Consider the following 57,671-nt stretch of genomic DNA (forward strand, 5'->3'; position numbering starts at 1 on the left):
CCGAGTCAGCGTGGAATCCGCAGGGTATCGACTCCTCTACGTACTAGACAATCTGCGAGCCATTCCAAGCTGCAGTCTCGAGAGTACTATCGCAAGCCCTGTGCCAACCCAATAGATTCAAATAACCCATTACTTATCAAGTACTTAGAAAAACATCGGCATCGCTCGATTCGTGCAAGCTGCATGTTCCAAGCAATCAACCCAGGCAAATTGCACGATGCAAAATGCCATCACGCCTGGTCGCGCAGTTTCGCCAGCGTCGCTTCCAAAGCGGCCACGTCGCCCAATAAAGGCGACTGCGGGTAACGCATACGGATAAACGCCAACAGTTTCTGCGCCGGCTCGACCTGGCCCAAGTCTTCGGCAAACCCGCGGGCAGCCAACAGGTAGGCACGTGGAATATGTGGGTAAGCAGGGAAGCGTTGATGCAGGTTGCGCAACAGGCTCAGCCCCTCACGCGTCTTGTGTCGCAGCAACAACGCAGCGGCCAAGCGCTCGCAGACCAGCGCATCGTCGGGCAGGTAATCCGCCTGTAACTGACGCGCATTGAGCAAGGCCGTCGCCGCCAACGGCGGGTTCAGCCGAGCAGCCAACGGCAGGTAATGCGCCAGATGGCGCAGGCAGCGCTCGCGCGCATGCAGACCAAACAACAGCTGATGAAAGCGCTCGTTGAGCTTGAGGTCGTCGGCATCGCGCTCCAGTGCCACGGTCAGGGTCTCCAGGGCCTGGGCACTCTGCCCTTCCTTGAGGCGAATCTCCGCTTCAGCCAAGGCACGCCGGCGTAGGAATTCGGCGGCCGGGAACGCCGCCTGAGCCTCTTCATCGGCAATCACATAGCCCAGCGCGCCCTGATACTGGAACACCGCATAGCCCATCATGGCGCACATCACCACGCCGAAATAGGCGAACAGGAACGCCGCAATCGGCAGCAGCACCACGCGCGGCAAGCCACTGGAAAGCATGTACGTCACCCAACTCGGCGATTGCCAGAGGATGAACAGGAACGCGCAGAGAATCAGGTAGCGCCAGCCCATGGCACCGATCACCTGGCCAACCTGCTCGGGACTGAGTGCGGCGCCCAGCTCTTTGTCCAGCGCCAGGCGGATGATGCTGGCTGGCAACGCCAGAAGGATGCCGATGTTCACCGCCCAGTACAGCGCTTCGCTGTCGAAGTCAGCGGCCAGCCAGAGTGCGGCAAAGGCAATCAGAAACACCGCCAGTTGCTTGAAGAACAAGCTGAACCCTTCGCCACTGAAGGCGCTGAGCAGGCTGGGTGCCTGCTTGTCCGCCTGGCTGCTGGCTTCGATCACGCTATGGAAGTATTTGGTCGCCACGCTGAACAGCACGACCCACAGGATGATCGAGCGCGGCATGAACAGGCTGGCCAGCGCCAACAAGGCGGCGAATGCGAGCGGACCGGTCTGCAGGCCGTAGACGAAGAACGTGGCAATCCGCTCCCAGAAGGGCTGGGCGCTGTTGGCCGCGCCAAGAAACTGCAACGGCCCGACGCACAGCGGACAAACCGGCGCATCATCCGGTGCATCGGCACTCAGCGGGATGCAGCAATCGCCGTAGCTGCGCTCGCAAGGCATGCACTGCCAGGTGGCGGGCTGCGCCGGGTGGTAGCGGCAGACAGTCTTATCCATAAGTAAAGCGTTCCTGAGGGGGCGTGCAGAGCCGGTGGACGCACCAGCCGACCGCGAGAAGTGAGGCGCTATTGTCCAGGCAAAAAAAGAGGGCCCGCAAGGGGCCCTCTTTCAGTCGCGTGAAGCAGTCGCGTCAACGCGTGGTCGATTAAACGCCCGAAGCCTTGGCAGCGGCGACGTCCTTGATCGACAGCTTGATACGGCCGCGGTTGTCCACGTCCAGTACCAGTACTTCAACTTCCTGACCTTCTTTCAGAATGTCGGTGACTTTCTCAACGCGCGCGTCGCTCAGCATGGAGATGTGCACCAGACCGTCTTTGCCCGGCAGGATGTTGACGAAGGCACCGAAATCGACGATGCGCTCGACCTTGCCGACGTAGATCTTGCCGATCTCGGCTTCCGCGGTAATGCCCAGCACGCGCTGACGCGCAGCCTCGGCCGCTTCCTTGGTTTCGCCGAAGATCTTGATGGTGCCGTCGTCTTCGATGTCGATCGACGCCTTGGTTTCTTCGCAGATGGCACGGATGGTCGCGCCACCTTTGCCGATCACGTCGCGAATCTTGTCCTGGTCGATCTTCATCGCGATCATGGTCGGTGCGTTGGCCGACAGTTCGGTACGCGACTGGGCGATTACCTGGTTCATCTGACCGAGGATATTCAGGCGCGCTTCCAGGGCTTGGCCCAGGGCGATCTCCATGATTTCTTCGGTGATGCCCTGGATCTTGATGTCCATCTGCAACGCGGTGACGCCCTTGGCGGTACCGGCCACCTTGAAGTCCATGTCGCCCAGGTGATCTTCGTCACCGAGGATGTCGGTCAGCACGGCGAACTTCTCGCCTTCCTTGACCAGGCCCATGGCGATACCGGCAACCGGCGCCTTCATCGGCACACCGGCATCCATCAGGGCCAGGGAAGCGCCGCAGACGGAAGCCATCGAGGACGAACCGTTGGACTCGGTGATTTCCGAAACCACGCGAATGGTGTACGGGAACTCGTCGGCGCTCGGCAGCATGGCGGCAACGGAACGGCGCGCCAGGCGACCGTGACCGATTTCGCGACGACCAGTAGCGCCCATGCGACCACACTCGCCTACCGAGTACGGCGGGAAGTTGTAGTGCAGCATGAAGGGGTCTTTGCGCTCGCCTTCGAGGGTGTCGAGCAGCTGCGCATCACGCGCGGTACCGAGGGTGGCAACCACCAGGGCCTGGGTTTCGCCACGGGTGAACAGGGCCGAACCGTGGGTCTTGGCCAGTACGCCAACTTCGATGTTCAGACCACGTACGGTACGGGTGTCACGGCCGTCGATACGCGGCTTGCCGTTAACGATGTTCTCGCGCACGGTGCGGTATTCGATTTCGCCGAAAGCGTCCTTCACTTCACCGGCAGACGGCTGACCTTCTTCGCCGGAGAACTTGGCAACGATTTCATTGCGCAGCTCACCCAGACGGCCATAACGCTCGTGCTTGATGGTGATGGTGTAAGCCTGGGAGATCGCCTCGCCGAATTCGCTACGGATAGCGCTCAGCAGTGCAGTGTTCTCAGGCTTGGCGGACCAATCCCAAGTCGGCTTGGCAGCTTCGGCGGCCAGTTCGGTAACAGCCTGGATCACGGCTTGGAATTCGTCGTGGGCGAACAGTACCGCGCCCAGCATCTGGTCTTCGGTCAGCTCTTTGGCTTCCGATTCAACCATCAGTACGGCGTCTTTGGTGCCGGCTACGACCATGTCCAGGCTGGAGGCCTTGAGTTGTTCGTAGGTCGGGTTCAGCAGGTAGCCGGTTTCCGGGTGGAAGGCGACGCGCGCGGCACCGATCGGGCCGTTGAACGGGATGCCGGAGATCGCCAGAGCGGCCGAGGTACCGATCATCGCAGCGATGTCCGGATCGGTCTTCTTGCTGGTGGAGATCACGGTGCAGATAACCTGCACTTCGTTCTGGAAACCTTCCGGGAACAGCGGGCGGATCGGACGGTCGATCAGGCGCGAGGTCAGGGTTTCTTTTTCGCTTGGGCGCGCTTCACGCTTGAAGAAGCCGCCTGGGATCTTGCCGGCTGCGTAGGTTTTTTCCTGGTAGTGCACGGACAGCGGGAAAAAGCCCTTGCTTGGATCGGCAGTCTTGGCGCCGGTTACGGCAACCAGTACGGCGACGTCGTCGTCAACGGTGACCAGCACTGCGCCGGAGGCTTGACGGGCGATACGGCCTGTCTCGAGGGTAACGGTCGATTGACCGAACTGGAACTTCTTGATTACCGGGTTCACGGTGTTTTCCTTCTCTTTGTTGCCCTTGGGGAAAGCGTTTCTTGCGACCGTTTGCTCACGCATGTGAACACGCGGGTCTTGCAGAATGGGTGGGCGGTTACGGGAATCGGACCCGCTAGCGTCCAAAACAGCTAAAGCAGAAAAGCAAAAGCTGGAAGCAGGGGCAAACCCCACTTCCAGCTTCGGCAGTCAGCTACGCGTAAGCATTGCTTAGCGACGCAGACCCAGGCGACCGATCAGGGCGCTGTAACGACTGGCGTCCTTACCCTTCAGGTAATCCAGCAGCTTACGACGCTGGTTAACCATACGGATCAGGCCACGACGCGAGTGGTGGTCTTTACCGTTGGCCTTGAAGTGGCCTTGCAGCTTGTTGATATTGGCGGACAGCAGTGCAACTTGCACTTCCGGGCTACCGGTGTCGCCAGCAGCTTGCTGGTAGTCAGTTACGATTTGGGCTTTTTCTTCAGCGCTGAGTGCCATGGGGCAATCCTCTCAGTTAAGAAACCGCTGCAATGCAGCCGTTTCAATAGGCCGGGAATCGCTTCCCGTGTTTTTAAAGTGAGGTATGACCGTGCCTATTAACAGCCACCCTCGATACACGCAGGCCAGAGCCGAAACCCCTTGCCTGCGCTACGGTCATGCCGACCGAATCTTGCGCCACAGGCCTGTGACCTGTGTCTGTAACCAAGGCTAGGCCTTGTTTGCAATCAATCGACGCGGCGCAATGCGCCCATCTTCGCTCACTTCACCGATACCGATAAAGCGACCGTTGTGATCCTGAACCCGCACCATGCCGAATTTCGGCGCGTCCGGGGCGCGTACCGGCTGCCCTTGCAACCAGTAGAACGAACTGTGCTCGGAGAACTGCAGCAACGGCCAATGCAGCAGGCCACTGTCCGACGGCAGCAGGAACTGATCCACCGCCTCATTGCCACCCTCGGCATGCACCCGTTCCAACTCTTCGAGCGTCACGGTGCGGGCCAGATCGAAAGGGCCGGCCTTGGTTCTGCGCAGCTCTGCAACGTGGGCGCCGCAGCCCAACAACTGGCCAAGATCTTCGACCAGGGTGCGGATATAGGTGCCTTTGCTGCAATCGACCGCCAGGCGCGCCTGCTCCGCCTCGCAGTCCAGTAATTCCAGGCGCGCAATAGTAACAGAACGCGGCTCGCGCTCCACTACCTCACCGGCACGGGCCAACTTGTACAACGGCTGACCGTCACGCTTGAGCGCCGAGTACATCGGCGGTATCTGACTGATTTCGCCACGAAAACGCGGCAACAGCGCGTCGATATCGGCGCGACCAACGGTCACCGGACGCCGCTCCAGCACTTCGCCTTCGGCATCCGCGGTGGTGGTGGTCACGCCCAACTGCATCAGGGTTTCATAGCCCTTATCGGCATCCAGCAAATACTGCGAGAACTTGGTCGCCTCACCGAAGCACAGCGGCAATACGCCAGTGGCCAGCGGATCGAGGCTGCCGGTGTGTCCGGCCTTCTCGGCATTGAGCAACCAGCGCACCTTCTGCAGTGCGGCGTTGGAGCTGAAACCCTTGGGTTTATCCAGCAGGATGATGCCATCGACGGCACGACGAATACGTTTGACCTGGGCCACGTGCTTACTCCTTGGCCTCGGGTTCATCACCGTGCTGACGGTCTTCACTGACCGCACGCTCGATCAGCGCCGACAACTGCGCACCACGAATCACGCTCTCGTCGTAATGGAAACGCAGGTTTGGCACGCTGCGCAGCTTCATCGCCTTGCCCAACTGCATGCGCAGGAAACCGCTGGCGTCATTGAGCACCTTGAGGCTCTGCACGACGGGATCGACGCCTTCTTCAGGCTCGCCGCCCATGATGGTGACAAACACCTTGGCGTGGCTGGAGTCACGACTGACTTCCACCGCCGTCACAGTCACCAGGCCACCAAGGCGTGGGTCTTTGACTTCCATACGGATCAACTGCGCCAGTTCGCGCTGTATCTGGTCGCCGATGCGCTGGGCACGGCTATATTCTTTGGCCATATCTACTACCTTCCACTCGCCTCGACACCTGGAAAAGCATCGGGCCTAAAAGCGGCAAACGCCCGGCCGAGCAAAAGCAGGGCCGGGCGTTGCATGTTGCAACTCGTGCTTACAGGCTACGAGCCACTTGGACTTTCTCGAACACTTCGATCTTGTCGCCGACCTTGACGTCGTTGTAGCTCTTCACGCCGATACCGCACTCCATGCCGGCACGCACCTCGGACATGTCGTCCTTGAAGCGGCGCAGGGATTCCAGCTCGCCTTCGAAGATCACCACGTCTTCACGCAGCACGCGGATCGGACGGTTACGGTGCACAACACCTTCGATCACCATGCAACCGGCAACCGCGCCAAACTTCGGCGAACGGAATACGTCACGTACTTCGGCGATACCCAGGATGTTCTCGCGAACATCGCTGCCGAGCATGCCGGTCAGGGCTTTCTTGACGTCTTCGATGATGTCGTAGATCACGTTGTAGTAACGCATATCCAGACCTTCCTGCTCGACGATCTTGCGCGCGCCGGCATCGGCACGCACGTTGAAGCCGAACAGGACCGCGTTGGAGGCCAGCGCCAGGTTGGCATCGGATTCGGTGATACCACCGACGCCGCCACCGACCACACGCACTTGCACTTCGTCGTTGCCCAGGCCACCGAGCGAACCTTGCAGTGCTTCCAACGAACCACGGACGTCGGATTTGAGGACGATATTCAGCGTCTTCTTCTCTTCCTGGCCCATGTTCTCGAAGATGTTTTCCAGCTTGCCGGCATGGGCACGGGCCAGTTTCACTTCGCGGAACTTGCCTTGACGGAACATCGCCACTTCACGGGCTTTCTTCTCGTCGGTCAGCACGCTCATCTCGTCACCCGCATCCGGGGTGCCGTCCAGGCCGAGAATCTCAACCGGAATCGATGGGCCAGCTTCTTTGATCGGCTTGCCGTTCTCGTCGAGCATCGCGCGGATACGCCCGAAGTTCGAACCGACCAGCACCATGTCGCCTTGACGCAGGGTGCCGTCTTGAACCAGCACGGTGGCAACCGGGCCACGACCTTTGTCGAGACGCGATTCGACCACGACGCCACGACCAGGAGCGGACGGAGTGGCTTTCAGTTCGAGAATCTCGGCCTGCAGCAACACCGCCTCGAGCAGGTCGTCAACGCCAGTACCCATTTTCGCGGATACCGAAATGAACGGCGTATCACCGCCCCACTCTTCGGACGTTACGCCATGCACCGACAGTTCGCTGCGGATGCGATCGAGATCGGCGCCCGGCTTGTCGATTTTGTTCACTGCGACCACCAGCGGAACGCCAGCGGCTTTCGCGTGCTGAACCGCTTCAACGGTTTGCGGCATCACGCCGTCGTCCGCAGCCACCACCAGAATCACAATGTCGGTCGCCTGGGCACCACGAGCACGCATGGCGGTAAACGCCGCGTGACCCGGGGTATCGAGGAAAGTGACCATGCCACGCTCGGTTTCGACGTGGTAAGCACCGATGTGCTGAGTGATACCACCGGCTTCGCCAGCGGCCACTTTAGCGCGACGGATATAGTCGAGCAGCGAGGTCTTACCGTGGTCGACGTGACCCATTACGGTCACCACCGGCGCACGGGAGAAGGTCTCGCCTTCGAATTTCAGCGACTCGGCCAGTTGATCTTCCAGGGCGTTGTCGCTAACCAGCGTGACCTTGTGACCCAACTCTTCGGCGATCAACTGGGCAGTTTCCTGATCCAGCACCTGGTTGATGGTCACCGGGGTGCCCATCTTGAACATGAACTTGATCACTTCAGCGGCTTTCACCGACATCTGCTGGGCCAAGTCGCCGACCGTGATGGTCTCGCCAATTGCCACGTCACGCACCACTGGCCCGGTTGGGCTCTGGAAACCGTGGGCGTTACGCTTCTTCAGCTTGGACTTGCCACGACCGCCACGACGGAAACCATCGCTTTCTTCGTCGATGGTACGCGGCGCGACACGTGGTGCCGGGGCCTTTTCCTTGACGGTCGGACGGTGCTGAGTGGTCTTGCGATCGCCGCCACGGCGATCGGCATCGTCGTTACGCGCTTTATCGGGACGACGCGGCTCGTCTTTCTTACGCTCTTCGACCAGCGGAGTCGCCACCGGCAACTCGACAGCCGCGACAGCGGCAACCGGTGCAGGCGCCACATCGCTGGCAGACGGTGCTGCGCTCTGGCGCTGCGCCTCTTCCTCGGCGCGACGCTTAGCCTCTTCTTCAGCCTTCAGGCGCGCCGCTTCGGCTGCCACACGCTGCTCTTCGAGCTCACGCTGCTTCTCAGCTTCGATCTCTTCGTTGCTGCGCTTGACGAAGGTTTTCTTCTTGCGCACTTCAACGCTGATCGTCTTGCTGCCAGCCACCCGCAAGGTGCTGGTGGTTTTGCGCTGCAAGGTGATCTTGCGCGGCTCTTCAACTTTATCGCCGTGACTGCTCTTGAGATGAGCGAGCAAGGCTTGCTTCTCATTATCGGTGACAACTTGCTCGGCACTGCTGTGCGGCAAACCCGCCTCACGCATCTGCTGCAGCAGGCGCTCTACCGGTGTGTCGACCACTTGGGCCAGTTCTTTCACCGTGACTTGCGTCATGCACTTCTCTCCTCAGGCCGTGAAACTTACTCGAACCAATGGGCTCGGGCGGCCATGATCAACTTGCCGGCACGCTCTTGGTCGATGCCGTCGATGTCGAGCAGGTCGTCAATCGACTGCTCGGCCAGGTCTTCGCGGGTAATCACACCGCGTACTGCCAGTTCCTGCGCCAAACCTTTATCCATACCCTCAAGCGAGAGCAGGTCTTCGGCGGGGTGCGCGTCTGCCAGTTTTTCTTCAGTGGCGATGGCTTTGGTCAGCAGGCGATCTTTTGCCCGCGAACGCAGCTCATTGACGATTTCTTCATCAAAACCGTCGATGCTGAGCATCTCTTCCATCGGCACATAGGCGATTTCTTCCAGGCTGGTAAAGCCTTCCTCGACCAACACCTGGGCCAGTTCTTCGTCGACTTCCAGCTCGTCGATGAAGTTCTGCAAGATGTCGCCCGTTTCCGCTTGCTGCTTGGCCTGAATGTCCGCCTCGGTCATCACGTTGAGCGTCCAACCCGTCAACTGACTGGCTAACCGCACATTTTGACCGCCACGACCAATGGCCTGAGCAAGGTTGTCTGCGCCAACGGCGATGTCCATGGCATGGGCATCTTCGTCAACGATGATGGCTGCAACTTCGGCCGGCGACATGGCGTTGATCACGAACTGCGCCGGGTTGTCATCCCACAGCACGATGTCCACACGCTCGCCCGCCAACTCGCCGGAAACTGCCTGCACGCGCGAACCGCGCATACCGATACAGGCACCTTGCGGATCAATACGTTTGTCCTTCGAACGCACGGCCAACTTGGCGCGCGAACCCGGATCGCGGGAGGCAGCCATAACTTCGATCAGCTCTTCGGCGATTTCCGGCACTTCGATACGGAACAACTCGATGAGCATTTCCGGCGCGGTACGCGAGAGGATCAGCTGCGGGCCGCGGTTCTCGGTGCGGATTTCCTTGAGCAGCGCACGCAAGCGCGCACCGACCCGGAAAGTCTCGCGGGAGATGATGTCTTCACGGGCCAGCAAAGCTTCGGCGTTGTTGCCCAGGTCAACGATAACGTTGTCGCGGGTAACCTTCTTCACCGTACCGGAGATGATTTCGCCCAACCGCTCGCGGTAGGCTTCAACCACCTGCGCGCGCTCGGCCTCGCGAACCTTCTGCACGATGACTTGCTTGGCAGTTTGCGCAGCAATGCGACCAAACTCGATGGACTCGATCTTTTCCTCGAGCACATCACCGACTTTTGCATTGGCCTCGACAGCCCGTGGCATGTCGGTGGTCAGTTGATGCGCCGGGTCATCAAAATCGACTTCCTCGACCACTGTCCAGCAACGGAAGGTCTCGTAGTTGCCCGTCTGACGATTGATCGCCACACGCAACTCGACTTCGTCTTCAAAACGTTTTTTGGTCGCTGTGGCCAAAGCCAGCTCAAGCGCTTCAAAAATTACGCTAGCCGGCACGCCCTTTTCGTTGGACACCGACTCAACAACCAGCAGTACTTCTTTGCTCATCGTACGCCTCGCCTTTCGCAATCCATTTGGATCCACGCAATCCGCGTACACCGCGGGATCCGCGTCTCAATCAAATCGGGGGATGATATTGGCCTTGTCGATCAAGTCGATCGGCAACAGAAATTCGTGGTCATCCACCTGCACCACCACGTCCTGCTCCTCCACACCGCGGAGAAGACCTTGAAAGTTACGGCGCCCTTCGAAAGGCGAACGCAGCTTGATCTTTACTTGCTCACCGGCATGACTGGCGAACTGTTCCAACGTGAACAGCGGCCGATCCATGCCAGGCGAAGACACCTCGAGGGTGTACTCCGCACTGATCGGGTCCTCGACATCGAGGACACCACTGATCTGCCGGCTGACCTTCTCGCAATCTTCGATGAGAACGCCATTGGCATGATCGATATAAATTCGCAGCAAAGAATGCCGCCCTTGCGACAGGAACTCGATACCCCAGCATTGATAGCCGAGAGCTTCGACTACCGGGGCCACCAAGGCCTGCAACTGTTCTAGCTTGCTCGACACCTGAACCCCTCGCGCATGCTGTGCAAATGAAAAATGGGCGAAACGCCCATCCCTAAAACCGCCTCCAAGAGGTCGGCAAACCTGTCTACCAGCTAGCAAAAAGCCCCTGAAAAGGGGCTCCGCTATTACTGGTTGCGGGGGCTGGATTTGAACCAACGACCTTCGGGTTATGAGCCCGACGAGCTACCAGACTGCTCCACCCCGCGTCAAAGCTGGGGCCGAAGTATACGGCCGAACCCCCTCAAGGGTCAACCGACGCTCCAGCAACAAGAAAGCCCGCATGTAGCGGGCTTTCTTGCAAATTGGTACCGAGGAGGGGACTCGAACCCCTACAGCCTATGGCCACTACCACCTCAAGGTAGCGTGTCTACCAATTCCACCACCTCGGCAAAACTGCGTTTACTGCTGCTCTGGAGCTTGAGGTACATCCGCCGCTTCGACAGCCGGCTTTTGCTCTTCGAGCACCGGCACATCTTCAGCTGCCGGTTTTTCTTGTTGCACTTCCAACACCGCCGGATCAGGCAAACCTACCTGAGTCAGCGCGTCAGCTTTTTCATTAGCAAAGAACGCTAAGCCCAAGCTAGTCATGAAAAAACCGGTGGCGAGTATAGCAGTAACGCGACTCATAAAGGTAGAGGAACCTTGACTACCGAAAACGGTAGAAGAAGCACCTGCACCAAAAGACGCGCCCGCATCGGCACCCTTACCCTGCTGCAGCAAAACCAGCGCAACAACACCGATCGCACCCAACAGATGAAAAACCACTATGACTGTTTCCAGCATTTCTTTAGCTTCCTGCGGCGCGACAAATAGCGCCGAACTCATCAGCATTCAGAGAGGCTCCACCGACAAGCCCCCCATCGATATCCGGCATACCGAACAACTCGGCTGCACTGGCGGCCTTTACACTGCCGCCATATAGAATTCTCACACCACGCGCCACATCGGCATTCTCTGCCGCGAGCTGCGCACGAATAGCCGCATGGACTTGCTGCGCCTGCTCGGGCGAAGCCGTCAAGCCCGTACCAATCGCCCAAACTGGCTCGTAAGCCACTACAGCCTGCGCAAACACGCCGACACCAAGCGACTCGATAACACTATCCAGCTGACGTCCAACCACCTCGAGGGTCTTGCCAGACTCGCGCTGCTCACGCGTTTCACCCACACACAGCACCGGGGTCAAGCCGCACGACTGCGCCGCAGCAAACTTGCGTGCAACCCAATCATCAGACTCACCAAGCAATATACGCCGCTCGGAGTGACCAACCAGAACCAGAGAACAACCTGCATCTTGCAGCTGACTGGCCGCCACCTCACCAGTCAACGCTCCCTGCAAGGGCTCAACCGCGCAATTCTGCGCGCCCACCAAGATCGACTTACCTGCCAGACCTTCTACAACCTGGCCGATGTACAAACAGGGTGGAAAAACTGCAACCTCGACGCCTGCCGGCATTGCCAGCTGACGAAGACCTTTGATCAGCTCTGCGACGCTGGCGCGAGTACCGTGCATTTTCCAGTTACCAGCAACCAATGGGCGACGCATGCTTTACCTCGTCGGTCAAAGAGGGCGCAGATGTTACCCAACAGCACCAGGCCTGGCAAGCCGAATCAAACGCAGACTTCAGCAACAACTTTAGCCAATTCATCGGCATAGCTGCGCACCTGGGCTTCGTCATCACCTTCGACCATCACCCGCACCAGTGGCTCGGTGCCGGATTTGCGCAACAACACCCGCCCACGCCCCGCCATCCGCTCGGTTACTCGCGCACTGGCGTCCTGCACAGCCGGGTGTTCAAGCGGATCGACGCCACCGGCAAACCGCACATTGACCAGCACCTGCGGACACTTGCGCAATGCCTGCCGCGTCTCGGCCAAACTCTGCTCACGCCGCTTGAGCGCCAGCAACACCTGCAACGCGGCGATAATCGCATCGCCCGTCGTAGTGTGCTGGAAACACACCAAATGCCCGGAGTTTTCCCCGCCCAGCTGCCAGTTGCGCGCCAACAATTCGGCAATCACATAACGATCGCCCACATTGGCCCGCACGAACGGAATACCCAGATCGGCCAGCGCCAATTCCAGGCCAAGATTGCTCATCAAGGTGCCAACCACGCCACCCTGCAACTTGCCACGCTCCTGCAAATCACGCGCAATGATGAACAGCAACTCATCACCATCGACCACAGCGCCCGTGTGATCGACCATCAGCACGCGATCGGCATCGCCATCGAAGGCGATGCCCAAATCGGCCTGCTGCGCCACGACCTCAGCCTGCAGGGCCTCGACATGGGTCGAGCCGCAGGCATCATTGATATTCAAACCATTCGGCTGCGCCGATAGCACAACAACCTGCGCACCCAACTCACGAAACACACTGGGCGCAACTTTATAGGCAGCGCCATGGGCGCAATCAATGACGATTTTCAAACCGGCAAAATCAGTGCTGGTCGGCACGCTACTTTTGCAAAACTCGATATAGCGCCCGGCCGCATCATTGATCCGCGAGACTTTACCGAGTTGCCCCGACTCGACCACGGTCATCGGCGCATCGAGCAGTTCCTCGATCATCAACTCGACCTCGTCCGGCAGCTTGGTGCCCTGCCCCGAGAAGAATTTGATGCCATTGTCATGATGCGGATTGTGCGAGGCGCTGATTACGATTCCGGCTTCGGCATGAAAGGTCCGAGTCAGGTAAGCAATCGCCGGCGTCGGCATCGGCCCCAGCAGCATGACGTCAGCACCGGCGGCGGAAAGACCCGCCTCCAGGGCCGACTCGAACATGTAGCCAGAAATTCGCGTGTCCTTGCCGATCAGAATGCGGCACTTGCCTTGCTTGCGGAACGCCATACCAGCCGCCCAGCCGAGCTTGAGCATGAAGTCCGGGGTAATCGGAAACTCACCGACACGCCCACGGATACCGTCAGTGCCAAAATATTTTCTGCCCATAACCCACGCTTCCTTCTTACTTATTCAGCCGCTTCAACTGCAGCAATCATGCGCACCACATCAACCGTTTCCGCCACATCGTGCACCCGCAGGATGTGCGCACCCTTGGCGACGGCCAGAGCGGCCAGAGCCAGACTGCCATACAGCCGCTCGCCCACCTCATGGCCCAGCACCTTGCCGATCATGCTCTTGCGCGACACACCGACCAATAACGGCCGACCGAAGGCGTGTAACGCCTCCAAGTGTTTGAACAGGCTGAGATTGTGCTCCAGTGTTTTGGCGAAACCAAAGCCCGGATCGAGAATCACCCGCTCAGCGGCAATACCGGCCGTCGCGCACGCTGCCAGTCGCTCAGCGAGAAAGTCCCGCACCTCGACCAGTACATCGGCGTAAACCGGGCTCTGCTGCATGGTGGTTGGTTCGCCGCGCATGTGCATCAAGCACACCGGCAAGCCGGTATCGGCCGCCGCATCCAGCGCACCATCGCGCTGCAGCGAACGCACGTCATTGATCAACCCGGCACCCAGGCGCGCCGTTTCGCGCATGACCGCCGGCGTGGAGGTGTCGACGGAGATGATCACATCGAGCTCAGCCGCAATAGCTTCGACCACGGGCGCTACACGCTCGAGCTCCTCGATGGGCGAGACCTCACGCGCACCGGGGCGGGTCGACTCGCCGCCCACATCGATCAGCGTCGCGCCGGCACGCAGCATCGCCTCAGCGTGACGCAACGCGGCATCACGCTGGGCGAAACGGCCACCGTCGGAAAAGGAATCAGGGGTTACATTGAGAATACCCATCACCTGCGGACGGGTTAAATCAAGAAGCCGGCTGCCACATGGCAGCCGGCTAAGGTTTTGCGCTACAGACATGTCAGGCCTTAATGCTCGGCAGCAGGGCCACCGATCGGCTTTTCAGGACGATCTGCCTCGTCGGCATTGACCACTGGCTTACCCGCATCGCTGTCACCACCATTCCAGTCGCGTGGCTCACGCGGAGCACGACCATTCATGATGTCCTCGATCTGCTCGGCATCGATGGTCTCATATTTCATCAAGGCTTCAGCCATCGCATCGAGCTTGTCGCGATTTTCTTCCAGCAAGCCCTTCGCGGTGGCGTAGCAGTGATCGATGATGCTGCGCACTTCCTGATCGATCAGCTTCGCCGTATCGGCCGAAATATTGCTGTGCTGGCTGCCCATGCTGCGACCAAGGAAGACTTCACCTTCTTCTTCCGCATACATCAACGGACCGAGCTTCTCGGACAAGCCCCACTTGGTCACCATGTTCTTGGCCAATTGAGTCGCACGCATGATGTCGTTGGACGCACCCGTGGTGACGCCATCGAAGCCCAAGGTCATTTCTTCGGCGATGCGGCCACCGAACAGCGAGCAGATCTGGCTGGTCAGCGCACGCTTGCTAAGGCTGTAACGGTCCTCTTCGGGGAGGAACATCGTCACACCCAGGGCACGACCACGCGGAATGATCGACACTTTGTAGACCGGATCATGCTCGGGCACCAAGCGCCCCACAATCGCGTGACCCGCTTCGTGGAAGGCCGTATTGAGCTTTTCCTTGTCCGACATGACCATGGTTTTGCGCTCGGCACCCATCATGATCTTGTCTTTGGCCAGTTCGAATTCCTTCATTTCGACCAAGCGCTTACCGGAACGAGCGGCAAACAACGACGCTTCGTTGACCAGATTGGCCAAGTCCGCACCAGAGAAGCCTGGCGTGCCACGGGCGATGACCGCCGGATTGACATTCTCGCCCATCGGCACTTTGCGCATGTGCACTTTGAGGATCTGCTCGCGCCCACGAATATCCGGCAAACCAACCACGACCTGACGGTCAAAACGACCGGGGCGCAGCAGCGCTGGATCGAGTACGTCCGGGCGGTTGGTGGCCGCGATAACAATAATACCGTCATTGACTTCGAAGCCGTCCATCTCCACCAGCAACTGGTTGAGGGTCTGCTCACGCTCATCGTGACCGCCGCCCATGCCAGCGCCACGATGGCGGCCGACGGCGTCGATTTCGTCAATAAAGATAATGCACGGCGCGTGCTTCTTGGCTTGTTCGAACATGTCACGCACGCGGGACGCGCCGACACCGACGAACATTTCCACGAAATCGGAACCGGAAATGGTGAAGAACGGTACTTTCGCCTCGCCGGCAACCGCCTTGGCCAACAGTGTCTTACCAGTACCCGGCGAGCCAACCATCAACACGCCACGCGGAATACGCCCACCGAGGCGCTGGAACTTACCCGGATCACGGAGGAACTCGACCAGCTCACTGACTTCTTCCTTGGCCTCGTCGCAACCGGCGACGTCAGCGAAGGTGGTCTTGACCTGGTCTTCCGAGAGCAGACGCGCCTTGCTCTTGCCAAAGCTCATCGGCCCGCCTTTACCGCCAGCACCGCCCTGCATCTGACGCATGAAGAACATGAATACCGCGATGATCACCAGAATCGGGAAGCTGGCCACCAGCAACTGCGTCCAAATGCTCTGCTGCTCAGGCTGCTTGCCGACGATTTCGACGTTGTTGTCGATCAGGTCCTTGATCAGACCGTTGTCCTGGATAGCCGGACGCACGGTTTCGAAGGACGAGCCGTCTGCGCGCAAGCCGCTGATGATGAAACCGTCAACGGTAACCCGCTTAACGCCGCCATCTTGAACCTGCTGAATGAATTCCGAGTAATTGAGTTTGTTCGACTCGCTCGGGCTGGAGAAATTGTTCATCACCGTCACCAAAACAGCAGCGATGATCAGCCACAGGATCAGATTCTTTGCCATGTCGTTCAATTAGCTACCCTCTGAAGCAGGCCTCGTGCCGAAGCGTGCCTCGCATGACGACCAGTTATGTACCGATCTAACTTACTACACAACGCCCACCCCTGGCAGACGCTGTCTGTAACCCTTTATTAGGCAGCAACCCGAGCAGATTGTTCACGCCCCGTCGGACCGCCAAACCCGCCGCAGATTGCACATCGCTCAAACGCCGCGAAAACCACGCGCGAGTAGATACTGCTCGCGCGAACGGTCGCGTGACGACAACGGTTTGCGCATCTGCACCTTGTCGAACATTTCGCGCACTTGCTTGTGGTACAGGTCGAAACCTTCGCCCTGGAAAATCTTGATCAGGAAATCTCCGCCCGGACGCAACACGCGACCGGAGAGATCCAGCGCCAATTCGCAGAGATACATGGCCCGCGCCTGATCGGCAGTTCTTACCCCACTCATATTGGGGGCCATATCGGAAATCACAAGGTCTACCGGACGATCGCCAATAGCTTCCAATATCTGTGCGAACACTGCATCTTCGGTGAAGTCGCCCTGGATGAAGGTGACATCGGGGATACTGTCCATTTCCAGAATATCAGACGCGATCAGCGTGCCCTTGTCACCGATTACCCGACTGGTGACCTGCGACCAACCACCTGGCGCCGCACCCAAATCGACCACGGTTATGCCTGGCCGCAGGATGCGATCCTTTTCCTGGATCTCCAACAGCTTATAACTCGCACGCGAGCGGTAGCCGTCCTTTTGCGCCATTTTGACGTAAGGATCGTCGAAGTGTTCTTTCAGCCAACGCTGGCTGGTTTTGGAACGGGCCACGCAATACCTCGATTGTGCAAAGTGTGAATATCTGGGCGGCCCCGAAGGCGCTCGGGTAAACTAATCGCCGTTTTTTACCAGATCAGACGCAGGGGTCGGATTATGCCGCTCACTCAAGAGCAGAAGAAACAATTCAAATCTATCGGCCACCATCTGAAACCCGTATTGATCGTGGCGGACAATGGTTTGACCGAAGGTGTGCTAGCCGAACTGGAGCGCGCACTGGGCGATCACGAACTGATTAAAGTGCAATTACGCATCATCGAACGCGAAGATCGCCTGGCCGCCATCAATCAACTGTGCAAAGCCGGCAATGCCGATCTGGTACAGGTAATTGGCAAGATGGCACTGATTTACCGCAAGAACCCGAAAGTGAACAAGAACCTGTCCAACGTTCACCGCCATCACGGCTGAGCCACACATCATTGCGAGGCGCAACCAGCGCCTTCGCAAGGATCTGGCCCGCCGCTTTAGAGCCTGCGCCTGAACCGCTCCGGTACGGGCTGCAACACCAGTAGCAGACCGCAAAACGCCATGACCAGGTAACTGAACATCAACCACAGTTCAGCCTCGGGCAGCAGCAGCGGTACCGCGAAGTAACTCCCCGCCATCACCACAACCACCAACAGCAGCTGCCCGCGCATGTCGCGCCACAGGCTCGCCAGTCGCTCGGCTCGCACCAGCACCAAGGCCTGCAAGCCGGCACAGAATGCCGCCAAGCCCACCAGCAGCGGGCGCAGGGTATTGCCAAGCTCTTCGACCAGCAAAGCCGCCAGCCCGGTTTTGGCTATCGCCGGCAACACCAGAAAATGCAGCAGCCAGAGGCCGCCAACCCACAGAGTCTGGGCCAGCAACCAACTGATGGTGCCCGCATCGCGCAGACCTGGCTTAGATATGGCGAACCTCGACAATCTCATACTCGACCGCGCCGCTTGGCGTTTTGACCAGCACCACATCCCCCTCTTCCTTGCCGATCAAGGCGCGGGCAATCGGTGAGCCGACCGACAATTTGGACTGCTTGATATCCGCCTCGTCTTCGCCAACGATCTGATAGGTCACGCTTTCATCGGTCTCGACGTTGGCGATCTCGACGGTCGTGCCGAAAATCACCTTGCCGGTGTGCTCGATGTTGGTGACATCGATGACCACCGCATTCTGCAGGCGGCCTTCGATATCGCGGATACGCGCCTCGACCATGCCCTGCTGCTCGCGCGCGGCATGGTATTCGGCGTTTTCCTTGAGGTCACCGAGCTCGCGCGCGGTGCCAATGTCCTGGCTGAGCTTGGGACGCACCACCTTGGTCAGGTGCGCCAGCTCTTCCTCCAGGGCGCGAGCGCCCTGGACCGTCATCGGGTATTTGGTCATGCCTTGATTCCTGCATGCAGATCCTGCAAACGGCGCACGGTCTTCTCGGGACCAAACTTCAGCGCCTCACAGATCGCCTGACCACCGGCCAACGTGGTGGTACAGCAGATTTTGTGCTGCAGAGCGTTACGACGGATCGAGTAGGAGTCGGCAATCGACTGACGCCCCTCAGTGGTGTTGATGATCAGGGTGACTTCGTCATTCTTGATCATATCGACAACGTGCGGGCGCCCCTCGGTCACCTTGTTGACCCGACGCACGGGCAGGCCGGCGGCTTCGATCAACTTGGCCGTACCGGCGGTCGCGACCACCTCGAAACCCAACTCGACCAAGTCACGCGCCACGTCAGCCACCAGCGGCTTGTCGTCGTCGCGCACGCTGATAAAGGCGCAGCCACTGTTCGGTAGAATCTCGCTGGCGCCCAACTGAGCCTTGGCGAAGGCTTCGGCGAAGCTGTCGCCTACACCCATCACTTCACCGGTGGACTTCATTTCTGGGCCGAGGATCGGGTCGACGCCGGGGAACTTGGCGAAGGGGAACACCGCTTCCTTGACGCTGTAGAAGTTCGGAATGATTTCCTGGGTGAAGCCAACCTCGGCCAAGGTCTTGCCAGCCATCACCCGGGCACCGAGCATCGCCAGGGAAATGCCGATGCACTTGGAGACGAACGGCACGGTACGCGAGGCGCGCGGGTTCACTTCGATGACGAAGATATCCTCGCCCTGCACGGCCATCTGCACGTTCATCAAACCGACTACGCCGAGCTCCAGGGCCATCTTCTTGACCTGTTCGCGAATCTCGTCCTGGATATGCGCCGGCAACGAGTACGGCGGCAGCGAACACGCCGAGTCACCGGAGTGCACGCCGGCCTGCTCGATGTGCTGCATGATCGCGCCGATCACCACGGTCTCGCCGTCGCAGATGGCGTCGATATCGACTTCGATGGCGCAATTGAGGAAGTGGTCGAGCAGCACCGGGCTGTCGTTCGACACCTTCACCGCTTCGCGCATGTAGCGACGCAGCTCTTCTTCCTGGTAGACGATTTCCATCGCGCGGCCGCCCAGCACATAGGACGGACGCACCACCAGCGGATAACCGATGACCTTGGACGCAGCCAGCGCCTCTTCTTCGCTGCGCGCGGTGCAGTTTGGCGGCTGGCGCAGGTGCAGGCGCTGGACCATCTGCTGGAAGCGCTCGCGGTCTTCGGCGCGGTCGATGGCATCCGGGCTGGTACCGATGATCGGCACGCCGGCTTCTTCCAAGGCGCGGCAGATCTTCAGCGGGGTCTGCCCGCCGTACTGCACAATCACACCTTTGGGCTGCTCGACACGGACAATTTCCAGCACGTCTTCCAGGGTTACCGGCTCGAAGTACAGGCGATCCGAGGTGTCGTAGTCGGTGGAGACGGTTTCCGGGTTGCAGTTGACCATGATGGTCTCGTAACCGTCTTCACGCAGCGCCAGTGCCGCGTGCACGCAGCAGTAGTCGAACTCGATGCCCTGGCCGATGCGGTTCGGCCCGCCGCCGAGGATCATGATCTTGTCGCGGCTCGACGGATTGGCCTCGCACTCTTCCTCGTAGGTCGAATACATATAGGCAGTGTCGCTGGCGAACTCGGCGGCGCAGGTGTCGACGCGCTTGTACACCGGCAGCACTTTCAACTTGTGGCGGTGGCTACGCAGGCTCTTCTCGGAAACGCCGAGCAGCTTGGCTAGGCGGATGTCGGAGAAGCCCTTGCGCTTGAGCTTGTACATCAGCTCGCGGTCGATGCTGGCCAGACTCAGGGTCTTGATCCGCTCTTCGTCCTTGATCAGGTCCTCGATCTGCACCAGGAACCACTCGTCGATGTTGGTCAGTTCGAAGATTTCCGCGACGCTCTTGCCGGCGCGGAAGGCATCAGCCAGGTACCAGATGCGGTCGGCGCCCGGCACGATCAGCTCGCGCTTGAGGGTGCTTTCCGCCTCGGGATCATTCAGATCGAGAATCGGATCGAAGCCAGACACCCCGACTTCCAGGCCGCGCAGGGCTTTCTGCATGGATTCCTGGAAGGTCCGGCCGATGGCCATGACTTCGCCGACCGATTTCATCTGGGTGGTCAGGCGCGCGTCGGCCTTGGGGAACTTCTCGAAGGCGAAACGCGGGATCTTGGTCACGACGTAGTCGATGGCCGGCTCGAACGAGGCCGGAGTGCGACCGCCGGTGATGTCATTGGACAGCTCGTCCAGGGTGTAGCCGACAGCCAGCTTGGCGGCGATCTTGGCAATCGGGAAGCCGGTGGCCTTGGAGGCCAGCGCCGAGGAACGCGACACCCGCGGGTTCATCTCGATCACCACCATGCGCCCGGTGTTCGGGCAGATGCCGAACTGCACGTTGGAGCCGCCGGTTTCCACGCCGATCTCACGCAGCACCGCCAGGGAAGCGTTACGCAGGATCTGATATTCCTTGTCGGTCAGGGTCTGTGCTGGCGCCACGGTGATCGAGTCACCGGTGTGCACGCCCATCGGGTCGAAGTTTTCGATGGCGCAAACGATGATGCAGTTGTCCTTCTTGTCGCGGACCACCTCCATCTCGTATTCCTTCCAGCCGATCAGCGACTCGTCGATCAGCAATTCGCTGGTCGGCGACAGATCGATACCGCGGGCGCAGATTTCTTCGAACTCTTCACGGTTGTAGGCGATACCGCCACCGGTGCCGCCCATGGTGAAGGACGGCCGGATGATGCACGGGAAGCCGACCTTTTCGAGTACCGCGTAGGCTTCTTCCATGTTGTGTGCGATGCCGGAAACCGGGCAGGCCAGGCCGATGTCTTTCATCGCCTTGTCGAAGCGCGAACGGTCTTCGGCCTTGTCGATGGTGTCGGCGTTGGCGCCGATCATTTCCACACCGAACTTTTCCAGCACGCCGTGCTTTTCCAGGTCCAGCGCGCAGTTCAGCGCGGTCTGTCCACCCATGGTCGGCAGCAGGGCGTCCGGGCGCTCCTTCTCGATGATCTTGGCCACGGTCGACCATTTGATCGGCTCGATATAAGTGGCGTCGGCCATGGCCGGGTCGGTCATGATGGTGGCCGGGTTGGAGTTCACCAGAATGACGCGGTAACCCTCTTCTTTCAGGGCTTTACAGGCCTGGGCACCGGAATAGTCGAACTCGCAGGCCTGGCCGATAACGATCGGACCAGCGCCGAGGATCAGGATGCTTTTAATGTCTGTACGTTTTGGCATGTTCTCTCTCGAATCCTTGGGCAGTCGGCGAGTCATCTTGAGAGCTACTGCGCGCGGCCTGGGCTGCGTTGCGCGGTACTCACTTCCTCACCGTACTGCATGTACTGTCTCGTCGTTGCGTTCCGGGCGCCTTGCCCAGACAGCGCTCGCTACACTCTCCAGACGACTCGTCTATTGCCGCTTGGCCATGGCTTCGATAAAACGGTCGAACAGCGGCGCCACATCGGCGGGGCCTGGGCTCGCTTCGGGGTGACCCTGGAAGCTGAAAGCGTCCTTATCGGTCCGCTCGATACCTTGCAGAGAGCCGTCGAACAGCGACTTGTGGATCGCCCGCACATTACTCGGCAGGCTGGCTTCATCCACCGCAAAACCATGGTTCTGGCTGGTGATCATCACCACGCCGCTGTCCAGGTCCTGCACCGGGTGGTTGGCGCCATGGTGGCCATGGCCCATTTTCAGGGTCTTGGCGCCGGAGGCCAGGGCCAGCAACTGGTGGCCGAGGCAGATGCCGAATAGCGGGATTTCGGTGTCCAGTACGTCCTTGATCGCCTGGATCGCGTAGTCGCATGGCTCGGGGTCACCCGGGCCGTTGGACAGGAACACGCCATCGGGATTCAGCGCCAGCACGTCGCTCGCCGGGGTTTGCGCCGGCACCACGGTCAGGCGGCAGCCGCGCTCGACCAGCATGCGCAGGATGTTCCATTTAACGCCGTAATCGTAGGCCACCACGTGGTACTTCAGCTCACTGGCCGGGCGCTCCGGGTGGCTGTCGTCTTGCAGACGCCACACGCTGGAGCGCCACTCGTAAGGCTCGGTGCAACTGACCACCTTGGCCAGGTCCATGCCTTTGAGGCCAGGAAAGCTGCGCGCCAACTCCAGCGCCTTCTCTTCGGTGGCGTCGTCGCCGACCAGGATGCAGCCATTTTGCGAGCCTTTCTCACGCAGAATGCGGGTCAGGCGACGGGTATCGATGCCGGCGATGGCAACAGTGCCGTTTTCCTTCAGGTATTCATCCAGCGGCTGCTTGCTGCGCCAGTTGCTGGCAATCAACGGCAGGTCACGAATGATCAGGCCGGCTGCCCACACACGGTTCGACTCAGCATCTTCCGGGGTGATGCCGGTGTTGCCGATATGCGGATAGGTCAGGGTGACGATTTGTTGGGCATAGGAAGGATCGGTAAGGATTTCCTGATAGCCGGTCATGGCGGTGTTGAAAACCACCTCTCCAATAGTTTGGCCATCGGCACCGATGGCCTCGCCGCGAAAAATACTGCCATCAGCAAGAGCCAGGATGGCAGGTTTAAGGGCTGGCTTACTCAAGAAAACCTCCGAAAATCAAAGCTTGAAGCAAACGCAGATTGTAAAAAAGCGGGATGACGTATCGACCGTCACCCCGCTTTTTTATCTGATTCATTCTGCGTAACTTTTAGTGGACACACTAAAGCGGGAAGCTTACAGGAAAGTGCCTTTTTGGTCCACCGCAAGATGCAATCAAGCCCAGAGCAAACGTCTTCTTTCTGACAAGATGCTCAGTTGAGGCCCAATACATCCTGCATGTCATACAGCCCCGACTGTCGCCCCTGTAGCCACAATGCCGCACGCACGGCGCCCTTGGCGAAGGTCATGCGACTGGAGGCTTTGTGGGTAATTTCCACGCGCTCACCATCGGCGGCGAACAACACCGTGTGATCGCCGACCACATCGCCGGCACGCACGGTGGCGAAACCGATGGTTTCCCGGGCGCGCGCGCCGGTTTGCCCCTCGCGACCATACACGGCGACTTTTTGCAGGTCGCGCCCCAGCGCATTGGCCACCACTTCGCCCATGCGCAGCGCCGTGCCGGACGGCGCGTCGACCTTGTGCCGGTGATGGGCTTCGATGATCTCGATATCCACGTCATCGCCAAGCACCCGCGCGGCAGTGTCGAGCAATTTCAGGCACAGGTTGACGCCGACGCTGAAGTTGGCGGCAAACACAATCGGGATCTGCTTGCCAGCATCCGCCAGCAGCTGTTTTTCCTCCGGAGAGAAACCGGTGGTGCCGATGACCATGGCTTTGCCGGCCTGGCGACAGATTTCCAGGTTCTTCAAAGTCACCGACGGGTGGGTGAAATCGATCAGCACGTCGAACCGATCGAGCACCGCGCCCAGATCGCCCGACAAGCTGACACCGATTTTGCCCACGGCCGCCAACTCACCGGCATCGGCGCCGACCAGGCTACTGTCCGCGCGGTCGACGGCAGCGGACAAGCTCGCGCCCTCGGCCTGCTGCACCGCCTCGATCAGGGTTTTACCCATGCGCCCAGCGGCGCCCATCACTGCAATACGCTGCATAACCTCAGCTCCACGCTACTAGCCGCAAACCGGCGACAGCGCTACACACCTGCCGCCGACCTGCCGCCGATTACTTACAAATCGCCAAAGAAGCGCTTCACGCCTTCAAACCAGCCATTGGCCTTCGGCGAATGCGAGCTGTCGCCAGCCAACGACTGGCGGAATTCTTCGAGCAATTCACGCTGACGCTTATCCAGGTGCACCGGTGTTTCCACTGCTACCCGGCACATCAGGTCGCCAGCACCGCCGCCCCGCACGGGCGCCACGCCCTTGCCGCGCAGGCGGAACAGCTTGCCGGTCTGCGTGCCCTCGGGAATCTTCAACTTGACCCGACCATCCAGAGTCGGCACCTCCAGCTCGCCACCGAGCGCGGCATCGGCGAAGCTGATCGGCACCTCGCAATACAGGTGCTTGCCGTCGCGCTGGAAGATCGAGTGCTCGCGCACATTGACCACCACGTACAGGTCACCCGCCGGACCACCGTGAGCCCCCGCCTCGCCTTCGCCCGACAGGCGAATGCGGTCGCCGGTATCGACGCCAGCTGGCACTTTCACCGACAGGGTTTTGTGCTCTTCGACACGGCCGTGACCGTGGCAGGAGCCACAAGGATCGGTGATCATCTTGCCGCTGCCGTGGCAGCGCGGGCAGGTCTGCTGCACCGAGAAGAAGCCTTGCTGCATGCGCACCTGGCCGATACCACCACAAGTGGTACAGGTCACCGGCGTGGTGCCTTTCTTCGCACCGGAGCCATCGCACGGCTTGCAATTGACCAGGGTCGGCACACGGATGGTCACCGTGGTGCCACGCACCGCCTCTTCCAGGTCCAACTCCAGGGTGTAACGCAAGTCACTGCCACGCTGGGCACCGCCACGCTGACCACCACGCGCCCCACCGAAGAAATCACTGAACACATCGCCGAAAATATCGGAGAAGTTCGCCCCACCGAAGCCAGCACCACCGGCGCCGCCACCCATCTGCGGGTCGACACCGGCATGTCCGTACTGATCGTAGGCCGCACGCTTGCTGGTGTCGGACAACACTTCGTAGGCCTCATTGGCCTCTTTGAACATGTCTTCCGACGCTTTATCGTCGGGATTGCGGTCCGGGTGATGCTTCATCGCCAGGCGCCGGTAAGCCTTTTTCAGCTCCGCTTCGCTGGCACCGCGCTCGACACCCAGCACCTCGTAATAATCACGTTTAGCCATAAGTCTTCAACACCCTTAAATCGTCGCCTCCAGACACGCCAACGCGGGAGCAAGCTCCCGCGTGGCGGATCGTGCCGGCCGCGACTCGCGCCACAACCGGTTGGTACGCATAAGCTCGCGCTTACTTGTTTTCCTTGACCTCTTCGAACTCAGCGTCGACCGCGTCATCGGCGGAGCCTTTTGCCTCGCCTGCATCTTGCGGCGCAGCACCCGGCTGCGGCTGTTCGGCGTACATCTTTTGCGCCAACGGCGTGGTGGCCTCGGACAGTGCGCTCATCTTCGCCTCGATGGCCGCTTTGTCGTCGCCCTTCACCGCGACTTCCAGCTCACCCAGGGCTTTTTCGATGGCGGCTTTCTCGTCGGCAGTTGCCTTGTCGCCGGCTTCGGCGATCATTTTGCGGGTGGCGTGCACCAGTTGATCGCCCTGGTTGCGGGCGGTCGCCAGCTCTTCGAACTTGCGGTCTTCTTCGGCGTTGACCTCGGCATCGCGAACCATCTGCTGAATTTCTTCCTCAGACAGACCGGAGTTGGCCTTGATCACGATCGACTGCTGCTTGCCAGTCGCCTTGTCTTTCGCGCCGACGTGCAGGATGCCGTTGGCATCGATATCGAAGGTTACTTCGATCTGCGGTACGCCACGCGGAGCCGGTGGAATCTCGGCCAGGTCGAATTTGCCCAAGGACTTGTTACCGCTGGCTTGCTTGCGCTCGCCCTGCAGCACGTGAATGGTCACGGCGCCCTGGTTGTCGTCGGCAGTCGAGAACACTTGCGACTTCTTGGTCGGAATGGTGGTGTTCTTCTCGATCAGCGCGGTCATCACGCCGCCCATGGTTTCGATACCCAGGGTCAGCGGGCTGACGTCGAGCAGCAACACATCTTTCACATCGCCCGCCAGAACCGCGCCCTGGATAGCCGCGCCCATGGCCACGGCTTCGTCCGGGTTGACGTCTTTACGCGCTTCTTTGCCGAAGAACTCGGTCACCAGCTTCTGCACCAGCGGCATGCGGGTCTGGCCGCCGACCAGGATCACGTCGTTGATCGCGCCCACGTCGATACCGGCGTCTTTCAACGCGATACGGCACGGCTCGATGGTGCGCTGCACCAGGTCTTCGACCAGCGACTCCAGCTTGGCGCGGGAGATTTTCACGTTCAGGTGCTTGGGACCGGTGGCATCTGCGGTGATGTACGGCAGGTTGACGTCGGTCTGCTGGCTCGAGGACAGCTCGATCTTGGCTTTTTCAGCGGCTTCTTTCAGGCGCTGCATGGCCAGCGGGTCACCCTTGAGGTTCATGCCGCTTTCTTTCTTGAATTCGTCAACCAGGTAGTCGATCAGACGAATATCGAAGTCTTCACCGCCGAGGAACGTGTCGCCGTTGGTCGCCAACACTTCGAACTGGTGCTCGCCATCGACTTCGGCGATCTCGATCACCGACACGTCGAAGGTACCGCCACCCAGGTCATAGACGATCACGGTGTGGTCGCCCTTGGCCTTGTCCATACCGTAAGCCAGCGCGGCTGCGGTCGGCTCGTTGATGATGCGCTTGACGTCCAGACCGGCGATGCGACCGGCGTCCTTGGTGGCCTGACGCTGGCTGTCGTTGAAATACGCAGGAACCGTGATCACTGCTTCGGTCACTGGCTCGCCGAGGTAGTCTTCGGCGGTTTTCTTCATTTTTTTCAGGATTTCAGCGGAAATCTGCGGCGGCGCCATCTTCTGGCCGTTCACTTCGACCCAGGCATCGCCGTTGTCGGCTTTGACGATCTTGTACGGCACCATCTGGATGTCTTTCTGCACGACTTCTTCGTCGAAACGACGACCGATCAACCGCTTCACCGCGTACAGGGTGTTGTGCGGATTGGTCACAGCCTGACGCTTGGCCGACTGGCCAACCAGAATTTCACCGTCATTGGCATACGCGATGATCGACGGCGTGGTGCGCGCGCCTTCGGCGTTCTCGATGACCTTGACGTTGCCGTTTTCCAGAATGGAGACGCACGAGTTGGTGGTCCCCAGGTCGATACCGATAATCTTGCCCATCTTTACTCTCCCAAAACTTGGATATTCCCGCCGCTGTGATTTGTCAGCGGCGGTAGCACTAAAACGCTTGACTCATAAGTTGGGGCTGATCGCCGAATTTCAAGCCTGCTCATCGATGGATGGCGGTACTTCGCTTGGCGCCTTGCTGACCACCACCATTGCCGGACGCAACAAGCGACCGTTGAGCAGATAGCCCTTCTGGAACACCTTGAGCACGCTATTGGGCTCGACATGGGTGCTTTCCTGCAGGGCCATGGCTTGATGGTGCTCCGGGTTGAACGGCGCGCCATGCGGGTCGACGGCCTCCAACTGATAACGCTTGAGGGTGTCGTGGAACAACTTGAGGGTCAGCTCCATGCCCTCGCGTACCGCCCTGATCGCCTCGTCGTCCGGGCTCGATAGCTCCAGACCGCGCTCCAGGCTGTCGATGATCGGCAGCAGATCGCCAGCGAACTTCTCCAAGGCGAACTTGTGCGCCTTTTCAACATCCTGCTCGGCGCGACGACGCACGTTCTGCAAATCAGCCGCCACGCGCAAGGCCTGATCCTGAGCGGCAGCCAACTCTTCCTCGAGCACGTGGATGCGAGCGTCCACCTGATCGCTCGACTCCATTTCGGCACCAGGGGCCACATCGGGAAGCTGGTTATCGTGGGTCTGTTCGTCAGCCATGCGTTTCTCCTCTAAATATTCGACGCGAGCCTCAACTCACGTGTCTGCCGCCTATATGGGGACAAATTCTCGCGCTTCAAGGGTTACATGGCGAACAACCCAGCCGCCGCGGGATGCGCAGCCGAACCGACGGCAGAGCGAATTGGCCATAACCGAGGATTGTCAGCCCACAAATAAACACTGTATAAATAACCAGACTTCAGGCTTGGGAGGCCGCGCCATGCTGGTACACCTGTCCGTACACAACTACGCCATCGTTGAACACCTCGACCTTGAACTGGATGGCGGCATGAGCGTCATCAGCGGCGAAACCGGCGCCGGCAAATCGATCATGCTCGACGCGCTTGGCCTGACCCTCGGCGACCGCGCCGACAGCGGCGTGGTGCGCCCAGGCGCCGACAAGGCGGACATCCTCGCCAGCTTCGACCTCCGCGACATCCCGGAAGCCCGCGCCTGGCTGGCCGAACGCGATCTGGGCCATAACCAGGATCAGGACGGCCCGTGCATCCTGCGCCGGGTGATCACCGCCGAAGGCCGCTCGCGCGGCTACATCAACGGCTCGCCGTGCCCCCAGGGTGACCTCAAGGCCCTCGGCGAGCTGCTGATCGATATCCACAGCCAGCACGAACACCAATCGCTACTGAAAGCCGAGACCCACCGCCGCCTACTCGACGAATACGCCGGCAGCCAGGAGCTTGCACGCCAAGTGCAACTGGCGGCGCAGCGCTGGAAGCAAACCAAGAGCGAACTGCAGCGCCTGTCGAGCATCGGCGACGAGCAACGTGCCCGCCATCAACTGCTCAGTTACCAGCTGGAGGAACTGGATAACCTGGCCCTCGGCGAAAACGAACTGGCGCAATTGGAGCAGGAGCACAAGAACCTGACCAACGCCGAAAGCCTGCTCAGCGCCTGCCGCCTGGTCATCGAACAATGCAGCGAGAATGATGCCGGCAACGTACTGTCCGCACTGACCGGCAGCCTCAACCGCCTGGGCGCCTTTCAGGGACAACCGGGCGCCTTGAACGAGGCGATCAACCTGCTGGCCAGCGCGCAGATCCAGGTGGAAGAAGCCGTCGGCGAGCTGAACCGCTTTCTCGACCACTTCGATGCCGACCCAGAGCGCTTGCAGCAGATGGAAGAACGCCTGGACGCGATCTATACCCTGGCACGCAAACACCGCAGCCAGCCCAGCGAACTGACCGCCTTGCAGCAGCAGCTGTTCGAAGAACTGGAAAGCCTGAATGCCGACGACCAGGCCACCGAGCGCCTGGGCGAAGAACTGGCGGCCTACGCACGGCACTATCAGGAAAAAGCCGCCGAGCTGAGCGCCCTGCGCCATGGCGCCGCCAGTGCGCTGGCGAGCGCCGTCGAGCAGGAAATGCAACACCTGGGCATGCCAGGCGGCCGCTTCACCATCAAGCTCAGCACTAACCACAGTGCCGAACCGCACCCCAATGGCCTGGAGCAGTTGGAGTTCCTGGTCAGCGCCAACCCCGGACAACCGCTGAAAGCCCTGGCCAAGGTCGCTTCCGGCGGCGAACTCTCACGGATCAGCCTGGCCATCCAGGTCATCACCGCACAAACCTCGCGCGTGCCGACCCTGGTGTTCGACGAAGTCGACGTCGGCATTGGCGGCCCAACGGCCGAAGTGGTCGGTCAGCTGCTGCGCCGCCTGGGAGAACGCGGCCAGGTGCTGACCGTCACCCACCTGCCGCAAGTCGCCGCCCAGGGCCATCAGCACCTGTTCGTGCACAAGGTGCGCGACAGCGACGCCACGCGCACCGCGGTGAGCAAACTGGACAACGCACAGCGCGTCGAGGAAATCGCCCGCATGCTCGGCGGCGTCGATCTCACCGAGGAATCCCTGGCCCATGCGCGGCAGATGGTCAGCAGCGCTCAAGCGTAGGGCCGGCGGGCCGCCACACAGCAAAAAGGCGACCCGAAGGTCGCCTTTTTCATACACACGGGCTGCTTATTTCTTCTTGCGCACGTACAACACCAGGTTGTGATCGACCATCTCGAAACCGTGCTCGCGGACGATCTCTTTCTGACGTTTTTCGATCTCAGCATCGAAGAACTCGATCACCTCGCCCGAGTCGACACAAACCATATGGTCGTGGTGGCCGCCATCGGCTAATTCGAACACCGCATGACCGCCATCGAAATTGTGACGCACCACCAGGCCGGCGGCTTCGAACTGGGTCAGTACGCGGTACACCGTGGCCAGACCGACATCCTCGCCCGCCTCCATCAGTGCCTTGTAAACATCTTCTGCACTCATGTGACGCTGCTCGGCTGAGTCGAGCATCTGCAGAATTTTGACCCGTGGCAGGGTCACTTTCAGGCCAGCTTTGCGTAGTTCGCTATTTTCAACCATGGTCTGCTTTCTCGCGGAAGCGGCTTCGCAGCTTCCTTTATTGCGGGTATGATCCGGGTTTACGTTGCCCAGCCAAGATAGTGGAAGTCGCCCACCGATGCAAAAAACCAAACTCCTGCTGACCAGCCTCACCTTTATGGGGCTCATCGCACTCGCCGGTTGTTCATTCCCCGGGGTTTATAAAATCGACATTCAACAGGGCAATGTCGTCACGCAAGACATGATAGACCAGTTGCGTCCAGGAATGACCCGCAGCCAAGTGCGGTTTATCATGGGCAATCCGCTGCTGACCGACACCTTCCACGCTAACCGCTGGGACTACCTGTACAGCATCCAGCCGGGCGGCGGGCAACGCCTGCAAGAACGCGTCAGCGTGGTGTTCGACGGCAATGATCAACTGGCAGGTCTGGCCGGCGACTTCATGCCAGGCGTCAGCCGCGACCAGGAAATCCTCGGCGAAGACGGTGTCTCCGCACCGCAAACCCAGCAGCCACAAGCTGAAGACGAGCCACCGGCACCAGGCTCGCTGCTGGAGCAGATCCAACGCGAAGTGGATAACGTCGAAACCGTACCGGTACCGACGCCAGAACCACTGGAAACCACCCCGCAGTAACCTGTCGCAACACATACAGGTACAAAAAAGCCCGGATCGCTCCGGGCTTTTTCATGTGTGCGCATAAGCCGATCAAGCGTCGCCCTGATCGGCTTTGGCTTGCGCGGCTTTGGCCGCACGCTGTTTGCGCACCTCTTTCGGATCGGCAATCAGCGGCCGGTAGATTTCCACCCGCTCACCCTCTTCCAGCACCCGCTCTTCTGGCTTGGCCACGGCCTTGCCAAATATCCCCAGCGGACTCGTCGCCAGATCCAGGCCGGGGAAATGTGCGGCCATGCCCGATTGCTCGGCAGCCTGACGCACCGTCGTGCCATAGGGCAGGCTCAGACGCAGCAGCTTCTGCTTGTCCGCCAGGGCATAGGCCACCTCGACCACAATCGTTGGGTTATCCATGCAGTTGCTTCGCCCTTTGACAGAAGGCGTCCACCAAGGTGTTCGCCGCCTGATTGAACAGCGGCCCGAGCGTGGCCCGCACCAATGGTCCAGCGTAGTCGAAGGTCAGGTCCAGGCTGATCTTGCAGGCTTTTTCGCCCAGCGCCTTGAACACCCAACGGCCATGTAACTGGCTGAACGGTCCCTCCTCCAGATTCAACTCGATCGACTCCCCCGCCACCAGGGTATTGCGGGTGACGAAGCGCTGGCTCAGCCCGCCCTTGGCCACCGCCAGACTGGCGCGCATGTGCGTCTCGCTGGCCTCCAGCACTTCACTCGACGAGCACCAGGGCAGGAACTCCGGGTAGCGCGCGACATCGTTGACCAAGTCGAACAGCGCATGCGCCGGGTACGGCAACAGGGCCGAACGCTGGATATGGGTACTCATAAGGCAGCAACTTCGCACAAAAGGTGGAGGGCACTCATTTCATCAGCTCTGCGACAAACACAATCAATACACCAATCGGCGCAACCACGCGGATCAACCAATACACCACCCCGAACAACAGCGGGCTCTTCAGCGCCAACTCGTCGCGAACCGCCTCACGCTTGAGCACCCAGCCAGCGAATACGGCGAAAGCCAAGCCACCCAACGGTAGAAGAATCCGACTGGTGAGGTAGTCGATGCTGTCGAAGAAATTCCGGCCACCTTCGGCACCCCACTGGAACAGATGGAAACCGTCGTCGGCAAACACGAAGAACTTGGCCTCGGCAGCGATATTGAAGGACAACACCGTGCCCATGCCGACGATCCAGCACAGCAGCGCCAGTACGCTGGTGACCACGACACGGCTGCGCCGGGTGCGCTCGACCAGATACGCCACCGCCGGTTCGAGCATGGAGATCGACGAGGTCCAGGCGGCAATCAGCACCAGGATAAAGAACACCGTGCCCATGATCTGGCCGAAGGCGATATTGCCGAAGGCCACCGGCAAGGTGACAAACATCAACCCCGGCCCTGCGCCTGGCTCCATGCCGCCGGCAAAGACGATGGGAAATAACGCCAAACCAGCGGTCAACGCCACCAGCGTATCGAGAATACCGACGGTGAGAATGGTCCCGCCAATCGAGGCATTTTTCGGCATGTACGCGCCGTAGACCATGATCGAACCGACGCCGACGCTCAAGGTAAAGAAGGCATGGCCCATGGCGGCAAGCACGCCGTCGAGCAGCTTGTCCGGCTGAAAATCGAAAAGAAAATGAAAGCCCTGCATGAAATACCCGGTGGTCATGCTGTAGCCGAGCAGAATCAGCAACAACACGAACAGCAACGGCATCATGATGCGCAAACTACGCTCCAGGCCGGCAACCACGCCGCGGGCGATGACAAAACCGGTCAGCAGCATGAACAGCGTGTGCCACAGCGTCAGCCGCCACGGGTCGGCAGTCAATGCGCCGAACGCCGCACCGGCACCGTCGGCAGTCACGCCGCTGAACTGCCCGCGCCCCATGCCCAGGATGTAGTCCAGCGACCAGCCGGCCACCACGCTGTAGAACGACAGAATCAGCAGCGCGGCAATCATCCCCATCAGCGCCGCCCACGACCACTTCGGCGAGGCGCCGGACTCGATCGCCAGGGTCTTCAAAGTATTCACCGGGCTCTGCCGGCCACGGCGACCGATCAGGGTTTCGGCGAGCATGATCGGCAAACCGACCAGAAAGATGCACACCAGGTACATCATGACGAAGGCCCCGCCGCCGTACATGCCGGTCATGTAGGGAAACTTCCAGATGTTGCCGAGACCGACCGCCGAACCGGTGGCCGCCAGGATAAAGACCCAACGACTGGCCCATGCACCGTGGATGGAAACCTTGTCACTCGCCATGAATACGCCCGAGATGCGTGCAAAAGAGCGCGCATTGTCCGGGATTAGCCTAACGCTCTCAAGATCAGGCTGTCGCCAGCAGGCCGCCGACTCCCTATAATGCGCGCCCTATGGCTAAACAAAAGAAACACCCACAAGGCAGCATCGCCCAGAACAAAAAGGCGATGCACGACTATTTCGTCGAACACAAGTTCGAGGCGGGCCTGGTGCTGTCTGGCTGGGAAGTGAAGAGCCTGCGCGCCGGCAAGGCCCAGTTGGTCGACAGCTATGTACTGCTGAAGGACGACGAAGCCTGGCTGATGGGCTGTCACATCACGCCCCTGAAAACCGCCAGCACCCATGTGATCGCCGATCCGATCCGCACCCGCAAGCTGCTGCTGAACAAGCGCGAGCTGGAAAAACTGTTCGGCTCCGTGCAGCAGAAAGGCTACACCTGCGTAGCCCTGTCGATTTACTGGAAGCAGCATCTGGTCAAATGCGAAATCGCCTTGGCCAAGGGCAAGAAGGACTTCGACAAGCGCCACACCGAGAAAGAGCGCGATGCCGACCGCGAAGTGCAGCGCGCCATGCGCAGCAAAGGCAAAGACGACTGAGCCCGTGGCGCGGGGATTAACAACGCCGCGTAAACCGCCACCGCGCCTGCACCCATAAAGCCATGATGAACCGCGCCGATATGCGGCGCGCTCAACCCAACGCACTCAAGACTTGGCCACGCCACCACGGCGTTGCGCGCGCGCCATGCGCCGGGTCTCCTGCTGCACTTCGGCGAGCACTTCCTGCACGTAATCGATATGCCGGTTGGACAGCTCCCGCGCCTCTTCCGCCCGCCCTTCGATAATCGCCGCGTAGAGCGCGCGGTGCTGGTCGATCAGCATGTCGCGGGTCTCGCTGCGCTGGGCGTACATGCCACCGATATTGGTCACCACGTTGCGCTTGAGCAGGTCGAACAAGCCGCGAATGGTGTGCAGCAACACGGCGTTATGACTGGCTTCGGCGATAGCCAGGTGAAAACGGGCGTCGGCGGCCCCTTCTTCCAGGCGGGTGACCGTGCCGCTGCGGCCGTAACAGTCGAGCAACTCGCTGAAGGCTTCGCCCAGTCGCTGGCGATCGAGTTCGGTGGCACGCAGCGCAGCGTAATAGGCGCAGGAACCCTCCAGGGTGTGGCGGAATTCGAGCAGATCGCGCTGCGCCTCGGGGTTGCTTTCCAGCAAGTGCAACAGCGGATCGCTGAAGGTCGAGCCCAGCGATTCGGCGACATAGTTGCCGCCGCCCTGACGACTGACCAGCAACCCTTTGGCCGCCAACTTCTGGATTGCCTCACGCAGCGACGGCCGCGATACGCCAAAACGTTCGGCCAACAGCCGCTCGGCCGGCAAGCGCTCGCCGGCCTTCAGCGTGCCCTCGAGGATCATGGTTTCCAGCTGCGCGACGATATCGTCCGACAAACGGCGCTGGCGCACCTGACCTACTTCCATATCCCGCTCTCCACTGGTTTTACCACCTGCTCAGGCCCTTGCAGGCCCGTATCCGGCAAGCCTATAGCGGCCCTCCAAGGCACACAAGTCGGCTCCATGCGACCAAAGTCGTAGACCGCTCAATTGACAGCGACGCGAGCGCGCTTTTAACCTGAGCAGACTATTTTGTAAATTGGTAATACCAATTTAACGAGTTCCATAACAACAAGTCCAAACGCTCAACCGAGGTTTCCCCATGCTGGTTATGCCTGTCACGCTCGCTGCGCCGTTGTTTCTGCCCTGCACTTCGCGCCCTGCGCGCTGCTGAACGGAGTCGCCATCATGTCCTCCGGTCTGCTCGCCCTACTCGCCTTTTCGCCCATCCTGCTCGCCGCCATTCTGCTGATCGGCCTGCGCTGGCCGGCCAAACGTGCCATGCCTCTGGTCTACCTGCTCACCGCAGGGATCGGCCTGTACGCCTGGGACATGAGCCTCAACCGCGTCCTCGCCTCCACCGTACAAGGCCTGGTGATTACCGCCGGCGTGCTGTGGATCATCTTCGGCGCCATCCTGCTGCTGAACACCCTCAAGCACTCCGGCGGCATCACCGCGATCCGCGCCGGCTTCGCCACCATCAGCCCGGATCGGCGGATTCAGGCGATCATCATTGCCTGGCTGTTTGGCTGCTTTATCGAGGGCGCTTCCGGCTTCGGTACGCCAGCGGCCATCGCCGCGCCACTGCTGGTCGCCATCGGCTTCCCGGCGCTCGCCGCGGTGATGCTCGGCATGCTGGTGCAAAGCACGCCGGTGTCTTTCGGCGCGGTGGGCACGCCGATCATCATCGGCATCAACAGCGGCCTGGACACCGCCACGCTCGGCGCCCAACTGACCGCGCAAGGCTCCAGCTGGGAGATTTTCCTGCAGTTGATCACCAGCAATGTGGCGATCATCCATGCCCTCGTGGGCACGGCGATGCCGCTGATCATGGTGCTGATGTTGACGCGCTTCTTCGGTCGGGAAAAAAGCTGGAAAGCCGGCTTCGAAGTACTGCCGTTCGCGATCTTTTCCGGCCTGGCTTTCACCGTGCCCTACATGGCCACGGGGATTTTCCTCGGTCCGGAATTCCCCTCGCTGGCCGGTGGTTTGATCGGCCTGGCGATAGTCACCAGCGCTGCGCGCCTGGGCTTTCTGATACCCAAAACCACCTGGGACTTCGCCCCGGCCAAAGACTGGCCGAGCGAGTGGATCGGCAGCATCGAGATGAAGCTCGACGAACTCACGGCCAAGCCGATGAGCAGCCTGCGCGCCTGGTTGCCGTACGTGCTGGTCGGCGCCCTGCTGGTGATCAGCCGGGTCTTTCCGGAGGTCGGCAGCGCACTGAAATCGGTGGTGCTGGTATTCCCGGACATCCTTGGCGAAGCCGGGATCAAGGCCGACTTCATGCCGCTCTACTTGCCTGGCGGCATCCTGGTTGCCGTGGTGCTGGCGACCTTCTTCCTGCACGGCATGAAAGTGCGTGAGCTGGGCGCCGCACTGGGCGAGTCGACCAAGGTCTTGCTGGGCGCGGGCTTCGTCTTGCTGTTCACTGTGCCGATGGTACGTATTCTGATCAACTCGGGCGTCAACGCCGCCGACCTGCCCAGCATGCCGATCGCCATGGCGCGCTACGTGGCCGACAGCGTCGGTGGCGTCTACCCGCTGCTGGCCCCGAGCGTGGGTGCGCTGGGCGCCTTTATCGCCGGCTCGAACACCGTCAGCAACATGATGCTCAGCCAATTCCAGTACGGCGTGGCGCACAGCCTGGGGATTTCCGGCGCGTTGATCGTCGCCGTGCAGGCCATTGGTGCCGCCGCCGGCAACATGGTGGCGATTCACAACGTGGTGGCGGCATCAGCCACCGTGGGCCTGCTCGGCCGCGAGGGCACCACCCTGCGCAAAACCGTATGGCCTACCCTCTACTACGTGCTCTTTACGGGATTGATTGCCCTGGTAGCAATCTACGTACTGGGCGTCAGCGATCCGCTGGTGGTGCACTGACAGACACCGCGCCACGCACCCGCAGCATCGGGCGCGTGGAGCGCGAAGCAGCAAGCGTTCACGTTCATTACAACTAGAAGAAGCCGGAACACTGGGCGAGAACAGCCGCTCACTTGGCTCCCATTTTTCCTGAACCAGGATAAATCCAATGATCATTTCCTCTTCCACCGACTACCGCGCCGCCGCACAACGCAAGCTACCGCCATTTTTGTTTCACTATGCCGATGGCGGCGCCTATGCCGAGCACACGCTGCGGCGCAACGTCGAGGACCTGGCCGAGATCGCCCTGCGTCAGCGCGTCCTGAAGAACATGTCCGACCTGAGCCTGGAAACCCGCCTGTTCAACGAAACCCTGGCGATGCCGGTAGCCCTGGCACCCGTCGGCCTAACCGGCATGTTCGCGCGCCGCGGTGAAGTGCAGGCGGCCAAGGCGGCAGCGGCCAAAGGCATCCCCTTCACCCTGTCGACCGTATCGGTATGCCCGATCGAGGAAGTGGCCCCGGCCATCGACCGCCCGATGTGGTTTCAGCTCTACGTACTCAAAGATCGCGGCTTCATGAAGAACGCCCTGGAGCGTGCCAAGGCCGCCGGCGTGACCACCCTGGTGTTCACCGTGGACATGCCGGTGCCGGGCGCCCGCTACCGCGATGCCCACTCCGGCATGAGCGGCCCGAATGCCGCCGCGCGGCGCATGCTCCAGGCCGTGACCCACCCGGCCTGGGCCTTGGATGTCGGCCTGCTCGGCCGCCCGCACGACCTGGGCAATATCTCCGCCTACCGCGGTAACCCCACCGGACTGGCCGACTATATCGGTTGGCTGGGGACGAACTTCGACCCGTCGATCTCGTGGAAGGACCTGGAGTGGATTCGCGACTTCTGGCAGGGGCCGATGGTGATCAAGGGCATCCTCGACCCAGAGGATGCCAAGGACGCGGTGACGTTCGGCGCCGATGGCATCGTCGTTTCCAACCACGGCGGCCGCCAGCTCGACGGCGTGCTGTCCAGTGCACGGGCAATGCCGGCCATCGCCGATGCGGTCAAGGGCGACCTGGCGATCCTCGCGGACTCGGGCATTCGCTCCGGTCTCGACGTGGTGCGCATGCTCGCCCTCGGCGCCGACACGGTGATGCTCGGACGCGCCTTCATCTACGCCCTGGCCGCTGCCGGTGGCGCTGGCGTGAGCAACCTGCTGGAGCTGATCGAAAAAGAAATGCGCGTGGCCATGGTGTTGACGGGCGCCAAGTCCGTGCACGACATCAGCGCCGACTCGCTGGTCCGCGAACTGGGCCGCTGAGCCCGGCGCCACCGCCACGTGAGGTCGGCTTGCGCGACACATATCGCAGATCAAGCCGCGCCCCCAACACGCCGAGCAGGCCGCTCAAACGGCCCCCGTAACCGATGCACTCTGGAGCACGCATGAGCCTGCCCGCTGCCTTTCTCACCGCCGTGCACCACCTGATCCCACGCGAGCGCCGCTTCGACGACCCACTGTCGACTTTGGCCTTCGGCACCGACGCCAGCTTCTACCGCCTGATTCCCAAGCTGGTGGTGCGCGTGGAGAGCGAAGAGGAAGTGGTCGCGCTGCTCAAGCTGGCCAGTGCCGAACAGGTGCCGGTAACGTTCCGCGCTGCCGGCACCAGTCTGTCCGGTCAAGCGCTCAGCGACTCGCTGCTGATCGTCCTCGGCGACAACTGGAACGACCGCGAAATTCGCCGCAACGGTGAGCAAATCCGCCTGCAACCCGGAGTCATCGGCGCCCAGGCGAATGTCCTGCTGGCCCCCTTCCAACGCAAGATCGGCCCTGACCCAGCGTCGATCAACGCCTGCAAGATCGGCGGTATCGTCGCCAACAACGCCAGCGGCATGTGCTGCGGCACCGCGCAAAACAGCTACCACACCCTGGCCGGCATGCGCCTGGTGCTGGCCGACGGCACGGTGCTGGACAGCGAAGACCCGCAGAGCGTGGCACGCTTCTGCGCCAGCCATGCCGACCTACTCGAACAACTGGCCGAGCTGGGCCGCACAACCCGCGGCAACCGCGAACTGGCGGCGCGGATTCGTCACAAATACCGGCTGAAAAACACCACCGGGCTGTCGCTCAACGCCCTGGTCGACTTCGACCAGCCGCTGGATATCCTCAGCCACCTGATGGTCGGTTCCGAGGGCACCCTGGGCTTCATCAGCGCGGTGACCTACAACACCGTGCCCGATCACCCACACAAGGCCAGCGCGCTGGTGGTCTTTCCCGATGTGGAAAACTGCTGCCGCGCGGTCACCGTGCTCAAACAGCAAGCAGTCTCAGCGGTCGAGTTGCTGGACCGCCGCAGCCTGCGCTCGGTGGAGCACAAAGCGGGCATGCCGGCATGGGTGAAACACCTGTCGAACGGCGCCTGCGCGTTACTGATCGAATCGCGCGCCGCCAGCCAGAGCCTGCTGCACGAGCAACTGAGCCAGGTCATGGCTGCCCTCGCCGACTTCCCGGTAGAGAAACAGGTCGATTTCAGCGCAGACCCGGCGGTCTACAACCAGCTGTGGAAGATGCGCAAAGACACCTTTCCGGCGGTCGGCGCGGTACGCCAGACCGGCACCACGGTGATCATCGAAGACGTCACCTTCCCGATCGAGCAGCTCGCCGAAGGCGTCAATCGCCTGCTCGCGCTGTTCGACAAGCATCACTACGACGAAGCGATCATTTTCGGCCACGCCCTGGAAGGCAATCTGCACTTCGTCTTCACTCAGGCCTTCGAAACACCGGCACAAATCGCCCGTTACTCCGCGTTTATGGACGAGGTGACGCAGTTGGTGGCCGTGGAGTTCGGCGGTTCGCTGAAAGCCGAGCACGGCACCGGACGCAACATGGCGCCCTTCGTCGAACTGGAATGGGGCGCGGATGCCTATCGGCTGATGTGGCAACTCAAGCGCTTGCTCGACCCCCAGGGCATCCTCAACCCGGACGTGGTGTTGTCGGACGACCCGCAGATTCACCTGAAGCACCTCAAGCCCTTGCCGGCCGCCGACGCGATCGTCGATACGTGCATCGAATGCGGCTTCTGCGAGCCCGTCTGCCCATCCAAGGAGCTGACCCTCAGCCCACGTCAGCGCATCGTCATCTGGCGCGATATTCAGGCGCGAAAACGCCGGGGCGAAAACACCCACGAGCTGGAACGCGATTTTCAGTACCAGGGCATCGATACCTGCGCCGCGACCGGTCTGTGCGCGCAACGCTGTCCGGTGGGCATCAATACCGGCGACCTGGTGCGCAAGCTGCGCGCGCGCAGCGCCGCTAACCCGCGCAGCGCCGACTGGCTGGCCAGCCACTTCCAGCGCGCCATGCAGGGCACACGCTTGCTCCTGCATGTGGCCAATGGCGCGCGCATGAGCCTCGGCGCGCCGCTGCTCAAGCGCGGCTCAGCGGCTCTGAGCAGAGCCAGCAATGGCCGCGTACCGCAGTGGACACCTGCCGTCCCGCAACCGCTGCATCGGCTGGTGTTGCCCGAGGCCACGACCGACGCGCGCCCGCGGGTGGTGTATCTGGCGGCTTGCGTTTCGCGTGTCATGGGCCCCGCCGCCAGCGACCGCGAACAAATGCCGCTGCTCGACAAAACCCGTGCTCTGCTGGAAAAGGCCGGCTATCAAGTGGTGTTCCCGGCCGGCCTCGACAATTTGTGCTGCGGCCAGCCGTTTGCCTCCAAGGGCTATGCCGAACAGGCCGAGCGCAAGAAGCAGGAACTGCTCGACGCCCTGCTCAAAGCCAGCCGTGGCGGCCTCGATCCGATCTACTGCGACACCAGCCCATGCACCCTGCGCCTGCTACAGGACGGCCTCGATCAGCGCCTGCAGCTGCACGATCCGGTGAAGTTCATTCGCGAACACCTGCTCGATAGGCTGGAATTGCAGCCGCAAGAGGCGCCGGTAGCGGTGCACGTCACCTGTAGCACCCAGCACCTGGGCGAAGCGCAAGGGCTGATCGAGATCGTGCGGCGCTGCACCAGCCACGTGGTAATTCCGGAAGGCATTCACTGCTGCGGCTTTGCCGGCGACAAAGGCTTCACCACCCCGGAGCTGAATGCCCACGCGCTACGCGACCTGAAAGACGCGGTGCAGAGCTGCGCGGAAGGCATCTCCACCAGCCGCACCTGCGAAATCGGCCTCAGCCAGCACGCCGGCATCGACTACCACGGCCTGGTGTATCTGCTCGATCGGGTGTCGCGGGCAAAATCGCCATAGCCTTTGGTCTGTGCAACCCGCCAGAGCCCAAGGCTACCTCGGCAAACCCCTGGCGCTTGAGGCGCAAGGCGAGAGTGACTGAGCAACCATGCCTCAGCCGCTCATCGCCTTTTCACCTTTTTAGAGCAACTCTCCTACAGTAAAAGCTCACCCCTAAGATGGAGAGACACCATGCGCCGCCTTGTCGTTTTCCTGACCGCCGCGCTACTCAGCACATCGCTCTGGGCCATGCATTGCCCGGCCGACATGGCAAAAATCGACGCCCTGTTGAAAAGCGATCCACCCAGCGACCCCGCCGTACTGGCGCAAGTGCAAAAACTCCGCGCCGAAGGCGAGGAGCTGCATAAGGCCGGCAGCCACAGCGAGTCCGTGCAAGTGCTGGGCGAAGCCCTGCAACTGCTCGAAGCCAGCGAATAAATCCGCGCGCCCGTGCGGCCTAAAGGCCCTGACCCAACAAGGTCAGGGCCAACCGCCGTACCTGAGCCAGATCAATGGGTTTGGCCAAACAGGCTTGCGCACCGCGACGGCGGGCCTCGGTAAACACCACCTCATCGGCCGCCGCGCTGATCACCAACACCGGCACCGCGCGCAAGCGCGAATCGCTACGCATGGCATCCAGCACCTGCAAACCGTCACCGTCCGGCAAGTCCAGGTCGAGCAACAACAAGGTCGGCGTGCAATTGGCCAGTTCCGCGAGGGCGCGCTGCACCGAGCCGACGCCGCGCACGTGGGCAAACTCGCGTAACGCCTCCTGCACCACTTTCAAACAAGCCGGATGATCTTCGACGCATAACACATCGGCTAGCTGCTTGGGCTCCGCCACCTCGACCAAGGGCGCACTGCTCGCGCTCGACTCAGGCGGCGCGGCGCTCGGCAAATCGATCCAGAAGCGGCTACCGCTGCCCGCGACACTGCGAAAGCCCATCTCACCGCCCATCAAACTGGCTAGCTCGCGGCACAGCACCAGACCGATGCCCGTGCCGGGGATGCTGGAGTTCTCGCGCCCCAGACGCTGGAACGGCTGGAACAGCTGGCTCTGCTGCTCGCTGGTCAACCCCGGACCATTGTCCTCGACCCACAGCCGTACACAATCCGAGCGCACCTCATAGCCAATGCTGATCAGGCCCTGTGGGCTGTTGTACTTGATCGCATTGGACAGCAGGTTGAGCATCACCTGGCGCAACCGGCGCGCGTCCGCCTGTACATACAGCGCCGCATCGGCCGCCGCCATTACCTGCAACTGCAAGCGCCGCTGCTGCACTTCCGGCTGGACCAGCTCGGCGCAGCCATTGAGCAACGCGCTGATCTCCACCGCCTGCAATTGCAACTGCTGACGCCGGCTTTCGATGCTCGATAAATCGAGAATGTCATCGACCAAAGACGTCAGGTGGCGGCTGGCATTAACGATCTCACGCGCGTAGTCGGCTTCCTGCTGGGCATCGGCTTTCTCTTGCGCCTCCATCTCGATCAACTGACCAAACCCATAAATCGCATTCAGCGGCGTGCGCAGTTCATGGCTCATGCTCGACAGGAATCGGCTCTTGGCCTGGCTGGCGGCCTGGGCTTCGAGGCTCGCGCTGCGCAACTCTTCCTGCACCCGCTTGAGCCGGGTGATGTCGACATGGGTGCCGGCAATACGTAAGGCACGGCCTTCACTGTCGCGTTCCAGCACCTTGCCGCGGCTGAGCAACCAAGCGTACTCACCACGCGCATCGGCGTAGCGGTATTCACCCTCGAACTGATCCTCGCCACTGCTGGCGAACAGCTGGCGCAGGTGACGGATACGCTCCAGATCGTTGGGGTGCACGCGCAGGTTGAACTCGCTAAAACTCATGCGCTCGGAGGTCAGCCCGAAACGTTTGACGAAGCGCCCACTGAGCTTGATGGTCATGCTCGGCGTATCCACTTCCCAGAGGCTTTCGGTGGTGCTTTCCAGTACCAGTTGCAGGATGCGCTGCGCTTCGTGGCGCTCGATCTCGCTGGCTTGCAACTGCTCGCCCGTCTGCTGCACCGCTTGCGCCATGAACGTCAGTTCCTCGATCTGACTCGGCGGCGCGCTGGGGTGGAAATCGCCCTGGCCAAGCCGGCGCATCATCCCGACAATCCCAGCAATCGGCTGTGCCAACTGATCGCTCAAGCGCCGCGAACGCACCCACATCCAGGCGAAAAACAGCAGGTAGAACAGTACCAGGCCAGCAATCAACAGATAGCCGATCTGCAAATAGCGCTCGGCCAGGCGATTGGTTTCGCGGAAGACATTGTTCTCGTCCACCACCAGCAGCAGGCGCCAACCGGTTTGCGGAATCTCACTCCAGGCCACCAGTTGCTTGCGCCCGCCGAGCAACACCTCCTGCACATTGCCTTGCCCGGACGACATCGCCGCCAACAGCGGCTGCATATCGGCGCGCTTGCTCAAGCTGAAGTCTTCCGGCTTGAGTACCTCACGGCGCACCGCCTCGGCATAGGAATATTCAGTCAACTCGCGCAGGCCAAAGTCCTGTTCGCCGGCCTGTGGCAACGCCATGATGTTTTGATCGCGGCTGACCAGCAGCGCATAGCCCTGCCAAGGCACATCCAGCTCACCGATTTCACTGAGTATCTGCCCGACGGTGATGTCCTGGCCGACCACCCCCTCAAGGAAGTCTCCACGGTACACCGGGGCCACCGCCGACATCATCCAACCCTGGCCCGCCGGGTCAAGGTAGACATCGGTCCACACCACCTTGCGCGTGGGATTGTGCTTGGCGTCGGCGAGGTAATAGAAGTTGTAATCGGGTATCACCATGTCATGGGGATACTGCTCGGGCGTCATGAAAAACGGGTAAATACGGTTGTAACTGTCCCAACTGTTGAAATACAGCGCCGCCACCAAGGGATTGGCGGCGCTGATCGAGCGCATCAGCGGATCGAGTTGCGACAGGCGCAAGGCCTTCGCATGATCCTGCTGGGCAGGCGGCGTACTGTTGGCGTAGAACGACGCCGCGCGACCGTCGTCGCTGCGGCTGTAAAACACCCCATCCGCGCTCATGACATGCCGCTGCCGCTCCAGATCGTCCGGCTGAAAGCCCGTATTGCTCAAGGCCCGACCCGCCTCATCACGGAAGATCTGCACCTGCGCTTCGACCGAACGCAGGCGACTGTCGATCACCTGCCCTTCGCGCGCCACCGCCGCGGACAAATCCGCCAGCGCGCTTTGCTGCAAATGGCCGATCTGCGCATCGCGAATCGCCGCATTGCTCAGCAGATACACCGTGATCAGCACCGACTCCACCAGAATCAGCGGAATCAAGGCACTCTGTACGAAGGCGCGCCAGATCCACTGACGCAAGGGGTAACGTGACGCGCGCGGCGGCATAGATAAGGTCTCATCCCAAAGACATAACAGCCCAGACTCGCAATCATAGCTGCACTCAGCCCGCAGCGTCCGCTCAGAGATTGCCGGGTCGACGCTGTGGAACCTTTGCCGTACACTTCGCATCGAAGCTACACGCAACAAAAGTTTTGGGGCCGATTAGGATTCGACGCCGGTAGCAAAACTCGAGGGGCATGCCGAGTTGGTAACAGAACTCGTAAATAAACTGTTGCAAAACTCTATAATTGCCAATGATGACAATTACGGTGCCCAACTAGCTGCGTAAGCAGCCTAGTCGCACTTCTGGTAGCTTCGGCTCCAGCAATCATTAGGGGATGTCTGTAAACCCGAAATGATTGTCATATAGAACAGAATCGTCGCCTAGTACGTTGTGGACGAAGCGACTAAAACTTACACAACTCGCCCAAAGCACCCTGCCCGTCGGGCGGCCAAGGGTTAACTCAGTAGACACGGCTAAGCATGTAGAACCAACAGCGGAGAACTGGCGGACGGGGGTTCAAATCCCCCCGGCTCCACCAAATAAGCCCCTGATTTTCCTAGAGAAAGTCAGGGGTTTTTCTTTGGGTGTCGATAAATAGTCGATACCGCTTCCCGTAGAAGCATCCGATCAAGCTATGCTGGCACTTCAATAGCCAATCCAGATCGGAGCAGATAATCATGGAACGATATAAAGACCTAGATGGGGATTCGGGCGTTGTCGCGTTCGAAATCGGTGAAGGGTCAATCACCGTTCAGTTCAGCACCGGCATGAAGTACCTGTACACAGTAAAGAGCGCAGGGGCTGCAGCCATAGCAGATATGCAGCGTCTAGCCCAAATTGGTGATGGGCTGAACAGCTACATAAAACGGTTAGCCAACAAAGCCTATGAGTCAAAATGGCGTTGAGGATTATTAATCAATAAAACTGAGAGGGCCTAGCCTCACAGCATCCTGCAGATGATCCGGAGCCAAGTGCGCATAGCGCATGGTCATAGCCAGGCTGGAGTGACCCAGGATCTTCTGCAGGGTCAGGATGTTGCCGCCGTTCTGGATGAAGTGGCTTGCGAAGGTGTGTCGCAGCGAGTGAGCCGCCTGCCCTTTCGGTAACTGGATAGTCGTCTTGGCCAATGCACGGCGGAATGAGGTTATAGCCACGTTGGGCTGGCCATGCTGTTTCCAGTGTTGGCGGATCTTGGCTTCTAGCTCTGAAGTGATCGGCACAGAACGTACCTTGCCGCTCTTGGTTCCGCTGAAGGTGATCACCCCATTACGGAGCCCGGTCGGTTTGAGCTTTTCAGCTTCTGACCATCGAGCGCCGGTAGCCAGACAAATAAGCGTGATGATCTCAACGTGTGGGTTATCACAGCGATCACGGATGACCTCTAACAGCTCGCGGAGCTGGTCAGTGGTCAGCCAGGACAATTCACGTTCCTGGATCTTCAATGGCTTCACCAGGGCCAACGGGTTGGCGTAGGTGATGACACCCAGTCCGCGCAGTTCGTTGTAGACCGAACGCAGATACCCCAGCTCGTTGTTTAGGGTTTTGGGTGACGTGCCCTCCTCCAGCCTGATACGTCGATCATGGGCGTATATCTGCGGATCTAGCTTGGCTCCAAGCGGATTACCCAGGCGCTTTGCGACCAGATCCAGCTTGGAGCGGCGGCGTACACCGTCCCTTAGCGAATGTCCGTGCAGATCAAACCATGAACCAATCAGAGCCGTAAGCCGGCGCGCATCGGTGGGCTTGGGTGACCAGCTCGGGTTATCAACGACCTTGGCCCGGCACGTTGCCTCAAACCGTTGGGCCTCGCCCTTGGTCTTGAAGGTCTTGCGAAAGCGCTTGCCCTTGATCGGCTCAACATCGACCTTCCAGCGCCCGTCCGGCTGTTGCTCAATAGACATTAAACGGCACGCCCCCACCTGACGTTGCGCTCTTCCAGCAGGTTTTTGATGTGCTTGTAGATGTCGTGCTCGCTCATGTCCTTGGCGGCGTAGTGATCACGAATGACCGGCCAACATTCCCAGGTTTGCAGACGGTCAAGCACATGGAAAGCGCCGGCATGCGCAGTAAAGCCGGGCAGGAACTGCGCCTACTGGATGTGCCAGCCTATCGCCGTTATGGCGCTTACGATGAGTTGCACGGCCTGGGGCTGGCACACAACGCCAGCAGCGAGGATGGGCGCAAGGGAGCCGGTCGCGCCTTCGCCGATACTCTCAAGCGCGCTACGGCCAAGCATTACGGTCAGCTAGCCGACATGCGCTTTACCGACTTCATCAAGACCAAAATCAAGCCTAAGGGCGCACGCTTGCGCCCCGTCGATTGTGAGCGCCTGCTGGGACACTGGGCCGCGCGCTACCGTCACGAAACCACGGCTGTAGCCCTGGCCGTGTTGATGCTGACTCACAGCACACGCATCAGCGAGACCCGGCAAGCCAAGTGGCGGTACTTCGATTTGGTCGGCAAAACCTGGCATATCCCTGCCGTCGACACCAAGACCAAGAAAGCCCACACGCTACCGCTTACCGCCCAGGTGTGCGCATTTCTGACCCGCTACCGCGCCAGCCAGTCCGCCAAGGGCTATGACGGAGCTTACCTATTTCCCGGGCTCCACGGACAACCGTTAAACAGAACGGTCGCACAACTCGCCTTTTCCGCATTGGCGGGCGGGGAATGGACAAGCCATGACCTCAGGAAAGCCGCACGCACGGCCTGGACCGATTTGGGTGTCGATTACCTTATTGGCGAGCTGCTGCTAAACCATGCCCTGAAAGCCTTGGACGTAACCTATATCCATACCTCTGCGGAGGTGCAAAAACGGCAGGCCCTGGAGCGCTGGCATGCCTGGCTCGATGAGCGTGGCTTTGCGGCCTTGCACAGCCCGGCGGACATTGCCTACGCCAGGACATAGCCAAGACCCACCAAACCCAGCTAGCGCGCCCAGTCCCGCAGGCGGCGTGGGCTGGGCATCACCTTAGGAATTGATTACAGGGGAGTAGGTATTAGCGATGTAAACGGCCTTGCTTCAAGCAGCGTAGTTTCTGCATAGTGGCGACAAGCTTTGATAGCAGCTAAGAACCTGCTCACCACTCTGTCGTAGCTACTGCCGTGACAGCTCTACTTATAAGGATTTAGGATGGGCGGAAAACCAAGACCTAAACCGTCGATAGTTGACAATTTCGAAGTTGCTTTTGTCGAGGGACATAGAAAGTACTACTTCGATCCGGCTGAACAACGATACTACTCATGGGACTCTTTGCACGGAGAGTTTGAAGTTTTCAACCGGCGGGGCTTTCACCTTGGATCAGTCTGCCCGACTACAGGCTCACTGCTTAAACCGGCGGTACGCGGCCGCAGAATTAATCCAAATTAGGAGACGCAAATGAGCTTTATAAAACTTTGCCTGTCCGGTGATGTGCTAGCCGAAGAAATAGATAAATGTGTCGAAGATTGGCATGAAGGGCGTGCAGGTGGTGATCAAGAGCTACATGATTTCCTAGGAATGAACTGGGATGAGTATGCCATCTGGGCTACAAACCCATCTATTCTTCCTTTCATTTTGGCCGCCCATTACAAGGGCATATCTCTAGATGAAGAGATCAATAGAGAGCGGTATGCCTTAGCTGCACGCGCACGCTCAGCTATTGAAGCCAAGCAAATCGAAAAATGGTTGCGTGTCATGGGTAAAATTTAATGACGCGAGAGGAAAAAATGGCCAGGCGTGTATTGGCTATGCGTAACTTACTCCCTCCGTTCGACCTAGTGGGTTTGGCCTCGGAATATGGTGATGTTGAATTCTTGCAGCTTCCGCACGGGGCTGACGGAATAACAATTGGTATTGGTGGGCTAGAAAAACCCAAGATACTGATCAACTCTACCGCGCCCGAAACGCGCATGAAGTTCACACTGGCGCATGAAATGGGTCATGTTGTTATCCCCTGGCACACTGGCACCATTGTTTCACACTTAGACCCTGGAGAAGAGGATTTCGAATACCTGCAAATGGAGTCCGAGGCGAATCGTTTTGCAGCTGAGCTTCTAATGCCAAGCGATTGGTTATCTGGCGAATTCGAAGAGGCTAAATCAATAGAGGGCTACTTTCACGGCGTCCTCAAAAAATCTGGCGCATCAAAAGACGCCGCCTTCATTAAGATATTTAAAGCCCTTGCGGCTCCAATCATTTGCGCCTATGTCGACCCAAACTTCCGTCTAATTCAACTTACAAGATCAAGTACAGCTCCCTATTTTTCGCCGGCAAGACAAACGAAAATAGACAAAACAATGTTCGGTTCCGATAATGAGTTTGAGCAGTTTGAGATTGACGACAGGATTTATTTTAGCTGGCGATTTACTGGGAAAAACATTACTGAGATAGACCCCAGGAACTGGCGGGAAATTTTAGCTGTTGTCCTCTCTGACACTAATTCTGCGGAAAAGCTACAAAGCACAAATGCAACTATGGCCGCCGCTTTCCAGAAGTCTAAAGCACTCAGTGAGCCAGAAATCTGCGGGGCAATAATTAGAACCTTCATGACAAAAGACAACTTGTCTTATATTGCGAGCCACCCTCTTTTCGAACAATACGTATTAAAACGAGTTAAAGAACTATCAGTACGAAAATAACCTTCAGATAGCCTAATTCGTGAGCCCAGCCTCCTTTTTGGGAAGCGGGTCCCTCCAGAAGACTGCATTCTTTATACGGTCGTCAGGCACGCACGATTCACGAATTTTTCAACGCGGCGAAATCATTGCCCTTTGCCCACCATTATTGGCTAATAAACAGCCAAGTCATGCGCCTAACATGTTGATTTACCTAACTTGTGCCACCTTAAAAAAGGTGGCAAGGTGGACATGGCGGGCGCGCTAACCTCAACCAAATACGCGATAAATACCGATTTTTTGGTTTCATCACCATGATGGAGAGGCGATCAAACCTCTTCACCTTTAGAGCCTCGTTACCGAACGCCCGCGCCCTTCAACGTATCCATGAAATAAAAAAACCTCAGCCAGGCTGTCTAGCAGACGCGCTTGACTGCCCACCCCTTATGCATACAATGAAGGTCTCTTTACGCGTTTTTGGAGCGCAAGCTCTAGTCCGGTGTATAGCCAGACTCTAATTTATTGATCGGCTTTAGTTGCGACGAAGGCTCGTGTGGGCTTCAGTCGTCGTTCCTCCTCCTAAAGCCCACACGAGCCTTCGTCGCTATATCTTTGGTAAAGAGAACCTTCCTAAAACTGCTGAGTTGATGGCGTGGACTTGAGAGCTAACAGTGAAGTTCGATGACAAAAGGATTGAATCTCTAGCTCATGTCACTCTAAAGAACTCACGAATTGTTCTAACTCAGCCCATACTTTTCCTCTGTGGCGGCCAGATTGATATTAAGTCAGTCGAGCCACTTTCTGTGCGTGGTGCACTTGTTGATCATCTACACTCAGTTGGCTGCGATTTAGCTCAGGGCATAACACTTGCCGAAGAGTTCGCAGACTGGATTCACGACTCTAACTATCGTGATCTTTTGGTTTTTGAGAGCGATATAGCCCACATATCCTCGCTCATAGTTATTATTCTTGAGAGCGCGGGGGCACTAACTGAGCTAGGGCTATTCGTAAAAAACAAGGCGCTTAGAAATAAAATTCTTGTTTTTGTTAGGCAGGATCATTACGAGCAAAACTCTTTTGTCAGGCTAGGCCCTTTGAGGCATTTGGAAGATATCAAGGAAACAAGTGTGTGCGCCTATCCTTGGGATCAAGATAATATTAAGAAAAGCCTAGCGCCATCCCTTCAAGAAATGAGGGAGGATATTTTAGGAGCTGTCGCTAATCAGGATAAAAGCGAGATTTTTAATGAGGAAAATGACGGGCATATATCTTTTGTAATATATGAGGTCATAAAGACATTCCGCGCACTAAAGCTATTAGAGATCGAGTCTTATCTGGCTATTTTAAAACTTGAAATTTCAAGGGAAAAATTAAGGCGACTCTTATTTCTTCTCGGTAAATTTAATTTAGTAGGCTGCTCCAAACGTGGCCACGTTTATTATTACTATGCTGCAACAGAAATTTTGAAAGTGGAATTTGCTGGAAAGTTTGACCAAACAACAGCAAAAATTGCAGCAATGCAGTTCTATATAAACAACGATGGCGAGTCCAAAAGGGTGAATGTCATTCAGGCTGCTTACAAGCAGTCTGTTTCGGGACCAGCTGCGACCTCATCAAATGGAACGGGGTCATGACTATACTGACCGAGCTATCTCAAAAGCTTTTGATTAGCTCAGAAGAGCTAAAAGAATTTATCAATACCGCTCCCTATAGGTACAAGGTTTACCCAATCCCAAAGCGAAACGGTCGCGGGGTTCGAGTAATTGCGCAACCCACAGAAGTACTGAAAGCAATGCAGCGCATGGTACTTGACGACTTCCTCGCAGGGCTCCCTGTCCATGCCTGCGCAATGGCCTATAGAGATGGCTTAGGGATAAAGGATAACGCAAGTTTACATGTAAAAAACCAGTACCTTTTAAAAATGGACTTTTCTGATTTCTTTCCTTCTATAGGCCCCGACGATCTTATTTCCCACATAAGAAGACATAGAGAAGGAATTGGGCGGGAGGATGCTTATGCAGTTAAAAAACTGTTTTTTTGGGCCAGGAAAAAAGACCCCACTCATAGATTGAGCATTGGTGCCCCGTCCTCTCCGTTCATCTCAAATACATTGTTGTATGATTTTGATTGCAGAGTTAATGATGAGTGCACTCGCCTCGGTATTATTTATACTAGATATGCAGATGATCTTACCTTCACTACAAACAATAAAGGCGTGCTTTTCGGCATCCCAGATTTCATCACGCATATTTGCAAATTAGTTGACTACCCAACCCTCAAAGTAAATCATGAAAAAACGGTATTTTCTTCCAAAAAAAATAATCGCCACGTAACCGGTTTGGTCTTAACAAATGACAACAAGATTTCTTTAGGTCACGATAAAAAAAGACACATTAGATCACTGATATACAAGTACTCTCTTGGGGGTATCCCCAGCGAGGAAATTTTGGCGTTGAAGGGTATGCTCGCATTTGCCAAACATATTGAACCTGTATTTTATCAAGCTGTCATGCGCAAGTATGGGTTTCACGTCTTAGACTCAATCATGAGTTTTCAACCTAAAGAATAACCCCTCAGCATTTGTGCCGTTGGCTGGGCTCGCTTGATGGTGTCGTGTAAGGACACGCCTCGACACGGTTCGCCTTAAAAGCTACGCCGATTGTGAATCTGAGACCAAGCACCTTACGAAGACCATGGCAACATCTTCTTAGTGGGGTTTAAGAGTTTTTGCCTGGGACAATGGATAGCAACTGGCACTGTGTATGCCCTCGTGTATGCCGAGGCAACATAAAACACAGAAAATGCTTAAATATCATGGGCTTTTAGAGCTTGTTCAAACGACCCCGGCCCACCAAACATACATCTAAGGGCGTCCACGGACGTCCTTTTTTGTGCCTGAAATCCAGAAAATACGGGGCTTTCAGCTCCATATAAGTCCACCTATTGGATATCTGATTTTCGGTGGTGAGCGCTAAATTCAAGCAGCTACCTAACGTTCAGCGTGAGCTTCTTGGCACAATACCAACCTGCATACCGAACGGATTAAACACGCTATTCAAGGTCTGAACGGTCGGGTTGCTTTCGTCATGTTCTAGCTGACGCAACGCACGTAGGGACAGCTTACACATCTGTGCGAACCTTGCCTGCTGCAACCCCGTCACGTCCTTGCGTAAACGCCTAACTGCCTCGCCGATAGTGATTTCGCCAGAAGCCAGCTGCTCCTGTAGCTCGGTGAGAATCCGATTTCGTTCGAGAATATCCATTAGATGAGCCCCCAGTTTTTGAGCCGCTGAGGCAGATCTCGCAACGCTATGCGCGGATGATTCATTGTCGCCGCAGGCAGTCCATCTGCACTCAACAAGTCAGGCAAAGCCAGGAAAGCTTGAGCTGCGGCCCTGAGCCGCTGAAATAGCTCATCAACCTCGACCCACTCAGCAGCTTCATCGCAGGCAGCTTTCCAGTCGACCTGACCAGCCATCTCAATCTGCTTTGGCCATTTTGTTGTACGCGTTACACCTTCATCATCCATAACCATAGGGGCCAGATCATAGATTGGGGCCAGGCTCATGCCTTGCTCAGTCCGAAGGATTGAGGTGTTTCGACCATGGTTGTCTGAGTTGCCAAGAATCTGGTTCAGTAAATCACGCCGCATGTACTCGAATACCAAATCACCAACCTGTTCGGCCTGTCCAACGTTTTGCCATAACGCGACCAAATTTCGTAGCACATCCGAATGCGACATATAGCTGCCAGCTTCGGCTACGCCTGACAGTGAATACATCGACTCAACAGCGACACGATTAACGCCGGCAGGACCAACCCCACGATCAAAGCGATGCATCCACAGGCTGGGCTTCTTTCCTTCCTCCAAAGCCAATCCTTCGGCTGCTATGGTATCGAGCCCCAACTGCCGAACCGCTCGATAGAAGCAGTACTCGCTGCGGAGGATGTCCTGATCGGTCTGACTGGCTTTGTTGCGTGCGAATTTCACAAACCAGTGCTGGACAGCATCTGCATCGGGCAATACAGCGTCGGGATGCAATGCGCCATGGCGGTCTTCTGTTAACAGTAGCTTTGGCGCCTCACCGCCTGCTCCAGTAGCACCGCCAATTGCAGCTCCCTGCTCATAGGCATACTCCAAAAAGCGTGAGTCGCGGCTGACCACTTCGTCTCGCGTAAAACCCAACACAGGACTGCCTGCGACTGCGCCTGCCGACTCCTTGATACGCAAATTTCCAATAGGCGCAGGCGTACAGCGCCCCAACAGAAACAAATCCAGGCTCATGCCCTCCGGTCGCTCACCACTCAAACGCTTCAGCAAAAAGCGTCTAGCCGCTCCAGCAGGCAAGATATCGAAGAGAAAGGCCGGAGCCTTCTTACTCCGCCAAGAGTCCCAACCCAAAGGTAAAGTGGCACTGACCGCGCCATTCAGACGAGTGCTAATCGAGTCAAGGGAGCCCACTAGATAGCCCTGCTCGTACCCATACGTACAAGGACCATCCAACCCTAGGTCAGGCTGCTCGAAACCAATCCCCATGGCGTCCTGCCATTCACCACCCGCATAGATTTGTAGAGTGAGCTTGTACATAGCGATAACCGGTAACTTAATGCCTAAAACCTTAGCCAAGTCACAGCAAAAAGGCAATTAACTGCCGAAAAACCCTCTATAACAATCAAAAATAGGCACTTTAATACCTGCAAAAACTCTATACTCAGTAGCTAGACGCCCCCGCACAGCGCGGGGTCAACTCAGTAATGAGGATTTGAACCAGCAATTTGGATTCGCTACGTGCCTCTTAACGAAGGGCTCAAGGTTTCTATACTCGGGGCCGTGACTGTATGAATTCCAACAAATCATTGGCGAAAGGCAACTGGCCTAGAACCGTTGATTTGAGCAGGGGTAAGACGTTTAGGATTCAAATCCCCCCGGCTCCACCAAATACACATCTAAGGGCGTCCACGGACGTCCTTTTTTGTGCCTGAAATCCAGTAACTCAGCGCCATCAGTGTCCAGAATTCGTTGACCACAACAAGCAGCACCGTGGGGGTTCAACTCCCTTCTTAAAGGCGTCGCCGCCCTTGCCGAAGAGCGTCAAGGGAAAGTTACTCTGCGCATGCACCAGGCCGATATCAAACAGCTCGGGCCTGCGACTGAATCGCCCCTTGGCAGTCATTTGGCTGCTAATTTCACACCTACCGATGATGGCCGTTGGCGAGGTCACGCCGACGCGTCACGGACGCCCGACGGGGTGGGTTGTAAACCTTGCGCCGCGCGATTTCAGAGGAGACGCAGCATGGACCGATTCACGGGCGGTTGCCTTTGCGGCAACGTCCGCATTGAGGCGGCGGGACGACCATACCGGGTTGGTCTTTGTCATTGCCTCGACTGCCGCAAGCATCACGGGGCGCTCTTTCACGCTGCCGCAATTTTCCCTCAGGATGCAGTGATGATCGTTGGCGAAACCCGCGACTACGCCGGGCGGTTTTTCTGTCCGCGCTGCGGCTCGTCCGTTTTCGCCCGTACCGCAGACGAGATCGAAGTGAATCTGGGCTCCCTGGATGCCCCTGACCAACTGATACCCACCTACGAACTCTGGACCGTGCGGCGCGAATCCTGGTTGCCGCCGTTTCCGCTCACGAGACGATACGCGCGCGATCGTGACGCCACGGGGCGCGTTGAGGAGTAGCCAGTCTGCCGTATCTGCACGGTGTAGGGATGGGCAGAGCCCCCTTGCGATGGCTCTGCCCACACCGTTACCGAGCCTAGAGAATCGACAGTGGGTAGTTGATGATCAGGCGGTTCTCGTGCAAGTCGACGCCCACGTCGCGGCGCACGTCGGAGTTGCGCCAGCGCACGCTGAGGTTTTTCAGGGTGCCGTCCTGGATGGTGTAGGCCACTTCGGATTCACGGCCCCACTCCTCGGCGTCCTTGCGTCCGCCGGCATGGATGCTGTCGCCGCTGACGTAGCGGTTCATCAGGGTCAGGCCCGGGATGCCGACACCGGCGAAGTTGTAGTCGTGACGCAACTGCCAGGAGCGCTCGTTGGGGTTGTCGTAGCTGTTGGTGAACCCGTCGTTGACCAACGTGCCGCCACTGGTGCCGTCGATGCGCATGAATTTGGTGTCGCCGTTGAGCTTCTGGTAGGCCACGGAGACGGTGTTGCTGCCGTGCTTGGCGGAGAACATGCCCTGGTACACCTGGTTGTCCAGGTCGCCGGCCTTGCTCGCCCCGTCGTCCTGGCCATCGACATAGCCCAGGTTGGCGCTCAGCACCCAATCGCCGACGGGCTGGCTGTGAGTCAGTTGCAGGTAGTTCTGCTGGTAGACATCGCTCAGTTCCGCGCGCCACAGGCCGACCAGGGTGCGGTTGTCGTTGAAGCGGAATTCACCGCCGGCGAAGTTGAAGTGATCGCCCTCGACCCCGCCGAACGACATATCCGGCATGCTCGCGTCGTTACGCTGGCTATTGCCGCGGAACTGGCCGCCGTAGAGGCTCAGACCGTCGATCTCGTTGACCGTGACCTGTGCGCCGCGGAAGGTTTGCGGCAGCGAGCGGCCATCGTCGCCACGCAGAATCGGCAGCACCGCCATCCACTCACCGACCTTCAGCTCGCTCTTGGAGATCCGCGCCTTGGCGGCGACGGCGGTACGGCCGAAGTCGTCGGCGGCCCGCCCGTCGTCATGGATCGGCAGCAACTGGCTGCCCACAGTGCCCTTGCCGCCATCGAGCTTGAGCGAGTACAGGCCAAGAACATCGAGGCCGAAACCGACAGTCCCCTGGGTGAAGCCGGAACGGGCATCGAGGATGAAGCTCTGGGTCCATTCAGCCGCTTGCCCCTGACCATTATTAGTCTGGTTGAGGAAGTTGCGGTTGAAGTAGTAGTTGCGCAGGTTCAGCGTGGCCGTGGCGTCTTCGACGAAACCGGCAGCCTGGCTGGCCATGGGAAACGCAGCCAGCGCGGCGGCCAGGCTGCAGGGCAGGAAACACAGGTGTTGGCGGATGCTTTTTGTCATGTCTTTATTCTTATCTTCGACAGGTTGGAGAAAGCGGCAGCGCAGTGCCTGAGCTGCCATCAATACCTGTGCCGAGGCCTCGGCCGGGCGCAGGCGATACACCGCCGCGCACGAGTGTGCGCAGCGCTGATGGGGTACCGGGCGGGGGGGTTAGTTGAGCGGGTCGCGGCTGTAGGCGCCGTCGACCAATCGCTGGATGCCCAGCGGGTTGGCGTCTTGCAGGGCTTCGGGCAGCACCTCGTCCGGGTAGTTCTGGTAGCACACCGGGCGCAGGAAGCGGTGGATCGCCAGGGTGCCGACCGAGGTGCCACGGGCATCCGAGGTCGCCGGGTATGGCCCGCCATGGACCATCGAGTCGCAGACCTCGACACCCGTTGGGTAACCGTTGAGCAGCACCCGGCCGGCTTTTTCTTCGAGCAGGCTGAGCAGGTCACGGTAGGCCAGCAGGTCATCGCGCTCGGCGATCAGGGTGGCGGTCAATTGCCCGTGCATGCTTTGCAACGCGCGGGTCAGTTCAGCCTTGTCGGCGACTTCGACGACGATGGTGGTAGGCCCGAATACTTCTTCCTGCAACAGGTGATCGCCGTCCAGCAGCATGCGCACGTCAGCCTTGAACAATTGCGGCACACCCTGTTTGCCGGTTTGCTCGGCACCGGCCAGATGACTGACCAAGGCATGTTCGTGCAGCTGCGCAACGCCAGCGGTATAGCTTTTCAGGGTGCCGGCGTTGAGCATGGTCTGGGCCGGGTGTGTCGCGATGGCATCGCCCAGTTGCTCGATGAACGCGCTGAATGCAGCGGAACGGATGCCCAGCACCAGGCCAGGATTGGTGCAGAACTGGCCGCACCCGAGCACCACCGACGCAGCCAGTTCCTTGGCCACGCTCGCCCCGCGCGCCTGCAATGCCCCAGGTAGCAGCACCAGCGGGTTGACGCTGGACATCTCGGCGAACACCGGGATCGGTTGCGGGCGTGCAGCCGCCAGATCGCACAGGGCGCGACCGCCCTTGAGCGAGCCGGTAAAGCCCACGGACTGGATAGCCGGATGCTTGACCAGCGCCTCGCCAACACCAGAACCGAAGATCATGTTGAACACGCCCGGCGGCATGTCGGTTTTGTTCGCCGCGCGGATGATCGCATCGGCGACGCACTCCGCCGTGGCCATGTGCCCGCTGTGCGCCTTGAACACCACCGGACAACCGGCCGCCAGCGCGGAAGCGGTATCGCCGCCAGCGGTGGAAAACGCCAGCGGGAAGTTACTGGCACCGAATACGGCCACCGGGCCGACGCCGATCTGGTACTGGCGCAGATCCGGACGCGGCAGCGGCTGGCGCTCCGGCAACACACGGTCGATCCGTGCAGCGTAGAAATCGCCACGGCGCAGCACCTTGGCGAACAGGCGCATCTGGCCGCTGGTACGGCCACGTTCGCCCTGGATACGGGCAGCCGGCAATGCGGTTTCACGGGTGACCAGGGCCACGAAGTCATCGCCCAGGGCGTCGATTTCGTCGGCAATCGCGTCGAGGAATTCGGCGCGGCGTACGGCCGCCAGGTTGCGATAGCGCGGGTATGCGGCGGCCGCAGCGTTCGCGGCGGCATCGACTTCCTCAGGCGTGGCCTGAGTGAAGAGATAGGGCAGTGCTTCGCCGCTAGTGGCGTCGAGGCTCTTGTGCTGGATGCTGCCCGCGGCACGGCGCTCGCCGCCGATGTAGTTGTGGCCAATCAGATTCAGCATGGCATTCTCCTGCCTGGGGTTGCGGCGGCATCATCGCCACCGACAACGGTTGAATAGGGA

General features: G+C 59.2%; 50 protein-coding genes, 2 tRNA genes and 1 other RNA gene. 17 read left to right on the plus strand and 36 right to left on the minus strand.

Annotation, left to right across the window (positions count from 1 at the left end; translation table 11 throughout):
• Window positions 1-230 precede the first annotated feature (230 nt).
• From B3M58_RS17675 to rlmE, 16 genes are all read right to left on the minus strand, one after another.
• Window positions 231-1,646, minus strand: a complete 1,416-nt coding sequence (locus B3M58_RS17675) for a hypothetical protein (protein ID WP_296221085.1) — start codon at window positions 1,644-1,646, stop codon at window positions 231-233.
• Window positions 1,647-1,794: 148 nt separating this feature from the next.
• Window positions 1,795-3,900, minus strand: coding sequence for a polyribonucleotide nucleotidyltransferase (pnp, locus tag B3M58_RS17680; RefSeq protein ID WP_296221086.1), 2,106 nt, complete (start codon window positions 3,898-3,900; stop codon window positions 1,795-1,797).
• Window positions 3,901-4,110: 210 nt separating this feature from the next.
• Window positions 4,111-4,380: a 30S ribosomal protein S15 gene (gene rpsO / locus B3M58_RS17685; RefSeq protein ID WP_296221087.1), complete on the minus strand. Its 270-nt coding sequence runs from the start codon at window positions 4,378-4,380 to the stop codon at window positions 4,111-4,113.
• Between the two features lie 210 nt (window positions 4,381-4,590).
• Window positions 4,591-5,511, minus strand: a complete 921-nt coding sequence (gene truB / locus B3M58_RS17690) for a tRNA pseudouridine(55) synthase TruB (protein WP_296221089.1) — start codon at window positions 5,509-5,511, stop codon at window positions 4,591-4,593.
• A gap of 4 nt (window positions 5,512-5,515) precedes the next feature.
• Window positions 5,516-5,920 carry a 30S ribosome-binding factor RbfA gene (rbfA, locus tag B3M58_RS17695; RefSeq protein ID WP_296221091.1) on the minus strand — a complete coding sequence of 135 codons (405 nt, stop codon included), beginning with the start codon at window positions 5,918-5,920 and terminating at the stop codon, window positions 5,516-5,518.
• Window positions 5,921-6,029: 109 nt separating this feature from the next.
• A complete protein-coding gene (infB, locus tag B3M58_RS17700) occupies window positions 6,030-8,522 on the minus strand; it encodes a translation initiation factor IF-2 (RefSeq protein WP_296221092.1) in 2,493 nt (830 codons plus the stop codon).
• A 26-nt stretch (window positions 8,523-8,548) separates the two neighbouring features.
• A complete protein-coding gene (nusA, locus tag B3M58_RS17705) occupies window positions 8,549-10,030 on the minus strand; it encodes a transcription termination factor NusA (RefSeq protein WP_296221094.1) in 1,482 nt (493 codons plus the stop codon).
• A 66-nt stretch (window positions 10,031-10,096) separates the two neighbouring features.
• Window positions 10,097-10,555 carry a ribosome maturation factor RimP gene (gene rimP, locus B3M58_RS17710; protein ID WP_025164693.1) on the minus strand — a complete coding sequence of 153 codons (459 nt, stop codon included), beginning with the start codon at window positions 10,553-10,555 and terminating at the stop codon, window positions 10,097-10,099.
• A gap of 129 nt (window positions 10,556-10,684) precedes the next feature.
• Window positions 10,685-10,761: transfer RNA gene (locus tag B3M58_RS17715), tRNA-Met, on the minus strand.
• Between the two features lie 97 nt (window positions 10,762-10,858).
• A tRNA-Leu gene (locus B3M58_RS17720) sits at window positions 10,859-10,944 on the minus strand.
• A 10-nt stretch (window positions 10,945-10,954) separates the two neighbouring features.
• On the minus strand, window positions 10,955-11,338 hold the full coding sequence (gene secG / locus B3M58_RS17725; RefSeq protein WP_296221689.1) for a preprotein translocase subunit SecG: 384 nt from the start codon (window positions 11,336-11,338) through the stop codon (window positions 10,955-10,957).
• Window positions 11,339-11,342: 4 nt separating this feature from the next.
• Window positions 11,343-12,098 (minus strand): triose-phosphate isomerase, encoded by a 756-nt coding sequence (tpiA, locus tag B3M58_RS17730; RefSeq protein WP_296221096.1) that lies wholly within the window; start codon window positions 12,096-12,098, stop codon window positions 11,343-11,345.
• 65 nt (window positions 12,099-12,163) lie between these two features.
• Entirely contained in the window at window positions 12,164-13,501 is a 1,338-nt protein-coding gene (glmM, locus tag B3M58_RS17735) for a phosphoglucosamine mutase (RefSeq protein ID WP_296221097.1), read from the minus strand.
• Window positions 13,502-13,521: 20 nt separating this feature from the next.
• A complete protein-coding gene (gene folP, locus B3M58_RS17740) occupies window positions 13,522-14,373 on the minus strand; it encodes a dihydropteroate synthase (protein WP_296221100.1) in 852 nt (283 codons plus the stop codon).
• A gap of 8 nt (window positions 14,374-14,381) precedes the next feature.
• On the minus strand, window positions 14,382-16,298 hold the full coding sequence (gene ftsH, locus B3M58_RS17745; RefSeq protein ID WP_296221101.1) for an ATP-dependent zinc metalloprotease FtsH: 1,917 nt from the start codon (window positions 16,296-16,298) through the stop codon (window positions 14,382-14,384).
• 198 nt (window positions 16,299-16,496) lie between these two features.
• Window positions 16,497-17,120, minus strand: a complete 624-nt coding sequence (rlmE, locus tag B3M58_RS17750) for a 23S rRNA (uridine(2552)-2'-O)-methyltransferase RlmE (RefSeq protein ID WP_296221103.1) — start codon at window positions 17,118-17,120, stop codon at window positions 16,497-16,499.
• A gap of 102 nt (window positions 17,121-17,222) precedes the next feature.
• Between rlmE and yhbY the strand changes: the two genes are divergently transcribed.
• Window positions 17,223-17,534 (plus strand): ribosome assembly RNA-binding protein YhbY, encoded by a 312-nt coding sequence (gene yhbY / locus B3M58_RS17755; protein WP_296221105.1) that lies wholly within the window; start codon window positions 17,223-17,225, stop codon window positions 17,532-17,534.
• Window positions 17,535-17,590: 56 nt separating this feature from the next.
• Here the strand turns inward: yhbY and B3M58_RS17760 are convergent, their stop codons facing one another.
• The 8 genes from B3M58_RS17760 to grpE all read right to left on the minus strand — a co-directional run bounded on the left by B3M58_RS17760 (window position 17,591) and on the right by grpE (window position 27,948).
• Window positions 17,591-18,037, minus strand: a complete 447-nt coding sequence (locus B3M58_RS17760) for a DUF4149 domain-containing protein (RefSeq protein ID WP_296221106.1) — start codon at window positions 18,035-18,037, stop codon at window positions 17,591-17,593.
• Window positions 18,009-18,485: a transcription elongation factor GreA gene (greA, locus tag B3M58_RS17765; RefSeq protein WP_296221108.1), complete on the minus strand. Its 477-nt coding sequence runs from the start codon at window positions 18,483-18,485 to the stop codon at window positions 18,009-18,011. Before greA ends, B3M58_RS17760 begins: the two co-directional genes overlap by 29 nt.
• Window positions 18,482-21,703 carry a carbamoyl-phosphate synthase large subunit gene (gene carB, locus B3M58_RS17770; protein ID WP_296221109.1) on the minus strand — a complete coding sequence of 1,074 codons (3,222 nt, stop codon included), beginning with the start codon at window positions 21,701-21,703 and terminating at the stop codon, window positions 18,482-18,484. The genes greA and carB overlap by 4 nt, the downstream gene beginning before the upstream one ends.
• A gap of 171 nt (window positions 21,704-21,874) precedes the next feature.
• The gene (gene carA, locus B3M58_RS17775) at window positions 21,875-23,023 is read right to left on the minus strand and encodes a glutamine-hydrolyzing carbamoyl-phosphate synthase small subunit (protein WP_296221110.1); all 1,149 of its coding nucleotides are present in this window, start codon (window positions 23,021-23,023) and stop codon (window positions 21,875-21,877) included.
• Window positions 23,024-23,232: 209 nt separating this feature from the next.
• Complete coding sequence (dapB, locus tag B3M58_RS17780) at window positions 23,233-24,036, minus strand: 4-hydroxy-tetrahydrodipicolinate reductase (RefSeq protein WP_296221111.1); 804 nt, start codon at window positions 24,034-24,036, stop codon at window positions 23,233-23,235.
• A 74-nt stretch (window positions 24,037-24,110) separates the two neighbouring features.
• The gene (dnaJ, locus tag B3M58_RS17785; RefSeq protein ID WP_296221113.1) at window positions 24,111-25,241 is read right to left on the minus strand and encodes a molecular chaperone DnaJ; all 1,131 of its coding nucleotides are present in this window, start codon (window positions 25,239-25,241) and stop codon (window positions 24,111-24,113) included.
• 121 nt (window positions 25,242-25,362) lie between these two features.
• On the minus strand, window positions 25,363-27,279 hold the full coding sequence (gene dnaK / locus B3M58_RS17790; protein ID WP_296221114.1) for a molecular chaperone DnaK: 1,917 nt from the start codon (window positions 27,277-27,279) through the stop codon (window positions 25,363-25,365).
• 99 nt (window positions 27,280-27,378) lie between these two features.
• Entirely contained in the window at window positions 27,379-27,948 is a 570-nt protein-coding gene (gene grpE, locus B3M58_RS17795) for a nucleotide exchange factor GrpE (protein WP_296221115.1), read from the minus strand.
• A gap of 220 nt (window positions 27,949-28,168) precedes the next feature.
• Here grpE and recN point away from each other — a divergent pair, with 220 nt between their 5' ends.
• Entirely contained in the window at window positions 28,169-29,854 is a 1,686-nt protein-coding gene (gene recN, locus B3M58_RS17800) for a DNA repair protein RecN (RefSeq protein ID WP_296221116.1), read from the plus strand.
• A 66-nt stretch (window positions 29,855-29,920) separates the two neighbouring features.
• Here recN and fur read toward each other — a convergent pair whose 3' ends face one another.
• Entirely contained in the window at window positions 29,921-30,325 is a 405-nt protein-coding gene (fur, locus tag B3M58_RS17805; protein WP_296221117.1) for a ferric iron uptake transcriptional regulator, read from the minus strand.
• A gap of 97 nt (window positions 30,326-30,422) precedes the next feature.
• Here fur and B3M58_RS17810 point away from each other — a divergent pair, with 97 nt between their 5' ends.
• Window positions 30,423-30,938: an outer membrane protein assembly factor BamE gene (locus B3M58_RS17810; RefSeq protein ID WP_296221118.1), complete on the plus strand. Its 516-nt coding sequence runs from the start codon at window positions 30,423-30,425 to the stop codon at window positions 30,936-30,938.
• 72 nt (window positions 30,939-31,010) lie between these two features.
• Here B3M58_RS17810 and B3M58_RS17815 read toward each other — a convergent pair whose 3' ends face one another.
• Genes B3M58_RS17815 through B3M58_RS17825 form a run of 3 tightly spaced genes read right to left on the minus strand, consistent with a single transcriptional unit; the run spans window position 31,011 to window position 33,196 of the window.
• On the minus strand, window positions 31,011-31,331 hold the full coding sequence (locus B3M58_RS17815) for an RnfH family protein (RefSeq protein ID WP_296221120.1): 321 nt from the start codon (window positions 31,329-31,331) through the stop codon (window positions 31,011-31,013).
• Window positions 31,324-31,758, minus strand: coding sequence for a type II toxin-antitoxin system RatA family toxin (locus B3M58_RS17820; protein WP_296221122.1), 435 nt, complete (start codon window positions 31,756-31,758; stop codon window positions 31,324-31,326). The genes B3M58_RS17815 and B3M58_RS17820 overlap by 8 nt, the downstream gene beginning before the upstream one ends.
• A gap of 34 nt (window positions 31,759-31,792) precedes the next feature.
• Window positions 31,793-33,196, minus strand: coding sequence for a sodium-dependent transporter (locus B3M58_RS17825; protein WP_296221124.1), 1,404 nt, complete (start codon window positions 33,194-33,196; stop codon window positions 31,793-31,795).
• Between the two features lie 110 nt (window positions 33,197-33,306).
• Here B3M58_RS17825 and smpB point away from each other — a divergent pair, with 110 nt between their 5' ends.
• On the plus strand, window positions 33,307-33,789 hold the full coding sequence (gene smpB, locus B3M58_RS17830) for an SsrA-binding protein SmpB (RefSeq protein WP_296221126.1): 483 nt from the start codon (window positions 33,307-33,309) through the stop codon (window positions 33,787-33,789).
• Between the two features lie 105 nt (window positions 33,790-33,894).
• Here the strand turns inward: smpB and B3M58_RS17835 are convergent, their stop codons facing one another.
• Window positions 33,895-34,671: an FCD domain-containing protein gene (locus B3M58_RS17835; protein ID WP_296221127.1), complete on the minus strand. Its 777-nt coding sequence runs from the start codon at window positions 34,669-34,671 to the stop codon at window positions 33,895-33,897.
• A gap of 321 nt (window positions 34,672-34,992) precedes the next feature.
• Between B3M58_RS17835 and B3M58_RS17840 the strand changes: the two genes are divergently transcribed.
• The 4 genes from B3M58_RS17840 to B3M58_RS17855 all read left to right on the plus strand — a co-directional run bounded on the left by B3M58_RS17840 (window position 34,993) and on the right by B3M58_RS17855 (window position 41,331).
• Complete coding sequence (locus tag B3M58_RS17840) at window positions 34,993-36,687, plus strand: L-lactate permease (protein WP_296221128.1); 1,695 nt, start codon at window positions 34,993-34,995, stop codon at window positions 36,685-36,687.
• Window positions 36,688-36,835: 148 nt separating this feature from the next.
• Window positions 36,836-37,981: an FMN-dependent L-lactate dehydrogenase LldD gene (gene lldD / locus B3M58_RS17845; RefSeq protein WP_296221130.1), complete on the plus strand. Its 1,146-nt coding sequence runs from the start codon at window positions 36,836-36,838 to the stop codon at window positions 37,979-37,981.
• A gap of 122 nt (window positions 37,982-38,103) precedes the next feature.
• A complete protein-coding gene (locus B3M58_RS17850; RefSeq protein ID WP_296221132.1) occupies window positions 38,104-40,914 on the plus strand; it encodes an FAD-binding and (Fe-S)-binding domain-containing protein in 2,811 nt (936 codons plus the stop codon).
• A gap of 171 nt (window positions 40,915-41,085) precedes the next feature.
• Window positions 41,086-41,331 (plus strand): hypothetical protein, encoded by a 246-nt coding sequence (locus B3M58_RS17855; RefSeq protein WP_296221134.1) that lies wholly within the window; start codon window positions 41,086-41,088, stop codon window positions 41,329-41,331.
• A gap of 19 nt (window positions 41,332-41,350) precedes the next feature.
• Here the strand turns inward: B3M58_RS17855 and B3M58_RS17860 are convergent, their stop codons facing one another.
• Window positions 41,351-44,269, minus strand: a complete 2,919-nt coding sequence (locus tag B3M58_RS17860; RefSeq protein ID WP_296221136.1) for an ATP-binding protein — start codon at window positions 44,267-44,269, stop codon at window positions 41,351-41,353.
• A gap of 148 nt (window positions 44,270-44,417) precedes the next feature.
• Between B3M58_RS17860 and ssrA the strand changes: the two genes are divergently transcribed.
• Together ssrA and B3M58_RS17870 are read left to right on the plus strand one after the other, a co-directional pair.
• Window positions 44,418-44,805: a transfer-messenger RNA gene (ssrA, locus tag B3M58_RS17865) on the plus strand.
• A gap of 139 nt (window positions 44,806-44,944) precedes the next feature.
• Window positions 44,945-45,172 carry a hypothetical protein gene (locus B3M58_RS17870; RefSeq protein WP_296221137.1) on the plus strand — a complete coding sequence of 76 codons (228 nt, stop codon included), beginning with the start codon at window positions 44,945-44,947 and terminating at the stop codon, window positions 45,170-45,172.
• 6 nt (window positions 45,173-45,178) lie between these two features.
• Here B3M58_RS17870 and B3M58_RS17875 read toward each other — a convergent pair whose 3' ends face one another.
• Both B3M58_RS17875 and B3M58_RS17880 read right to left on the minus strand, forming a co-directional pair.
• Entirely contained in the window at window positions 45,179-46,168 is a 990-nt protein-coding gene (locus B3M58_RS17875) for a phage integrase (protein ID WP_296221138.1), read from the minus strand.
• On the minus strand, window positions 46,168-46,311 hold the full coding sequence (locus tag B3M58_RS17880) for a hypothetical protein (RefSeq protein ID WP_296221710.1): 144 nt from the start codon (window positions 46,309-46,311) through the stop codon (window positions 46,168-46,170). Before B3M58_RS17880 ends, B3M58_RS17875 begins: the two co-directional genes overlap by 1 nt.
• A 15-nt stretch (window positions 46,312-46,326) precedes the next feature.
• Here B3M58_RS17880 and B3M58_RS17885 point away from each other — a divergent pair, with 15 nt between their 5' ends.
• From B3M58_RS17885 to B3M58_RS17910, 6 genes are all read left to right on the plus strand, one after another.
• Window positions 46,327-47,175, plus strand: coding sequence for a site-specific integrase (locus tag B3M58_RS17885; RefSeq protein ID WP_296221139.1), 849 nt, complete (start codon window positions 46,327-46,329; stop codon window positions 47,173-47,175).
• A gap of 225 nt (window positions 47,176-47,400) precedes the next feature.
• Window positions 47,401-47,637, plus strand: a complete 237-nt coding sequence (locus tag B3M58_RS17890) for a colicin E3/pyocin S6 family cytotoxin (RefSeq protein ID WP_296221140.1) — start codon at window positions 47,401-47,403, stop codon at window positions 47,635-47,637.
• 9 nt (window positions 47,638-47,646) lie between these two features.
• The gene (locus B3M58_RS17895; protein ID WP_296221141.1) at window positions 47,647-47,958 is read left to right on the plus strand and encodes a hypothetical protein; all 312 of its coding nucleotides are present in this window, start codon (window positions 47,647-47,649) and stop codon (window positions 47,956-47,958) included.
• A 38-nt stretch (window positions 47,959-47,996) separates the two neighbouring features.
• Window positions 47,997-48,887 carry an ImmA/IrrE family metallo-endopeptidase gene (locus B3M58_RS17900; RefSeq protein WP_296221143.1) on the plus strand — a complete coding sequence of 297 codons (891 nt, stop codon included), beginning with the start codon at window positions 47,997-47,999 and terminating at the stop codon, window positions 48,885-48,887.
• A 647-nt stretch (window positions 48,888-49,534) separates the two neighbouring features.
• Window positions 49,535-50,497 carry a retron St85 family effector protein gene (locus B3M58_RS17905; protein ID WP_296221144.1) on the plus strand — a complete coding sequence of 321 codons (963 nt, stop codon included), beginning with the start codon at window positions 49,535-49,537 and terminating at the stop codon, window positions 50,495-50,497.
• Window positions 50,494-51,432, plus strand: a complete 939-nt coding sequence (locus tag B3M58_RS17910) for a retron St85 family RNA-directed DNA polymerase (RefSeq protein ID WP_296221145.1) — start codon at window positions 50,494-50,496, stop codon at window positions 51,430-51,432. The genes B3M58_RS17905 and B3M58_RS17910 overlap by 4 nt, the downstream gene beginning before the upstream one ends.
• Before the next feature lie 427 nt (window positions 51,433-51,859).
• Here the strand turns inward: B3M58_RS17910 and B3M58_RS17915 are convergent, their stop codons facing one another.
• The gene (locus B3M58_RS17915) at window positions 51,860-52,126 is read right to left on the minus strand and encodes a helix-turn-helix domain-containing protein (RefSeq protein ID WP_296221147.1); all 267 of its coding nucleotides are present in this window, start codon (window positions 52,124-52,126) and stop codon (window positions 51,860-51,862) included.
• The gene (locus B3M58_RS17920) at window positions 52,126-53,451 is read right to left on the minus strand and encodes a type II toxin-antitoxin system HipA family toxin (RefSeq protein ID WP_296221149.1); all 1,326 of its coding nucleotides are present in this window, start codon (window positions 53,449-53,451) and stop codon (window positions 52,126-52,128) included. The genes B3M58_RS17915 and B3M58_RS17920 overlap by 1 nt, the downstream gene beginning before the upstream one ends.
• A 706-nt stretch (window positions 53,452-54,157) precedes the next feature.
• Between B3M58_RS17920 and B3M58_RS17925 the strand changes: the two genes are divergently transcribed.
• A complete protein-coding gene (locus B3M58_RS17925; protein ID WP_296221151.1) occupies window positions 54,158-54,550 on the plus strand; it encodes a GFA family protein in 393 nt (130 codons plus the stop codon).
• 76 nt (window positions 54,551-54,626) lie between these two features.
• Here B3M58_RS17925 and B3M58_RS17930 read toward each other — a convergent pair whose 3' ends face one another.
• Complete coding sequence (locus tag B3M58_RS17930; protein ID WP_296221153.1) at window positions 54,627-55,877, minus strand: OprD family porin; 1,251 nt, start codon at window positions 55,875-55,877, stop codon at window positions 54,627-54,629.
• 150 nt (window positions 55,878-56,027) lie between these two features.
• Entirely contained in the window at window positions 56,028-57,611 is a 1,584-nt protein-coding gene (locus tag B3M58_RS17935; protein WP_296221154.1) for an aldehyde dehydrogenase (NADP(+)), read from the minus strand.
• Between the last annotated feature and the right edge of the window lie 60 nt (window positions 57,612-57,671).

The sequence above is a fragment of the Pseudomonas sp. UBA2684 genome, from assembly GCA_002354655.1.
In the GTDB taxonomy this organism is placed as follows: domain Bacteria; phylum Pseudomonadota; class Gammaproteobacteria; order Pseudomonadales; family Pseudomonadaceae; genus Aquipseudomonas.

Excerpts from the sequence above, each read along its gene's own strand:
- B3M58_RS17675 (WP_296221085.1), bottom strand. The coding sequence starts at position 1,646 with ATGGATAAGACTGTCTGCCGCTACCACCCGGCGCAGCCCGCCACCTGG.
- rpsO (WP_296221087.1), bottom strand. The coding sequence starts at position 4,380 with ATGGCACTCAGCGCTGAAGAAAAAGCCCAAATCGTAACTGACTACCAG.
- rbfA (WP_296221091.1), bottom strand. The coding sequence starts at position 5,920 with ATGGCCAAAGAATATAGCCGTGCCCAGCGCATCGGCGACCAGATACAG.
- infB (WP_296221092.1), bottom strand. The coding sequence starts at position 8,522 with ATGACGCAAGTCACGGTGAAAGAACTGGCCCAAGTGGTCGACACACCG.
- nusA (WP_296221094.1), bottom strand. The coding sequence starts at position 10,030 with ATGAGCAAAGAAGTACTGCTGGTTGTTGAGTCGGTGTCCAACGAAAAG.
- secG (WP_296221689.1), bottom strand. The coding sequence starts at position 11,338 with ATGCTGGAAACAGTCATAGTGGTTTTTCATCTGTTGGGTGCGATCGGT.
- tpiA (WP_296221096.1), bottom strand. The coding sequence starts at position 12,098 with ATGCGTCGCCCATTGGTTGCTGGTAACTGGAAAATGCACGGTACTCGC.
- glmM (WP_296221097.1), bottom strand. The coding sequence starts at position 13,501 with ATGGGCAGAAAATATTTTGGCACTGACGGTATCCGTGGGCGTGTCGGT.
- folP (WP_296221100.1), bottom strand. The coding sequence starts at position 14,373 with ATGTCTGTAGCGCAAAACCTTAGCCGGCTGCCATGTGGCAGCCGGCTT.
- ftsH (WP_296221101.1), bottom strand. The coding sequence starts at position 16,298 with ATGGCAAAGAATCTGATCCTGTGGCTGATCATCGCTGCTGTTTTGGTG.
- yhbY (WP_296221105.1), top strand. The coding sequence starts at position 17,223 with ATGCCGCTCACTCAAGAGCAGAAGAAACAATTCAAATCTATCGGCCAC.
- B3M58_RS17760 (WP_296221106.1), bottom strand. The coding sequence starts at position 18,037 with ATGAGATTGTCGAGGTTCGCCATATCTAAGCCAGGTCTGCGCGATGCG.
- greA (WP_296221108.1), bottom strand. The coding sequence starts at position 18,485 with ATGACCAAATACCCGATGACGGTCCAGGGCGCTCGCGCCCTGGAGGAA.
- carB (WP_296221109.1), bottom strand. The coding sequence starts at position 21,703 with ATGCCAAAACGTACAGACATTAAAAGCATCCTGATCCTCGGCGCTGGT.
- dapB (WP_296221111.1), bottom strand. The coding sequence starts at position 24,036 with ATGCAGCGTATTGCAGTGATGGGCGCCGCTGGGCGCATGGGTAAAACC.
- dnaJ (WP_296221113.1), bottom strand. The coding sequence starts at position 25,241 with ATGGCTAAACGTGATTATTACGAGGTGCTGGGTGTCGAGCGCGGTGCC.
- dnaK (WP_296221114.1), bottom strand. The coding sequence starts at position 27,279 with ATGGGCAAGATTATCGGTATCGACCTGGGGACCACCAACTCGTGCGTC.
- grpE (WP_296221115.1), bottom strand. The coding sequence starts at position 27,948 with ATGGCTGACGAACAGACCCACGATAACCAGCTTCCCGATGTGGCCCCT.
- recN (WP_296221116.1), top strand. The coding sequence starts at position 28,169 with ATGCTGGTACACCTGTCCGTACACAACTACGCCATCGTTGAACACCTC.
- fur (WP_296221117.1), bottom strand. The coding sequence starts at position 30,325 with ATGGTTGAAAATAGCGAACTACGCAAAGCTGGCCTGAAAGTGACCCTG.
- B3M58_RS17810 (WP_296221118.1), top strand. The coding sequence starts at position 30,423 with ATGCAAAAAACCAAACTCCTGCTGACCAGCCTCACCTTTATGGGGCTC.
- B3M58_RS17815 (WP_296221120.1), bottom strand. The coding sequence starts at position 31,331 with ATGGATAACCCAACGATTGTGGTCGAGGTGGCCTATGCCCTGGCGGAC.
- B3M58_RS17820 (WP_296221122.1), bottom strand. The coding sequence starts at position 31,758 with ATGAGTACCCATATCCAGCGTTCGGCCCTGTTGCCGTACCCGGCGCAT.
- B3M58_RS17825 (WP_296221124.1), bottom strand. The coding sequence starts at position 33,196 with ATGGCGAGTGACAAGGTTTCCATCCACGGTGCATGGGCCAGTCGTTGG.
- smpB (WP_296221126.1), top strand. The coding sequence starts at position 33,307 with ATGGCTAAACAAAAGAAACACCCACAAGGCAGCATCGCCCAGAACAAA.
- B3M58_RS17835 (WP_296221127.1), bottom strand. The coding sequence starts at position 34,671 with ATGGAAGTAGGTCAGGTGCGCCAGCGCCGTTTGTCGGACGATATCGTC.
- B3M58_RS17840 (WP_296221128.1), top strand. The coding sequence starts at position 34,993 with ATGTCCTCCGGTCTGCTCGCCCTACTCGCCTTTTCGCCCATCCTGCTC.
- lldD (WP_296221130.1), top strand. The coding sequence starts at position 36,836 with ATGATCATTTCCTCTTCCACCGACTACCGCGCCGCCGCACAACGCAAG.
- B3M58_RS17850 (WP_296221132.1), top strand. The coding sequence starts at position 38,104 with ATGAGCCTGCCCGCTGCCTTTCTCACCGCCGTGCACCACCTGATCCCA.
- B3M58_RS17855 (WP_296221134.1), top strand. The coding sequence starts at position 41,086 with ATGCGCCGCCTTGTCGTTTTCCTGACCGCCGCGCTACTCAGCACATCG.
- B3M58_RS17860 (WP_296221136.1), bottom strand. The coding sequence starts at position 44,269 with ATGCCGCCGCGCGCGTCACGTTACCCCTTGCGTCAGTGGATCTGGCGC.
- B3M58_RS17870 (WP_296221137.1), top strand. The coding sequence starts at position 44,945 with ATGGAACGATATAAAGACCTAGATGGGGATTCGGGCGTTGTCGCGTTC.
- B3M58_RS17875 (WP_296221138.1), bottom strand. The coding sequence starts at position 46,168 with ATGTCTATTGAGCAACAGCCGGACGGGCGCTGGAAGGTCGATGTTGAG.
- B3M58_RS17885 (WP_296221139.1), top strand. The coding sequence starts at position 46,327 with ATGCGCAGTAAAGCCGGGCAGGAACTGCGCCTACTGGATGTGCCAGCC.
- B3M58_RS17890 (WP_296221140.1), top strand. The coding sequence starts at position 47,401 with ATGGGCGGAAAACCAAGACCTAAACCGTCGATAGTTGACAATTTCGAA.
- B3M58_RS17895 (WP_296221141.1), top strand. The coding sequence starts at position 47,647 with ATGAGCTTTATAAAACTTTGCCTGTCCGGTGATGTGCTAGCCGAAGAA.
- B3M58_RS17900 (WP_296221143.1), top strand. The coding sequence starts at position 47,997 with ATGCGTAACTTACTCCCTCCGTTCGACCTAGTGGGTTTGGCCTCGGAA.
- B3M58_RS17910 (WP_296221145.1), top strand. The coding sequence starts at position 50,494 with ATGACTATACTGACCGAGCTATCTCAAAAGCTTTTGATTAGCTCAGAA.
- B3M58_RS17915 (WP_296221147.1), bottom strand. The coding sequence starts at position 52,126 with ATGGATATTCTCGAACGAAATCGGATTCTCACCGAGCTACAGGAGCAG.
- B3M58_RS17920 (WP_296221149.1), bottom strand. The coding sequence starts at position 53,451 with ATGTACAAGCTCACTCTACAAATCTATGCGGGTGGTGAATGGCAGGAC.
- B3M58_RS17925 (WP_296221151.1), top strand. The coding sequence starts at position 54,158 with ATGGACCGATTCACGGGCGGTTGCCTTTGCGGCAACGTCCGCATTGAG.
- B3M58_RS17930 (WP_296221153.1), bottom strand. The coding sequence starts at position 55,877 with ATGACAAAAAGCATCCGCCAACACCTGTGTTTCCTGCCCTGCAGCCTG.
- B3M58_RS17935 (WP_296221154.1), bottom strand. The coding sequence starts at position 57,611 with ATGCTGAATCTGATTGGCCACAACTACATCGGCGGCGAGCGCCGTGCC.